Raw genomic sequence first — 57,671 nt, 5'->3', positions numbered from 1 at the left:
GGATCACGCAGTGTCCACTCCGGCGCGCCCGGCCAGTCCGCCGGCAACCGCCGCGGTTGTCCGTCGACCGGATCCAGCTCGAGATCGCCGAGACTGGAAACGACGCTGCCCCCCCTGGCCTTGACCAGGGCTTCGCGCCGGCTCCACAGGTTCAGAAAGCACTCGGAACGCGCCGGCTCGGCAAGCGCGGCCACGGTCCGCGCTTCGGCCGGAGAAAGAAAGCGCTGCGCCAGCGCCGCGGCGCGGGGCAATTCGCGCCGGCGTTCGATATCCACCCCGACCGCCGAATGCCTCGCCACAGCAACAACCAGCCAGTCACCCGAATGTGACAGGTTGAAGCGCAATCCGCCGGCCGCCAGCGCCGGGATCAATTCCGGCTTCCCGGTCGGGCCACGGTCAAAACGAACCGCCTTGCCCGGGCAATCCAGGTAGCTGCCCAGCAGCAGGCGCAGCAAAAAGCGCTGGCGAAACTTCAAGATCTGCTGCTGCTCGCGCTGCCCCGGAGAGCCCGGCTTCCCGGCAAGCGGGAACGCCGCCAGATCGCTGACCCATAAATCCACAAGACCGGGCTCCGGCAGCGGGCGGCGTTGCAAAGGCAGCTGCACTGTGATCATTTCCGTCACGATGCGTCAAACCGGGAAGTTCCGGCCACGCCGAACCCGCCGGCCGCACGCGCTCGCGGCAGATCGTCCGGTCCAACCCCACCCAGCGCCAGCACCGGCAGCGGTGAGTCGGCGCACAGCCGTTCGAAACCGCTCCAGTCCAGCTGCGGCCCCGAGGACCGGCCCGGACCGATTGATGCGACTGGAGAAAGCGTGACCAGGTCCAGGCCCAGGCGACCGGCGAGCCGAAGGTCTTCGGCGGTCTGGCAGGACGCCGTAACGATCCGATCGGCAGGCAGGGGACGAGCACGACAGGCCCGCAGGCGCTCGAGACTCAAATGCACACCGTCGGCACCGACGGCTTCGGCCAGCGTGGGCTCGGCGTTGAGCATCCAGCGTGCACGGTAACGGCGCGCCAGCGCGCCGCAGCACAGGGCAAGCGGCCGCAACTCCGACGCGGTTAATGAATTCGCGCGCAGCTGGACCCAGCCATAACCGGCCTGAAGACGTGACTCCCAGTCGCTCAGGAAGGATTCGGTATCGGCGAAGGCAGCCGGGTCGGGGCTGATCGCGTAGCGGGGATCGAGCGCCAGCGCCTTGAGCATGGGCCGGTCGGCGGCCGGCATGGGCAAAGTCCCGGCCTGTTCCAGACTGACCCAGGCCAGGGCCTGACCTTCAAGCCCCGTCGGCACGCCCTCCCAGGCGCCGACCTCGCGCAGCAAGAGCCGTATGCAGCGATCCTCGTAGTGGTGGGTCAAAGACAGCAGAGGCCGGGACCGAGTTATCCCGATGCCCAATTCCTCGGCCAGTTCCCGGACCAGGCCTTCGGCGGGAGACTCGTCCGGCTCCAGCTTGCCGCCGGGAAATTCCCAGCGCCCGGCCAGGTGTTTTCCGGCGGGGCGCTGCGCCAGCAATAAGCGGCCCTGCCCATCGCGCAGGACAGCCGCGACTACCGCAACGCTCTTCACGCCACGGGGCTGATCAGTTGGTTCAGGTCAGCCTGCCGTGGCACTGCTTGTATTTCTTGCCCGACCCGCAAGGGCAGGGCTCGTTGCGCCCGACCTTGCGGCCCTCTCTGACGAAAGGTTCCGGTGCGGCCTGGCCGGAGGCGCCTTCTGCTGGCTGACCGGCCGTTGCCGACTGGGCCTGGGCATGCTGAAACTGCATCGGCGCTTCCCGGCGGCGTTGCTGGTCGACAGCATCGACGTCTTCCTCGGAGCGGATACGGACCCGCGCCAGGGCCTTCATCACTTCGTATTTCATGGTCTCGAGCATGTTGGTAAACATCTCGAAACCCTCGCGCTTGTATTCCTGCTGCGGCTTTTTCTGGGCGAAAGACCGCAGGTTGATGCCGCGGCGCAGGTAATCCATGCTGGCCAGGTGTTCTTTCCACTGCTGATCGAGGATGCTCAACATCAGCGCCTTCTCGAACTGGCGCATGACCTCCGAACCGGTCATCTCCTCCTTGGCACGGAAATGGTTGTTGACGGTCTCCATGATGCGCTCGCGCAGACCGGCCTCGTCAAGGTCGGAATCCGCCTCCAGCCACTCCCGGATCGGCACATCAATGCCGAATTCACCTTCAAGGGCTTTCTCCAGCCCCTCCGGGTCCCACATCTCGTCGATCGACTCCGGCGGAATGTAGCGGCTGATGAGGGCATCGAAAGTCTCTTCCCGGATGGAGTCGATCAGATCCTTGATGTCGTCGGCTTCCATCAGCTCATTGCGCTGGGTATAGATGACCCGGCGCTGATCGTTGGCGACATCGTCGAAATCCAGCAGATGCTTGCGCAGATCGAAGTTGTGGGCTTCGACCTTGCGCTGGGCGTTCTCGATCGCCTTGGTCACCCAGGGATGCTCGATGGCCTCGCCGTCCTCCAGCCCCAGTTTCTGCATCATGCCGCCGAGCCGGTCAGAGGCGAAGATGCGCATCAGGCTGTCGTCCAAAGACAGATAGAAGCGGCTGGAGCCGGGATCGCCCTGGCGACCGGAGCGGCCGCGCAGCTGGTTGTCGATGCGGCGCGATTCATGGCGTTCGGTGCCGATGATATGAAGCCCGCCGGCAGCAAGGACTTCATCGTGGCGCTTCTGCCATTCGGCCTTGAGCGCTTCGCGTTTCTCGGCCGGAACCTGCTCGCCGTGCTCGGCCAGTTCGGACTCGAAGTTGCCGCCGAGTACGATATCGGTGCCGCGACCGGCCATGTTGGTGGCAATGGTCACCGCGCCGGGGCGGCCCGCCTGGGCGACGATGGTCGCCTCGCGCTCGTGCTGTTTGGCGTTGAGCACTTCGTGCGCAACATTTTCTTTCTTGAGCTTTTTCGACAGCAGCTCGGAAGTCTCGATCGAGGTCGTCCCGACCAGTACCGGCTGCTTGCGTTCCACGCAGTCACGAATATCGTCAACGATGGCCTCGAACTTCTGGTTCTGATCCAGAAACACCAGATCCGCCCGATCCTCGCGGATCATCGGCTGATGCGTCGGGATCACAACCACCTCGAGTCCGTAAATCGTCTGAAACTCGTAGGCTTCGGTGTCGGCCGTACCGGTCATGCCGGACAGCTTGTCGTAAAGGCGGAAGTAGTTCTGGAAGGTGATTGAGGCCAGGGTCTGGTTTTCGCGCTGGATGGGGACGCCTTCCTTGGCCTCTACGGCCTGGTGCAGGCCCTCCGACCAGCGACGTCCGGCCAGGGTGCGGCCGGTGAATTCATCGACAATGACGACGTCGCCGTCGCGGACGATGTAGTCGACATCTTTCTGGAACAGGTGATGCGCGCGGAGCGCGGCATTGAGCGTATGCATCAGGCTCAGATTATTGGCGTTGTAGAGGCTCTCGCCGCTCTCGAGCAGACCGGCTTCGCTCATCAGCCGCTCGACCTTGGCCATGCCCTCTTCGGTCAGGTAAACCTGCTTGGCCTTTTCATCGACGCTGAAATCGCCCGGACCATCTTCTTCTTCCTGGCGGTCCAGGTAGGGCACGATACGATTGATCTTGACGTAGAGTTCCGGTCCGTCGTCGGCCGGGCCGGAAATGATCAGGGGCGTGCGCGCCTCGTCGATCAGGATGGAGTCAACCTCGTCGACAATGGCAAAGGCCTGCCCTCGCTGGACTTTCTGCTCCAGCGAAAAGGCCATGTTGTCGCGCAGGTAGTCGAAACCGAGCTCGTTGTTCGTGCCGTAGGTGACATCGGCGGCATACGCCTGGCGCTTTTCGGTCGGCGCCATTCCCGGCACCGACACGCCCACCGTCAGGCCAAGCGCGTCGTAAATCGGCTTCATCCAGGCCGCGTCCCGGCGAGCGAGGTAATCGTTGACCGTGACCACGTGCACGCCGCGATCGGCAATGGCGTTGAGATAGACCGCCAGCGTGGACATGAGCGTCTTGCCCTCGCCGGTCTTCATTTCGGCGATCTTGCCCTGGTGCAAGACGATACCGCCAATCAGCTGTACGTCGAAGTGACGCAGTCCCATGGTGCGGACCGACGCCTCGCGCACCGCGGCAAAAGCATCCGGCAGGAGGTCATCGAGCGACTCTCCCTCGGCGTGGCGGCGACGCAGCGTTGCCGTTGTCGCCTTCAGGTCTTCGTCGGAAAGGGCCTGAAAGCTCGATTCCAGGGCGTTGACGGCCTCGACCGATTTCTGCATCTGTTTGATCAGCCGATCGTTTCGGCTGCCGACGATTTTGGTGATCAGGGATCTGAACATGAAAAGTCCGATAGTCTGTGCACGACAGGTTGAATAGACACTTGGGGGCGCCGGCCGGCACGCGCAAGATAGCCGCTCATTCTAGCGCGGCAGACCGCTAAACTGTACCCGGTCAGGCTTTGGCCGCGAAGAGCCTATCAGAATGAAGCAAGGTGCTGAAAAGCTGCCAATCGACATCGTCGCCGGCTCGAACCCGCTGCAGCGCCTGGTTCGGGCCCAGCGCGTCTTCGAGGCCCTGGACGCCAAGATTCAGCCGGCGCTGTCGCAGGCGGTGCGCGGCCGCATTCGCGTGGCCTGCGTGGACGGAGAGACCCTGGTGCTGGCCGCGGACTCGCCGGTCTGGGCCAGTCGCGCGCGGCTGGAGGCCGACCACGCGCTGGAGATCGCCCGCACCGTCTGGCCGGAAGCGCTGACCAAGGTTCGGGTCATCGTCGCCACGGGTTCGGGCTAGTGGTTCGGAGTTCGGACTTAGTGGCCTACAGGCCGTCCGCTAGACGGCCTGCGCCGGCTGCACATAGGAAATCGGGGCGGTCGCGGCATCGCCGAAACTGACCTCTTCCCAGGCTTCGGCGTCGGCCAACAGGGTTCTCAGCAGCTGGTTGTTGAGCGCGTGACCCGACTTGTAGCCGGTGAATTTTCCGATCGCGTTGCGGCCAAGCAGGTACAGATCGCCGATGGCGTCCAGGATCTTGTGCTTGACAAACTCATCTTCGTAACGAAGCCCGTTGGGATTGAGCACGCGGAAATCGTCGAGCACCACGGCGTTGTCCATGCTGCCGCCCAGAGCGAGGTTGCGCTGGCGCAGGAACTCGATATCGCGCATGAATCCGAAGGTCCGCGCGCGCGCGATTTCCTTGAGATAGGACGTGGTCGAAAAATCAAGGTCCGCCCGGCACGAACCGCGGCGGATGGCCGGGTGATCGAAATCGATGGTGAAATCAACCTGGAAGCCCTCGTGCGGCTCAAAGCGGACCCACTTGTCGCCATCCCGCACCTCAACCGGTTTGAGCACGCGGATGAAGCGCTTGGCCGCGGCCTGTTCGGCGATGCCCGCCGACTGGACCAGGAACGCGAACGGCCCGGAACTGCCATCCATGATCGGCACTTCCGAGGCGCTCAGGTCGACATAGATATTGTCGATCCCGAGACCCGCCAGCGCCGACATCAGGTGTTCGATCGTGGCGACCCGAACCCCGTTTGCCACCAGCGTGGTCGATAGCGAGGTATCGCCGACCTCGTGGGGATCGGCCGGAATCTCGGCCACCGGATCCAGATCCACCCGCCGGAACACGATGCCCGTATCGGCCGGCGCCGGGCGCAGGGTCATGAGGACTTTCTCACCGGTGTGCAGACCAACGCCAGTGGCCCGGATCACATTTTTAAGAGTGCGTTGATTAACCAAGGAATATCCCGTCTGGCTGACGACTAGATGTCTCTAACCGGCCAATGGTAGCACAGCGGTGCGTCGCAAAAAAGTCATAATTCATCACATCTGCAACACCTGTTGCTATTCCGCAACATCCGTTGTCGCTTTGGTGTCATATCACTGCCCCGGAAAACAGCGGTGGCCACGGGACGACCACCGCCAAAGAGCGAGCGGCACACCGTCGATCAATCGGCCTGATTGCGCAAAAAAGCCGGAATATCAAGGTAATCGAGTTCCTTTTGTTCACCGAACAAGCGACGGTTTTCCGGACCGTCACTGCTGTCGGGGCCCGTCCGCACCGGACGCTGGTCTTCCTCTTCGCGGTCCTGGAAGACCGGCTGATTGTCGGTCCCTGTCCGGACCACCCGAACCGGTCTTTCCTGGACCCGTGGCCGAACCTCACCCAGGCCGGTAGCGACCACGGTCACCCGGATCTCGTCGCCCATGTCGGGGTCGATCACGGTGCCGATGACCACGGTGGCGTCTTCGCTGGCCAGGTCGGCAATGGTCGTGCCCACTTCTTCGAATTCCTTCATGGTCAGGGTCATGCCGGCAGTGACGTTGACCAGGATGCCGCAGGCACCGTTAAGGTTGACGTCTTCAAGCAGCGGCGAGCCAATCGCCGCCTGGGCCGCCATCAGCGCCCGGTCTTCACCCGAGGCGCTGCCGGCCCCCATCATGGCCATGCCCATCTCGCTCATGACCGTGCGCACGTCGGCAAAATCGACGTTGATCAGCCCAGGACGGGTAATCAGTTCAGCGATGCCCTGGACGGCGCCGGAGAGCACCTGATTGGCAGCCTTGAAGGCATTGAGCAGCGACACTTCGTCACCGAGCACGCTCAGCAGCTTGGCGTTGGGGATGGTGATCAGCGAATCGACGTGATGGCCAAGCTCGTCGATACCCTGCTGGGCAATCGCCATGCGGCGCTGGCCCTCGAACGGAAACGGCTTGGTCACCACGGCCACGGTCAGAATGCCCATTTCCTTGGCGGTCTGGGCAATCACCGGTGCCGCCCCCGTGCCGGTACCCCCGCCCATGCCGGCGGTGATGAAGACCATATCGCAGCCCGACAGCATTTCGCTGATGCGGTCGCGATCCTCCAGCGCGGCCTGGCGGCCGACCTCCGGATTGGCCCCGGCGCCCAGACCCTTGGTGACGCTGGATCCGATCTGCAGGCTCGCCTTGCCGGCGAAATTGCGCAGCGCCTGAGAGTCGGTGTTCACGCAGATAAACTCCACGCCTTCGATATCGGCATCGACCATCTGGTTGACGGCATTGCCGCCGCCGCCGCCTATTCCGACCACCTTGATGGTGGCTCCCGGGTTGTAGTTCTCGATCAGTTCAAAAGGCATTTCGTGCACTCCTCGCTCAGTCATTCAACAATCAACGGATATTCGGAAAAGGCCCGCTCAAGAGCGGCCGGTGGTTCGCACCTCTTGCCGGGTGCTTTGCACCACCGGCCCAGGGCTTGACCGCAGGAACATCTTTCTTTCATCTAGAACTCTCCCTGGAACCAGCTCTTGATCCGGCTCCAGATTCCTTCGCGTCCGCGGCTGATCAGGCTGCTGCGGCCGCCTTCCATGCGGCTGCCGTAGAGCAGCAGCCCCACACCGGTGGCGTGGATTTCGTTGTTGACCACGTCGGACAATCCGACCACGCCGTGTGGACTGCCCAGGCGAACCGGCATATGCAAAATTTCTTCGGCCAGTTCAACCACGCCTTCCATTTTCGACCCGCCACCGGTCAGGACCAGTCCGGCCGGGATCATGGACTCGAATCCCGACTGGCGCAGGTGCTTGTGGACGTGGTTGAACAGCTCGCGGTAGCGCGCCTCGACGACCTGGGCCAGGGTCTGACGCTCCAGGCGCCGTGGCGGGCGATCGCCGACACTCGGAACCTGGATGGTCTCGTCGCTGCCGGCCATCTGCTCCAGGGCGCAGGCGTACTTGATCTTGATTTCCTCGGCATGCACGGTCGGCGTGCGCAACGCCACCGCAATGTCATTGGTGACCAGGTCGCCGGCGATCGGAATGCACAAGGTGTGGCGGATGGCGCCCTCGGTGAATACCGCGACATCCGTCGTGCCAGCGCCGATGTCGACCAGGGCGATTCCCAGATCCTTTTCGTCTCCGCTCAACACAGCGTAGCTGGAAGCCAGCTGCTGAAGAATCAGATCATCGACCTGCAGTCCGCAGCGGGCCACGCACTTGGTCACGTTCTGCACGGCGCTGACCGCCGCAGTTACCAGGTGAACGCGCGCTTCCAGACGCACGCCGGACATGCCGACCGGCTGTCGGATTCCATCGGTGGAATCGATGACGTATTCCTGCGGCAACACATGAACGATGCGCTGATCGGCCGGAACCGCCACGGCCCGCGCGGATTCGAGCACCCGCTCCAGGTCACCGTCAGTGACTTCCTTGTCGCGGATCGCCACCGCGCCGTGCGAGTTCAGCGATCGAACGTGCGAACCGGCAATGCCGGCGAAAACGGAATGAATCTCGCAGTCGGCCATCAGTTCGGCTTCTTCGACTGCGCGCTGGATGGACTGCTCGGTGGACTCGATGTCGACCACCACCCCGCGCTTGAGTCCACGCGAAGGATGAGAACCCAGACCGATGACCTCGACCTGCCCGTCGGGCTGCACCTCGCCGACGATGGCCACGATCTTGCTGGTGCCAATGTCCAGACCGACCACCAGAGATTTTTCCGACCGCTTAGCCACGTTGTGCAACCTCCGGTCCGGCTTCGTCGGCCCAGCGCACCGACAGCCCGTTGGTGTAACGCAAATCCACCCGCGCAATCGGTCGACCCCGAGCGCGCAGTTCGTCGTGGACGAGAACGTAGCGCTCCAGGCGTTCATGGACACTCTCGCGACCCAGCGCCAGGATTTGCCCGCTGTCGAGACGAACCGTCCAGGCGCCCCGTTCGTCCAGTCTCACATGATTGATGTCCTGGCCCACGGCCGCCAGACGTCGCCGCATCAGGCGCCAGTTTTCCAGCACCTCCTCGCGCCGCGCTTCCGGACCTTCAAGCGACGCCATTCCCTGCATGCTGCTGCTGCCGCTGACTTCGAACACCTTGCCCTGATCACTGAGCAGTCGATCTTCGTTCCAGCGCGCCACGGGGCGATGCTCAACAACGCGGATATGCAGGGCGTCGGGCCAGTGTCGACCCACCGTTGCGGCGGCCACCCACGGCAGCGCTTCGACCGCGCCGCGGACGGCATCGAGATCGGTGGCAAAGAATCCCGTCGAGGCCGGACCCACCGCCGCCGAGCGGATCTGGCCGGCGCTGGTGCGGTGTAGTTCACCCTCCACATCGAGCCAGCGCACCGGCCAGCGCTCGGCGCCGATCAGCCCGGCGCGTAGCCAAAGACCGGCCACCAGCACGATGCCCACGACCACCAGACCCGCCAGTAAGGGTGTCTTGTTCAATCGATTCGGCAACGGTTGAGAATCCGCCATACCAGCTCCTCGAATTCGATGCCGGCCGCCCGGGCGGCCATAGGCATCAGTGATTTTTCGGTCATTCCGGGCGTCGTGTTGACCTCCAGCAGCCACGGCTGCTCTGCTTCGTCCAGCATGAAATCAACCCGACCCCAACCGGCCGCGCCGACCACCTCAAAAGCTTCTCGACAGATCCGGGCCAGCCGCGTCTCCAGCGCCTCCGGCAAACCACACGGACAAACGTACTCGGTGTCCCCGGACTCGTACTTGGCCTCGTAGTCGTAGAACTCACGTCCCGTCCTGAGCTCGATCAACGGCAGGACATGGCCGTCGAGAACCGCAGCGGTGAATTCCCGGCCTTCGATCAACTGCTCAACGAGCACGCTGGCGTCGTGCGCCAGCGAACGCTCAATCGCCGGCGCCAGCTGCTCGGGCTCATTGACCCGGCTCATGCCGATGCTGGAGCCCTCGCGCGCAGGCTTGACGAACAGCGGCAGATTCAGCGCACCAAGCACGGCATCAACCTGGTCGGTTGACGTTGCCAGGCGCCAGCCGGGCGTGGGCAGATCACAGGCCTGCCAGACCCGCTTGGTTTGTACCTTGTCCATGGTCAGCGCCGATCCCAGGACCCCTGAACCGGTCACGGGCACACCGTACAGGCGCAGCGCACCCTGCAGCGCGCCGTCTTCGCCACCGCGACCGTGCAGCAGGTTGAACACGCGATCGAAATGGCCGGCCGCGACTTGTTCGAGCAAGCGCCTCGGCCCGTCGACCACGCTGAACTGCACGCCCAGGGCCTCCAGCCCCCGGGCCACGGCCTGTCCGCCGCGCAGCGAGATCTCGCGCTCGGCGCTGTCGCCGCCGACCACCAGCGCTACGTGGCCCAGGCGCTGTGCCTCCTGGCGGGTCATGCGCTCTCTCCCGGCGCCATTGCGCGAAGGGTAGCGCCGAGGCGACCGACGTCGCCGGCACCCATCACCAGCAACAGATCCTGATCGCGCAGGCGCTGTTCCAGCAGGGCTGGCACTTCGTCGATCCCGCCGAGGCGATGAACGGTGAGTTCGCTGCGCTGACCAATCGCGCGCGCCAGGGCATCGGAATCAATTCCCGCAATCGGCGACTCTCCGGCCGGGTAGATATCGGCCAGGACCAGTTCATCGACCAGCCCGAGCACGCGTGCAAAAGCGTCGAACTGATCGCGGGTACGGGTAAAGCGATGCGGCTGGAAAACCAGCACCAGGCGTCGTTGCGGCCAGCCTGCGCGCGCGGCCTGGAGCACCGCGTCCAGTTCGGTGGGGTGGTGACCGTAGTCCTCGAAAGCAAGAACCCGGCGATCGCCGAAATCCAGTTCACCCAGTTCGGCGAAGCGCCGACCGATGCCGCCGAACGCGGCCAGCCCGGCCGTGATGGCGTCCGTACCCAGCCCCAGTTCCCAGGCCACCGCCGCCGCACCCAGGGCGTTTTGGACGTTGTGTCGGCCAGGCTGTGTCAGCGTCACCGGGACCCCGGCCTCCAGGTCCGGCAACCACAGCAGAAAGCGCATGCTGCGACCGTCCTGGGTCAGATCGGAGGCACGCACGTCGGCCGCCTCATCAAAGCCGTAGGTCACGACGTTGCGTCCAACCTCGGGCACCAACTGGGCGACGTGGGGGTCATCAATGCACAACACGGCCACCCCGAAAAAAGGCAGGTGGTGGAGAAATTCCAGAAATGCCTGCTGCAGCCGATCGAAGCTTCCCTGGTAGGCGTCAAGGTGGTCGCGGTCGATGTTGGTCACCACCGAGATCACCGGCTGCAGCTGCAGGAACGACGCGTCGCTCTCGTCGGCCTCGGCGACCAGATACCGGCCCTCGCCGAGCCGGGCATGTGAACCGAAGGCATTGACCAGCCCACCAATGATGAAGGTCGGATCCAGACCACCGTGGGCGAGAATGCCGGCCAGAAGCGAGGTCGTCGTGGTCTTGCCGTGGGTCCCGGCCACGGCGATGCCCTGGCGAAAGCGCATCAGTTCCGCCAGCATTTCCGCCCGCGCCACGACCGGAATCCGCCGGGTCCGGGCCGCCAAGAGTTCCTCGTTGTCGTCGGCCACCGCACCGGAAACGACCAGCACGTCGGCCTCACCAAGATGGCTCGCCCGATGACCCGAATGCACGACCACACCCAGCCGACGCAGGCGCTGCACGGTTTCCGACTCGGCCAGATCCGAGCCGCTGACGGCAAAACCCAGGTTGACCAGGACCTCGGCGATACCGCTCATGCCGGCACCCCCGATCCCGACCAGGTGAATCTGGCGGACCCGGTGCATCAGGCTCGGTGCCGGGCGCTGCTTGCGGTTCACTCCATCACCTCCAGGCAGCCCTCGGCAACCAAGGAAGCGGCATCGGCACAGGCCAGGGAACGGGCACGCTCGGCCATGGCCAGCAGCGAGGACCGGTCGGCTTCGGAAAGATATGTCGCCACACGCTCCGGGGTGAGTTCACGCTCGGGCTCCAGCCAGGCCGCGCCGGCGTCGCTGAGATAACGGGCGTTTGCCGTTTGGTGATCATCCACGGCATGGGGATACGGCACCAGCAGGCTGGCGACACCCGCCGCGGCCAGCTCGGCCACCGTCAGGGCGCCCGCGCGGCAGATCGCCAGGTCGGCGTCAGCCCAGGCGCTCGCCATGTCGTCGACGAATTCGACGATCCCGGCTTCAACACCGTTTTGAGCGTATTCCTGCCGCGTCGCTTCCAGCTGGCGTCCGGCCTGGTGCAGGACACGCGGATGCTGCTCGGCCGGCAACAGCGCCAGCGCCCGGGGAACGATCCTGCCCAGCGCGGCCGAACCCTGGCTTCCGCCAACAACCAGCAGCCGCAGCGCGCCACGGCGATCGCGGGCGCGCTCTGCCGGCGCCGGCAGAGCAAGAATGTCGGCGCGCACCGGGTTGCCGCTGTGAATGGCGGACCGGAATCCGTTCGGGAAACCGGTGAACACTCGGCTGGCCAGCGGCCGCAACAGGCGGTTGGTAAGTCCCGGCAGCGCATTCTGCTCGTGGATGACCAGCGGAATCCCCATCATTCGCGCCATCACGCCCCCCGGTCCGGCGACGTAGCCGCCCATGCTGAGCACGCAGCCCGGACGCTGGCGACGAAAGATTCGGCGGGCCTGCAGCATGGCTCGAACCACGCGCAGCGGCGCCAGCAGCCAGCCCATCGGACCGCGACCGCGCAGGCCTGCAATACGGATCCGGTCCAGCTCGAGACCAGCCGCGGGTACCAGTCGGTTTTCAAGGCCCGCCGGCGTGCCCAGCCAGCGTACCTCCGCGCCGCGTTCGCGCAGGGTCCGGGCCACGGCCAATCCCGGGAAAATATGTCCCCCGGTGCCAGCAGCCATGATCGTGACCGAGCGATCGCTCATACCGCCCACTGCTCCCGCCGGCGCGGCCGGCTCAGCGTCTCGCGCTGCAACTCCCACTGCACCCGGATGACCAGGCCGATGCCCAGGATGGTCATGATCAGGCTAGAGCCTCCGGCCGAAATCAGCGGCAGTGTCAGTCCTTTGGTGGGCAACAGACCCAGATTGACCCCGATACTGACCAGGGCCTGGATGCCGATCCACAGCCCCACGCCCCAGCACAAAAAGGCCTGGAAAGGCCGATCCATGGCCTGCGCCCTCAAGCCCACCTGCAGAATACGGCCAACCAGCAGACCGAACAGGACCAGGACCAGGGCGATCCCGAGCAATCCGAACTCCTCGGCGAGCACCGCGAAAATGAAATCGGTATGCGCCTCGGGCAGGTAGTACAGTTTCTGAACGCTGGAGCCCAGACCAACACCGGTGATCTGGCCACGGCCGACCGCGATCAGCGCCTGGGTGAGCTGAAAGCCGGCGTTGAAAGGATCAGCCCAGGGATCGACAAACGTCATCACCCGCTGCAGGCGATAAGGCTCCAGTGCGGCCACCGTAATCAGCGGCAGGCTGGTCAGACCGAGCACGAACAGATGTCGCCAGGCCGCGCCGGCCAGCCACACCATGCCGCCGACAATGGCCACGATCACGACCGCCGAGCCCATATCGGGCTGCTTGAGCAGAATCACGCCGAGCAGGCCGGCCGCCAGCAGCGGTTTGAGCGTGTCGCCGAAGCCACGCCGATCGAGCTCGGGCCGACGCGCCAGATACAGCGCAATGAACACGATGATCAACAGCTTGGCGGCCTCGACCACCTGGAAGCGCGCTACGCCCAGGTTGATCCAGCGGGTCGAGCCATTGACTTCATGGCCCAGCCCCGGAATGAACGGCAGCAACAAGACAGCGATCGCCGCGACCAGACCGAACGGTGCCAACCTCTCGATCTGGCGTGTTCCGACCACGCGCAGGCCGATGGTCAGCCCCACGCCAAGGAGGACATAGATCAAGTGCCGGATGACGAAATGCCAGACCGTTACCGAATAGCTTTCGGCGATCGCGATCGATGTCGAGGCCACCATGACCACGCCAATGGCCAACAGGCTGCTGGCAGTGATCAGCAGCACCGGATCCAGGCCCGCCCTGCGGGGCGCGTCTTTCCAGCGATGGGCCTGTCGTCTTGTGCTCATCGTCGCCTCACCGGATTTTCAGCGTGGCCAGGCTGGCAAGGACCAGCATCACGGCAATGATCCAGAAGCGCACGATCACCTTCGGCTCGGGCCAGCCCTTGAGCTCGAAGTGATGGTGAATCGGCGCCATGCGAAAAATGCGCTTGCCCGTGAGCTTGAACGAGGCCACCTGGAGGATCACCGACAGGGTCTCGATGACGAAAATCCCGGCCATCACGACAAACACGATTTCCTGGCGCACAGCCACCGCCACCAGCCCCAGGGCGGCGCCCACAGCCAGCGCGCCAATATCGCCCATGAACACCGAGGCCGGATAGGTGTTGAACCACAAAAAGCCCAGCCCGGCGCCGGCCAGCGCGGCGCAGAAGATCGCCAGCTCGCCGACCCCGGGGACGTACGCGATCTGCAAATAATCGGCAAATACCGTGTTGCCGGTGGCATAGGCAAAGATGCCCAGACCCGTGGCCACGAACACCGCCGGCATGATCGCCAGCCCGTCCAGCCCGTCGGTCAGGTTGACCGCGTTGGACGAGCCGACGATGACGAAATAGGTCAGGACGATGAAGCCCAGGCCCAGCGGAATGGCCACGTCCTTGAAAAACGGCACGAACAGCTGGGTGTTGGCGGCCACGTCAGCGCTTGCATAGAGGAACACCCCGACGCCTAGCGCGGCCAGCGACTGGAGCAGGTATTTCCAGCGCGCCGGCAGGCCGGCGCTGTCTTTGAGCTTGAGCTTGCGATAGTCGTCGACAAATCCGATCAGGCCGAAAGCGACGGTCACAAACAGCACGGTCCAGACGTAGCGGTTGCCCATGTCGGACCACAGCAGCGTGCTGACGACGATGGCAATCAGAATCATCGCCCCACCCATGGTCGGCGTTCCGGCCTTGAGCTGATGGGTGTCGGGCCCGAGGTCGCGGATCGGCTGACCATACTGGCGCTCGATCATGTGGCGGATGAAAAACGGGCCGATGGCCAGAGAAACCGCCATCGCGGTCAGGGCGGCCATGATGGTGCGGAAGGTGATGAAACCGAACAGCGCGACATCCAGCAACAGGACCTGCTCAAACAGCCAGACCAGCATCAGTTCGCCCCCTTCAACAGGCCGGTGACGACCTGCTCCATGGCCATGGAGCGCGAGCCCTTGACCAGGCAGTTGACGCCGGCGTGGAGATCGCCGCGCAGCGCCTCCAGCAAGGCCCGGTGGGAGTCAAAATGCATCCCGCCGTCGCCGAAGACCTCACAGCTGCTGCGGCTGACGGGCCCCAGACAGAACAGCCGGCGCACCCCCAGATCGGCGGCGGCCTGGCCCATCTCGGCGTGCAGTTTGTCGGTGTCGGGACCCAGCTCCGCCATGTCACCCAGCACCAGCCAGCGCTCGCCGCCGAGTTCTTCCAGTACCTGCAGCCCGGCGTACAGCGAAGCCGGGTTGGCGTTGTAGGTGTCGTCGACCAGCGTCCAGCCGTCGGGATGGTGGCGCACCTGCAGGCGACCGGGCAACCCGGTCATCTGTTCCAGCGCGCTAATGGCGGCATCGGTGTTGACGTCCAGAGCACGGCTCACGGCAACTGCAGCCAGCGCATTGAGCAGGTTGTGCCGACCCGGCAGGGCCGGCCGGAACATCACCTCGCCGTCGGCGAGCAGAATCCGCAGGCGGCCCTGATCGGGAATACCGCGCACGTCCGCCTCGGCATTGATGCCAAAGCTGATGGTGCGCCGGGGCGCAGCCAGCTCGCGCCAGAAGTCGGCAAAACGGTCGTCGGCGTTGATCACGGCAACGCCGTCGTCCGGCAGCGCAGTCAACAGTTCGCCGGTGGTCCGCGCCACGCCTTCCAGGCTGCCCATGGTCTCCAGATGCGCCGGGCCGGCGTTGGTGATCACGCCGACCGCCGGTCGGGCCATTTCGGCAAGGTAGCGAATGTCCCCGGGCCGGGCCTCACCCATCTCCACCACCGCGTAACGATGTGCTTCAGACAGCGCGGCCAGGGTCAGCGGTACCCCGATTTCGTTGTTGTAGTTGCCCTGCGTCGCCGCCGTGGGGCCGGCCACCGGCAGCACCGCGGCGGTCATTTCCTTGACCGTGGTCTTGCCGTTGCTACCGGTGATGCCGACCAGCTGAAGCGGCAGCCGGGCCCGCCAGGCTGCGGCAATCTGCCCCATGGCCAGCAGCGGATCGGCCACCTGCACCTGGGAAACATCATCACCGAGCGATCGCGCGCCCAGGACGGCCGCAGCGCCCTGTTCGATCGCCTTGCGGGCGAAATCGTGGCCGTCGCGGCGCTCGCCCGGCAGGGCTACGAACAGATCCCCGGGACGAACGTGGCGACTGTCGTGGGTCATGCCACCGATCTCGACCTCCGGTCCGATCATCCGACCGCCGGTGCACTCGGCGATTTCGCTCAGTAGCATCCGCATCAGGCCACCTCCTCCAGCGCCTCGCGAACAACCGTCGCGTCGGAGTGAGCGTGCGCCTGATCCCCGATCCACTGCACCGTCTCGTGCCCCTTGCCGGCGATCAGCACCAAGTCACCCGGCTCGCACTCGGCCAGTGCAATGCGAATGGCATCGACCCGGTTCCGCAATACCCGGCTGCGCTCGGGGTGACGCATGCCGGCCTGGATCTCACGGATGATCGCGGTGCCGTTCTCGCTGCGCGGATTGTCGTCGGTCAGGATGACGCGGTCGGCCAGGGATTCGGCCACCCGGCCCATCATCGGGCGCTTGGCCCGGTCGCGCTCGCCGCCGCAGCCGAACACGCACCAGATTCGATCAGCGCCGAGCTCGCGCAGGCTGGTCAGCGCCTGTTCCAGCGCGTCCGGCGTATGCGCGTAATCGATGATCGCGCGCCGGCCGTTGCCGTCCGCCACCACCTGCATCCGGCCCGGCACGGGTGCCAGCGCGGCGACGCGGGCCTGGATTTCGGCCAGCTTCAGACCGCGTGCGTAAAGCTCCAGGGCCACGATGGCGATGTTGTGAAGGTTGATCCGCCCGATCAGGGGGCTGCGCAGGATCACATCCGCGCCCGGCAGGCGGGCCTGCACCTCCAGGCCCGCCAGGTCCAGCCGCAGCGGCCGTAGCCGAGCGGCCGAGGGCCGGTTTGTCAGCGAATAGCCAAGCACCCCCTCCCGATCGCCAAGGCGGTCGGCCAGCTGGCGACCGTGCGGGTCGTCCAGATTGATGATCTGTCGATTGCTGGGATAATCACTGAACAGCCGCGCCTTGGCCTCGAAATACGCTTCGAGATCGGCGTGGTAATCAAGATGATCGTGCCCGAGGCCGGTAAAGACCACGCAGGAAAACGCCAGTCCGGCCAGGCGATCCTGGGCCAGCGCGTGCGAAGACGCCTCCAGGACTACTCGTTTGTGGCCTTCGGCCCGAAGCGCTGCAAGCGCCCGGTACACGCTGAGCAGATCGGGCGTGGTGTGGGTGCCCGGTCGCTCGGCGCCGGGCCGCCCCAGCCCCAGGGTGCCGAGCATCGCCGCATCCAGGGCCTGGGCCAGCAGCCAGGCCACCGACGTCTTGCCGTTGGTACCGGTCACGGCCACCAGGTCCATGTCGCCAGGCGAACCAAAAAAGCGCCGGGCCAAAAGCGGAAGACGGTCGGCCAGCCCAGGCACTTCGACCGCCGGCACCGGACAGTGCGGCAGTTCCCGTTGACCGTCATGCAGGACGCCGACGACCCCGGCGGCAAGAGCCTGATCGAGATACTCCAGGCCGTGACCGTGTTCACCGGCAAGGGCAACAAACACGCTGCCCGGCCCGCAATGGCGCGAATCCAGGCACAGATCATCCAGCAAGACCTGATCAGACGGTCGGGCCACGCCGTCGAGCAATTCGGTCCACTGCATGGTTAGGCCGCTTGCGCTCATGTCTCGTCTCCGGCAGCGGCAAGCAGGCCCGTCAAATCATCCGGGGGCACGCTGAACAAACGCAGCGCAGCAGCCATGACCTGGCCGAAAATCGGTGCCGCTACCTGGCCGCCGTAATAGCGATCGCTAGCCGGATCGTTGATGACGACTACCGCTGCCAGCCGGGGCCGGGATACGGGCGCGAAGCCTGCAAAGCTGGCGACGTAACGCGATTCATAACCAGCCGTGCCGACCATGCGAGTCGTCCCGGTCTTGCCCGCGACCCGATAGCCGGGCACGCGGGCCAGACCGCCGGTGCCCTCGGGTCCGGTGGCCGCTTCGAGCATGTCCTGCAGATCCCGGGCCAGGGCCGGATCCATGACCGACTGCACGGGATTATCGGCGCCAGCGATGAAACTTGGCTGGTGCAGCCGCCCTTCATCGGCGATAGCTGCCATGGCCCGAACCAGCTGCAGCGGTGTCACCGAAAGACCGTAGCCGTAGGCCAGCGTTGCCTGCTCCAGCTTGCGCCAGCGCTCGTAGTCGCGCAGAACACCCGCCGATTCACCGGGAAAACCGGTCCCCGTCACGGCCCCGAACCCCAGGCGCGAATACAGGCCCCACAGGTGACGGGCGTCCATCGACAGCACCAGCTGGACAACCCCGACATTGGAGGATTTCACCAGCAGTCCCTCCACCGTGGTCTCGCCGAAGTCGCGCACATCGCGAATCGTATGACCCGAAACTCGCAGGGTGCCCGGCGAGGTATCGACCGGCATGTCCGGCGAGGCCAGCCCGGCCTCCATCGCCGCGGCCACGGCAAACGGCTTGATCACCGAACCCGGCTCGAGCACATCGGTCATGGCACGGTTACGAATGCCCTCCCCCACCGCCCGAACCGAGGTATTGGGGTTGTAGGAAGGAAAATTGACCATGGCGAGGATCTCGCCGTTGGTCACATCCAGCACAACGACCGATCCGGAGCGTGCACCCACCTCGGCGATGCCCTGCTTGAGCTGGCGGAAAGCCAGATACTGCAGGCGCCGGTCAATGGTCAGCTGCAGATCGCGGCCGGGACGAGCGTCGCGAATGAGCTCTACATCCTGTACCACCCGACCGAGACGATCCTTGATCACCCGCTTCGCGCCAGGCTCACCCTGCAGCCAGGAGTCATAGGCCAGCTCAAGACCTTCCTGACCGGAATCATCGATGTTGGTAAAACCCAATACCTGAGAAGTCACCTCGGCGGCCGGATAGAAGCGCCGGTACTCGCTTTGCAGGAAAACACCCGGGATGGCCAGTTCAGCGACCTGCTCGGCCAGGTCCGGATGAACCCGGCGCCGCAGCCAGACAAACTCGCGCGTGGCGCGCTGGGTCAGGCGCCGCTCCAGCTCATCGGCGGGGGTATCCAGCAGCTGGGCGAGCTCCGCCAGTCGATCGGACGCCTGCAGCAACTCGCCCGGATGCGCCCAGACCGAGGCCACCGGCGTGGACACCGCCAGCGGCTCGCCGTTGCGGTCCAGAATGCTGCCGCGAACGGTCGGAATTTCAACCTGGCGCAGGAAGCGCGCCTCGCCCTGGCTTTGCAAGAACTCCGTGTCGGTGACCTGCAGATTGACCGCGCGGGCGACCAGCACGCCGGCGGCGAGCAGCATGACCGCCGCGGTCAGCCAGACCCTGAACACCGAAACGTTGCGAGGGCGCTTGTCGCTCATTGCGTCTCCACCAGGACTCCCGTCCGCTCGGGCAAGGTCATGCCCAGCTGGTCGCGGGCTTCGCGCTCCACCCGACCGGCCTCGGCCAACCAGGCCTGCTCAAGCTGCAGCCGGCTCCATTCCACTCGCGCCTGGTCACGCTCGGCCCCGGCCTCCTGCAGGGCGGCGAAAAGCTGGCGGGACTCGTGCCGCAGGGCAACCACGCCAATCGCCGAGGCCAGCAGCAGGCCGAGAACCAGGAAGAACGCCAGCCAGCGAATCATGCCGCCACCTCGGGGAGCTTCTCGGCCACGCGCATGCGCGCGCTGCGCGCCCTGGGATTTTGCGCGCATTCCTGCTCGTCTGGCCGCACCAGCTTGCCAACCAGGCGCAGGCGCGGATGAAAAGACGGCGCCACGGGATGGCGACGCGAGGCCGCCGGCGGCCGCGACAGCCGCGTCCAGGCCTGCTTGACCCGCCGATCCTCGAGCGAATGGAAGCTGATGACCACGAACCGGCCGCCGGGCGCCAGCACCTCCACGCCCTGCTCCAGCAGGCGCTCCAGCGAGCCCAGCTCGTCGTTGACGTGGATACGGATGGCCTGGAAGGTGCGGGTGGCAGGATGCACCTTATCGGCCGAACGACCGGCGGCCGACGCCACAACCGCTGCCAGGCGGGCGGTGCCGGTGATCGCCTGTTGCGCTTGTTCCCTCACGATGGTCCTTGCAATCCTGCGCGCATGGCGCTCTTCGCCGTAATCGCGGATCACCCGCGTCAGTTCGTTCTCATCGACCCGTCCCAGCCAGTCCGAGGCCGGTTCGCCGCTGGAAGGATCCATCCGCATGTCCAGCGGTCCGTCTTCGCGGAAACTGAAACCGCGTTCGGGCTGATCGAGCTGCGGCGACGAGACGCCAAGATCGACCAGCAACCCGTCAACCAGTCCGGTCAACGCCTCGTCCCGGACCAACTCGGCCAGATCGGCGAAACTGCCGTGCCAGACCGTCACCCTGGCGTCGCCGTCAAACCGGCGCCTGGCGTGCTCGACAGCGGCCGGATCCCGATCCATCACAAGCAACCGACCTTTCGATCCCAGCTGCTCGAGGATCGCCGCGCTGTGGCCGCCACGGCCGTAGGTTGCGTCCACCACCGTTGCGCCCGGCGTCAGATTCAACGCATCAAGCGCCGGCTGCAGCAGCACCGGCACATGTTGTTGCACTGCACCCATGCCGGCTACAGAACCAGCTGGGCCATTTCGGGCGATGCCTGCTCCTGCATTTCGCGCTCTTCCTCGATCCGTCGCTGGTTGAGCACGTTCTCGTTCCAGACTTCGAAGCGTTGACCCATACCCATCATCACGACCCGCTTTTCCAGGCCAGCAACCTGGCGGAGGGTCTGCGGCAGCAGCAGGCGACCGTTGCCGTCGGGCTCGCTCTGGGTCGCAGATCCGACCAGGCGGCGCTGCAGGCTGCGATGACTGGGGTTGAAGGTCGACAGACCCATGACCTGCTCACGCACCCGCTCCCACTCCGGCTCGGGGTACAACCACAGACAACCGGCATCGAACGCCGAATAGGTCAGCACCAGCCGATTGGCGCAGACCGACCCCAGATCGTCGCGATACCGGGTGGGTATCGCCATGCGACCCTTTGCGTCCAGATTGATGGCGGTCTCTCCGAAAAACACCGGCGATGCTGCTCCTGGGGCGTTAAACCACTAATTCCCACAAATTACCACTGATCGCCACGATAGTCGCGAAGGCGCAAGGTGTCAAGAGGAACGGACGGGCACGACGGCCTGCCGGGGCAGCGGGACGGGCGGGTTCCGCGTTCGGGGATGGGGGTTGGAGTTTGGGGTTCCGGAAGCCGGTCAGCGGTTACCGGAACCCGTTTCTCGGCTAGCTGACGATCCGGTAGCAGGGCTCGTAGCTCGCCCCGCCGGGCAGCTTCATCCGGTTTTGGGCGACGAAGCGGCGCAACAGCTGATCGAGGGCGTCCATGATGTCGGACTCACCGCGGATCTCGAACGGGCCGCGTTCGCGTATCGCACGCACACCGTTGGGCTTGACGTTGCCGGCGACAATGCCTGAAAACACCCGGCGCAGGTTGGCGGCCAGGTGATGGCTTGGCAGGTCGCGCGAGATTTCAAGCGCGGCCATGGCCTCGTGGGTGGCCTCGAAGGGCTGCTGAAACTCCGGCTGAATCTCCAGCAGCCAGTTGAAATAGAAGGCATCGTTGGCCTCGACCCGCCAGTCGCGGACCTGGTCGATGCCCGCGCTCATTGAGCGCGCCACGGCGGCCGGATCGTTGACGATGATCTCGTACTGCGACTGGGCTGGCTCACCCAGAGTAAGTCCGATGAAACGATCGATGTCCTCGAAATACTCCCGGGCCGATGCCGGGCCGCTGAAGATCAGGGGAAACGGCGCGTCCCGATTGGCGGGATTGAGCAGTACCCCAAGAATGAACAGGATTTCTTCGGCCGTCCCTACCCCGCCCGGGAACACCACGATGCCGTGACCCAGGCGCACGAAAGCCTCCAGGCGCTTTTCGATGTCCGGCAGGATCACCAGTTCGTTGACGATGGGATTGGGGGACTCGGCCGCGATGATACCCGGCTCGGTCACCCCCACGTAGTGACCGGGAATGGTGCGCTGCTTGGCGTGGCCGATGGTCGCGCCCTTCATCGGGCCCTTCATCGCTCCGGGACCGCAGCCGGTGCAGATATCGCGCCCGCGCAGGCCGAGCTGGTAGCCGACCCGCTTGGTGTAGTCGTATTCCTCGAGGTTGATCGAGTGCCCGCCCCAGCAAACCACCAGGTTGGGCTCGCGCCGGGCGTCCATCAGCTGGGCGTTGCGCAGGATCTCGAAGACCGTATTGGTGATGCCTTCGGGCTCGTTGAGATCGAAATACGGATTGGGGCCGATCTCGGTGTGGAAGTAAACGATGTCGCGCACCACCGCCGAGAGCAGCTCGCGAATGCCGCGGATCATCTTGCCGTCGACAAAGGCATGGCCGGGCGCGTTGTGCAGGTCGATGCGCATGCCGCGGTTGACCTGGTGGACCTCGATTCGGAAGTCCTCGAACGCGGCGAGCATGGACTCGGCGTCATCGCCCTGCTCGCCGGAATTGAGCACCGCCAGGGCGCAGCGGCGCAGCACCTCGCCGACCTGCTGAGAGGCATCGGACAGGCGCGCAACCTCCTCGCGCGAGAGCATGGTCAGCTTGCCGGAGGGGTAGACCTGGGTCGAAACCCGCGGTGCGTTTTTCAGATTGCCGGTATTGGTGTAGTCATCCATGGCCAGATTATCCTTGAATAAAAAGCAAACGGCCAGCGCGAGACTGGCCGTTTGCGTTCAAGCTGCCGGGCCGGATCGGCCCGACAGTGACTCGATCGATCAGAAATCGTAGCGCAAAGTCAGACGAATTTCATAAACCGAGTTCGGACCGCTGGTGAAGTTCGTGTCCTGGCCACGGAAGGAATTGTAACGATACACGCAGGCGCTCTCGCTGGTGCAGGTAGTGCGCGGGGCATCACCGGTCAGCGCCGTGGCGCCATCGACACCGTTTTCAGCAACATCTGCCGCCGAAACCAGATCGGCCTCGACGATGGCGGCCTGACCAAATCTCGGGCCATTGTAGAACTTGCCCCAGTCGGAATCCAGCAGGTTCAGGAAGTTCTCGATGTCGAGAATCAGGCTGAAACGATTGTCCTTGGCCCAGCGGTCCAGGCCTGGAATTCCCGGCAGTTCCTGCTGAAAACGAAGATCCCAGATATTGTTCCACTTGTCGGCAGTCTCGGAGTACGGATCATGTATTCCACCAGTGGCGATACCTTCTTCATCGACAAACTGGAAGAAACCACTCTGGTCGAAGCCGGAACCGTAGACCACCAGCGGATCACCCGCAGGATTCGGGATATAGAGGGGATTGTTGTTGAACGGACCTTCACCCAGGCCGGCACGGCCGAACAGGCTGTTGTTACTATCAATATTGTAAGACGTACTCCAGACATCGCCGCTGGTGATCTGGCCGAAGGCATCGACCCGGGTCAGCAGGTCACCGAAGAAGCGACGTTCATACCCTAAGCTGATGCGGAAGGAATGATCGACCTGGTAAACCGATGTGCGCGGCGAGGGGTTGTTGCGGTCGGCGTCGAAAACACCGCGCCAGCTCGAAATACCGCGCGAAGAGCCACCTTCGCTGGCGAAATCCACATTCTGGTGGGCATAGGCGATGTTGGCGTCGAACCCGTTATCAAACACCTTGCCCAGCGCCAAAGTAAAGACATGGCTGCTGCCGGAACCGGCGTTGCCGAGCTCGGTCAAGTTGGCAATCCCGAGGTCCTCCAGATCCGCGTAGATAGGCCGACCGTCGGGGGCCACGCCGGTGGGCAGCGCTTCCGGCAGATCGGTCTGGGCGAGGTTACGCCACAGGAACGCCTTGTTGGTGCGGGTATACAGGTACTGGGCGGTGAAGCGGTAGTTTTCACCCATGGCACCCAGATCAAACGCACGCTCGTAGCGCAGCGAGGCCTTCCAGTCCGAGGGAATGCGGAAGCCGTCGGCAATGTAATCGATCGGCACACCAGCACCGCCGGACGCGACCGCATCCAGCGCTTCCTGAGGAATCGTGTTGATATCCACATTGGTCGGGTTCTCCACCCGCGCGAAGTTGGTCGGCACCTGGAACGCATTGGAGATCCAGACCTGCGGGCTGCCGCCGGCGAACAGGCCGACGCCACCACTGATGGTGGTGCGGTCAAATCCAGTGTAGAGGAAGCCCAGACGCGGCATGAACAGGTCACGCCCATCGAGATTGTTGTCGGTGCGCACGCCGTAGGTATCGAAGATCTCCTGGCTGAAGACCGGCTTGTCGCTCTGGCTGAACCGCTCGTAGCGAACACCCAGGCTCAGCTGCAGGTCCGGGCTGACCGACCACTCGTCGCCGACGAAAAAGGCCCACTTGTCATAGCCCCATTCGGCCGCCGCATCGTTTGCGTCGTTGGTGGTGGCGTTGTTGTAGTCCACCCGGCTCGGCGACCGATTGATAATCTGATCGACATCATCGAAAACGAAGTTGCCGTTGGAACTCTGAACAAACAGGTTGAACAGGTTGAACTGCTCGTAATCGGCACCGAAGGTGATGACGTGGTCGCCAACAGCATAGTCAGCCGATGCAAAAAACTGCAGACGGTCATCGTTATAGGCATTGGCGTGACGGAAACGATCACAGCCTGCAATGATTCTTTCCCGCTGGGTAAGCAGGCCATCCAGAGGTGTACCGGATACGTCGCTGGGGTCAAGCTCGAACTGGAATTGTCCGCCGCCGCCGGCGCGACAGTTCTGACCGCGCTCGAATTCCTTGTAGTTCATGCGAACGGTGGTCGAAAGGTTCGGCGACCAGTCGGAGAACAGCTGAACGGTATAGGCCGTCAGGTCGACCGGAATGTCGTACCAGGCCGATTCGAATTCATCCCCACCGACGCTGGTACCGGTTTCTTCAGTGCTCTGGTAGGTGAACGAGGCACGGTGGGCATCGCTGATGTTCCAATCGAACTTGGCCAGCATGCGCTCGGAGGTCTCCGGAATGCTGCCGGTGCGTCCAGGCACCAGCGGATCGAATCCGTAGGTATTCTCAATGAGACTGCCGAGCGCTTCATAAAAGCCGGGTTGGCGGCCATCTTGCGCGTCGAAATTGGTGAAGTCATATGGCGACGCCGAATCGTACTCGTCATAAGACAGGAAGAAAAACAGGCGATCTTCCAAAATCGGGCCGCTAACGGTGAAACCGTATTCCTTTTCGTCGACCTCACCGGGATCGAACGTGCGATCGCCGTACTTGTCCCCGATCATCGAATCGTCTTTGTAGGCGTAGTAGGCGTTGCCCTGGAATTCGTTGCTGCCGGAGCGGGTGACGATGTTGACCAGGCCGCCGGTGAAGCCGGTCGAGGTGACCGAGTACTCGGACGCGACCAGCGAAACCGACTCTACGGCATCCAGGTTGATCGGCGAACGCTCGGTAGCGTAGGTGTTGGAGCCCAGGCCGAAGTCGTCTTGCTGCAAGGCGCCGTCAATCGAAAGGCCGTTGAAGCGCGGGTTGACGCCGGCGACCGACAGGTTGCCCACGCCGCTGGACTGGGCCAGGGGATCACGCAGCAGCGTGTTGATGACGTCGCGGTCGGTTCCGGGCTGGTTGCGAATGTCCTGGGCGTTGAAGACCGAGCCGACGCCGCTGTTGAGTTCGGCGGCTTCCATGAAGCGGGTTCCCATCACCGTGATGCGATCGGAAACCTCGCCGGTGCGGTCGATGGCTACGCGAATCGGATCCTGCGAACCCGGATCCAGGAACACGTCTTCAACGACGGTGGGCTCGAAGCCCTCGCGCGTAACGGTCAGCTGATAGGGGCCACCCACGCGCAGACCGCTCTGGAAGAACTGGCCCGTACTCGAGGCGGTTGCCTGAGCGACGGTGCCTGAGGGCACGTGCAGGATCTGGACCGTGGCCTCGGCGACGGGCGAGCCGTCCGAGGTCACCACCTGCCCCCTGAGGTTGGATGAGGTGAGCTGCGCCATTGCCTGTCCGGCAAGCAGCAGGGCGATGACCAGGATCATCGCGGTACTTCGCACTTTGAACATTTTTCGCTCCAGCCTTGTGGATCAAATGAAGGACGTCCCGCACGCGCGGGGCTGCCGGAGCCGCGATCGGCCACCGACAGCGGACATATTATCCGCCATTTATTACAGAAAATTAACCCCGCAGGAAGAAATTGCGAACTTTTCTGAAATCCCGCCAAATCGCTTGCCCACGAGACCGAGCAGGGCTACAATACTCGGCTTCGTCGGGGTGTAGCTCAGCCTGGTAGAGCACTGTCTTCGGGAGGCAGGGGCCGGAGGTTCAAATCCTCTCACCCCGACCAGGTTTCAAAGCCAAAAAGCCAGCCAATCGGTTGGCTTTTTTCAAAATCAGCAACTTACCGCCGCTACCCTCTCCAACCATACCCCAAGACGCAGCGTCTGGTTTGTTGTTTTGGTGCAACAGGGTGGGTCTGTGCCCACCCTAGTGCGCATCCTGACGGCACATGGGGCATGCCCGCAGCCAAGGCCGCTGGGTGTTTCAATGCCAATCAGAGGGACGACACTTCGATTCAGTTGTCTGCCGGTAGCTTGATCTTAATCGGCGCGGGAAGCGGATTTGGCGTTCTCGGCTTCAATGACCCGCAGCATCTCTCGCTCAACATGCACAGGAAACGGCACGTCAGTATCGGGGTTGCTCTCGTAATACTGTTCACGGGAAAACGGGATGACCGCAGAGGCCTCCGCGCCATCCATTTCCGCTGCGGTCTCATCGCGAGCTTTATCGTCTTGACCGACTGGAAGAGTGAAGGTGACTGAAGCCATACTCGAGCCTTCCAGCCCTTGAGCCGCCGTTACTTGCTCCACGAGTTCCGAAATGGAGAGATCTCCGCTGTAGCTTTTTGGCATTGCAGCCATCATCTCCAGAATCTCGTCAGGCCATTCCTCGACCGGTAAAGGCGCAGTCAGGGCGCTGATCCGATCCTGGGAAACGGGGGTCAATTTCAGACGGAAGTCCTGGCCTCCAGATTCCGAGCCGGATATCTCAATATGCGCCGAAGCTTCCTTACCCATCAGCATGCTGGGTGTGCGCTTGAGCAGGCCATCCTGCCAAACTTCGGCTTGAACAAAAAACTGCTCTTCGCTGTGGTGACCGATGGTCACCTCGGCCCGCCAGCCCGGCTCTTCCTCATCGTAACTGATCGTCAGCGTCTCCCGCGCCATCAGGATAGGGTCAGCGCCACGGTGAATGACTTGCGCCTTCTCGCCCGTCAGCGACAACCTCCCGCCGCCTGTCTGGCCGCCGACAGTCACTTCAACGTCGAAAGCGAAGAACTCTGAACTCTCCTCGCCAGAAGCCACGTCCAGGGCGCCTTCCGTGGCTGGTGTGGCCGCCCAGGCCGCGGCCGCAAGACCTGCGCCCATCACCAGGGCTGCCAGTGCGCCCACTCTGCGGCGATACGGCGTGAAGTGCTTCATGGTCGATATCTGCATGATTCTCTCCTTCAGTGGGTGCGGACCAAAGGCCAGCGCCGGGTAACTCTGATCGTTCTGCTCAAGGGCGAGCAAGGCAGCGGCGTAGCTGCGATGCGACCGCCGTCGAGACTCGAGTACCCGGGCATCGCAGGCCAGTTCTTGATCGCGTCGGAAACGATTCGCCGCCAGGTGGATCAACGGGTTGAACCAGAACAGACAGCGAAGAGCCGCAGACACGAGGTTCCAGGCCGGGTCGCCGCGCCGCAGGTGGGCATACTCGTGGGCCAGCATGAGGCGGCGCTGACGGGTGTCAAAGCGATCAGCGAAGTCCGGCGGCACGATGACTTTGGGTGAGATCGCCCCAAGCACCAGGGGACCGATATCCCTTCTTTCGCTCACCCACAGGCATCCTCCGCCAGCACTCAGACGACCAAGGCCGCTGCGGAATCTTCGCTGGCGGATCGCCAGCAGGCCGAGCATCGCCATCGCGCCCACGACCCAGCAGAGAAGGACGAATTCAGCAAGAAATGGCAAGACACCGGCAGAATCGGGGGGAGCGAGTGTTGCGGGCTCCTGAACCGGCAACCAGCCGTCGAACGGTATCGTGATGGCCAGGGTTTCCGAGTCTTCCACCATCCGATCAGGCGCAAGCGCAACCAATGCAGCCAGAGGCACGATAAGCCAGACCAAAATCGCTGCACGGACCCCGAACAGCCTTGTCCAGGCACCTCGCAGCAGCAAGACAGCAATAACCGCCGCAGTAGTCAGCAGCGTGGCTTCCAGCAGCAGCGCCAGCAGATCAACGGCCATCGTCCAGCCGCTCGATCAGAGCCCGCAGTTCAGCCAAGTCGCTGTCAGACAGCCGACCATGGCTGGAGAAATGGGACACCAGGGGTGCCAGTCGACCGTCGAATAGCCGGTCGACCAGATCGGTGCTCTCGTCCAGCAACCAGTCCTCCCGGACCAGCTTTGGTGTGTAGACATAGCGCCGCCCGTCGGCACGAACGGCCAGCGCGCCCTTGTTCTTGAGCCGGTTGAGCAGGGTCTTGACCGTCGCCTCGGTCCAGTCGTTGGCTTCGGCGAGCGCGTCAACAACCTCCGAGGCCGTCGCCGACCCGCAATCCCAGAGATATCGCATCACCCGGCTTTCGGCTTCGGAAATTCGGATCGACTTCATTATGGTTGATTACAGATGTAATTTAATTTGAGTTTACAGGCGTAATCTGAAAAAGTAAACACTCTGAAGTTGGCCGCGCTGGGGGACCGCTCATGGTCATACGCATGGCTTGCCGTGCAGCTTGGGATGAGCCCTTCCCAGTTGCATGCTGCCGTGAAGCGAGCGCTGGCAGCACAGTTAGCCATTCGCCAGGAAGATACCGTGGTGCCGCAGGTCCGAAATCTAGAAGAATTCCTGACCCACGGCTTGAACTATGTATTCGTCCCTGAGCGAGGCGAGCTGACTCGCGGAATGCCGACCGCGCACGCCGCTCTTCCACTGGCACAGCATTTCGCGTCTACGTCAGAACCTCCGCCCGTCTGGCCCGACCCTGAAGGCCAGGCTCGCGGAATGGCATTTGCACTGCTCTATAAGCTGGCACGGGGAGCCGCTCGGAAAGATCCGCGGCTCTACGAGCTCCTGGTTCTGGTGGATGCGATCCGCGGGGGACGCGCGCGCGAACACCAACTCGCCATTCGTGAGTTGAAGAAGCGGCTGGTCATCGATCACGACGATTCCAAACCTCATCTGATACGATGGCCAGGTGGGTCGCCGGGTCCTGAACGACCGCAGGGCTCGTTGCTGAGTGCTTTGAGTTGGACCGGCCAATTGGCCGGATTTCAAGTGCTAGCGAAAACGCTGGTCCGCGGTACCGCCTTAATTCGCTCACCCAACGGCTTCATGGTCGATCACATTTCGGCTATCTCCGACTCGAATCGAGCCCCGTTTGGCAAGCATCGGGATAAACCACATCGGCCACCCCGACCACGTGTCGAGATAAATTGCTTCTGTCGACATAATTGATTGGCATGTCGATCGCGTCGCCACTGTGCTGCGACCGGCGGAAACTGTGCGGATTACTTGCGGATAAACGTGCATAAGCTGGCGAGTCGACAAAGATGTTAGTAACTTGGCCTTGCCGCCTCATCGAGCATCATCTCCTGACCTTGCCGATCCTCTACTTGAGCCGAAATATCTTGGAGCGTAAAGAAGACTACGACCGCCTGCTTTTGTAGGCGACGGGAGATGGCAGCTGGGAAGCCTGTATTCTTTGCATGCTCGAGGGGGTCGAGCAGGCCTCGCGCTGGACCTGCGAGAAGATTGCGGCCATTCGGGAGCTGCAAGATCCCAGCCTGCGCTGGCTGCATTACAACCTCTGGGTATCTGGATGAAAGTTGTACCACGCAAACCAGAATAGCCGGATGGCCGTTTGCTCTTGGCCGGATGCCGAGCTTGCGGTCACGGTACCGTCCGGCAGACGGCGGACCAACCAGTCCTCGTCACCCGTTGTGAAACGAACTTCGGCGACCTCCTCAAGGGTGGCTTCCTCAAGGGCAAGGCTGACGCCATCCAGTTCGAGCCCGAAGACGACCGTCTTGGGATGAATGCTGAAGTCGCGGCGCGATGCAGGAAACATCAAACGCTCCGACTCCGCGTAGCCCGAGTAGGCCTGCCGGCCAAAGTAGTCGCGTCGAAAGCCGGTTTCCGGTGAAAGCACCAGCGTCTCGGGATGAGACGTCCGCCAGGTTTTCCAGTCGGTCATCGTTGACGGAACCAGCCTGAGCGTTCGACCCAATTGGTCTCCCACGATGGCTTCGCCGGTGATCTGTTGCCAGAGTGATTCGGTCTTGCGGTCGTACATCACAAGATCGGAGTTATGCAGCAGACCCGAGACGCCAAACTCCACCATTTCGCCTTCCACGCTCGGTTCGAAGACCAGACCCGAACCGCACAACGGGCACCAGGTCACGATCACCGCCTCCCCGCCGATAGTGTCGTTGACGATCTCATGGTGATCGAGAATCCGAATCGGGAAGGCGCGCTGCTCCCCATCGACATCAAGCCCGAGAATCAGGTCATCGTCTGCCAGGAAGTCCGCCCGTTCGGCCGTCACGTAGCGCGGCTGATCGATGGAAGGAATGCAGTCCTTTCTTGGGCAGCCCTGATAAATCTCGGTCAGGTCGACACGAGCCGGTGTCTGCGGTCCATAGCCGAAAGTCTCGACCAGAATTTCTGTATCGAACGGATTGCGCGGCCGATCGCTTTGTGCACAGGCCGAAACCGCCATGCCGCCAGCCGCCAGCCAAACTAGTCCTAGTCGGAAAATCATGAATCGTCCTTAGTTGCGGTTGACCCCATCGTGGTTGGGCAATGTGTTGAGCACTGGTCCGGTCGACTGCCTCGAACCTCGACCAACGGAGATCCGCATGCTGCTCTGCGCAAACCGGAATCAACTCGCCAACGCCATCGTTCTCGCAAGCTTGCTGTTGCTGCTCAACGGCAAGGCGCTGGGCGAGCCAGAAAACCTCATGGAAGAGACCTGGAATTCAGGCTGGTCCTTTCACCTGGACAACGATTTTCTCGCCTTGTTGAACGAGGATCAGCAGTACACCGGCGGTGCCTCGGTCGAGTTGAGCGGACGCCGAGCCCGTGAATGGGATTTTTCCGCCGATCCGCTACTGGCCTGGATCGACCGTCTGACCGGAATGGAGAGACGCATGGCTTCAGGAGACGACGACATGCGCCACAGCATGATCCTGGGACTGGCCGCCTTTACACCCGAAGACATCGAGAGCCCTCAGCCGATTCTTGACGACCACCCCTACGGCAGTCTGGTTCTATTCGGGAATACGCGCCAATCCGTTGACCCATCACGCAACGTTGCCTACCGGTCCAGCCTGGTGCTGGGTCTGCTGGGGACCAATCTTGCAGAATCCCTGCAGGACTTCTTTCACGATCTGGTCGATACGCAAAAAGCCCAGGGTTGGGATAACCAGATTTCCGACGGCGGCGAGCTGACAGGGCGCTACGAAGTCAGCCGTCATCAGTTGATCCAGTCGACCCCGTTGTCCGAAAATCGCCGCCTGGAAAGTCGCTGGAAGATCAATGCATCGGCCGGCTACGTTACCCAGGTGGGGGTCGGCGCCACGGCGCGGTGGGGTAAGTTCGACGAGCAATGGTTCAGGTTCGATCCGGCACCCGGCGAATACGTCGCCTACGGCGCACCAGCGACGAAGCCCCAATCTCCCTCAGCGAACCGGGAATGGTTCTTCTGGACGAGTTTGGAAGCCAGCCTGCGCCTCTACAATGCGCTGCTGCAGGGCCAGTTCCGCGACAGCGCGGTGACCTTCTCGCGCGGCGAACTCCGTGAACTGATCACCGAAGCCAGCGTCGGGGTGACCGCCGAATTGTTCTCGACCGGACTGCGCGGGGAGTTCAGCATCAGCTATCGCACCAGCGAGATCAAGGAATCACTGGCCGATGACGCGCTGTGGGGGCAAATTTCACTGACCCGTAGTTTCTGAGCCGTACCACCTCCGAATGGATCGCCACGCTCGCCCCAAGGCTGCATACCCATCCCGAAATCTCCCATGGGACAGGATGCCGATGAGGCGATGACCGTTACCACCTTGAGTGATATGCAGCTCCTCGTTGATGAAAGCGACCCGTGTGATGCAAGCTCGTAACGGACCGACCGGTCTGCTCCAGCATGTGCAGAATGACCTTTTATCTAGGCGCACCGATCTGCCTGGCCGATCTGGTCACGCGCCCCGAAAACTCCCTGATCCACCAAAGCGTGAAAGCCAAAGAGCGCCTGGAACCGCTCAACGGCGACGGCTTTGGCGTTGCCTGGTATGTCAAAGGACTCTCGCAGGCGGCGCGCTTTCGTTCGCTGACGCCGGCCTGGAGTAATGCCAACCTCGATGAGCTGGCAAGAGTGACCCAAAGCCATTGCCTTCTGGCTCATGTGCGCGCCGCCACCGACGGAACATTCGACGTCGCCGAGGCCAACTGCCACCCATTCCGCAAAGGCCGGTACGCATTCATGCATAACGGCCACATCGAGCAATTTCCCAAGCTGCGGCGAGCGCTGATGGCGCGCCTGAGTCACCCCGCTTTCAACAGCATTCGGGGCAACACCGACAGCGAGCACCTGTTTGCCCTCGTCTCGGACTTTCTACCTCCCGAAGCCAGTGGTCACGTCGATGATCTCATCCGCGCTCTGCGACTCGGGATTGCGACGCTGCATGAACTCATCGATCAGCATGCCCCCAACGCCCGCGTCTTTTTGAACGTGATCCTGACCGATGGGCATTGTGCAGCGGTTTGCCGCTACAGCTCCGACCCCACCCGTATCGACAGCCTTTACATCAATCGAGGCGAGCGCTATGGCTGCCACGAACAGCGTTGCTGGATGGATAGTGGCGAAAATGACGCGGTCAAGGCGGTACTGGTCAGCTCGGAGCCACTCAATTCCGGTCCAAATTGGCAACCGGTGCCACCCAATCACTTGCTGGGCATCGATTCAGACCTGCGCGTTTGCAGCCAGATCATCGAGCAGCCCCGGATCGACCGACCTGCAGACTCGGTTGAGGGCAATGAGCCATGAAAAACGCAGCGCAATCCGTCCAGGTATCGACCGAGAAGCATCGGCCACGGGTCGTCATTCTGGGTGCCGGATTCGCCGGCCTGACCGTAGCCATGCGTCTGGCGTGTCAGCCGGTTGAGATCGTGATCATCGACCGGCACAACTATCACCTGTTCCAACCGCTGCTGTACCAGGTGGCCACCGCAGCGTTGTCACCCGCCGATATCGCTGCCCCAATCCGGGGCATTCTGGGGCATTTCGACAATATCCAAGTGCTTCTCGATACGGTCACCAATATCGATCGTGATCGATGCCAGATCCAGACCTTGAGCGACCGCCGGATCGATTATGACTACCTTGTAATCGCAACCGGCGCCACCCACAATTACTTCGGCCGGGACGAGTGGCACGAACTGGCCCCGGGCCTGAAGCGCATCGAGGATGCCACCGAGCTGCGGCGGCGCATTCTGCTGGCCTTTGAGCGGGCCGAAATAGAGGAGAACCCGGCACGACGCCAGGCGCTGATGACCTTCGTCATCGTTGGCGGTGGTCCGACCGGCGTCGAAATGGCTGGCGCCATGGCGGAGCTGACCCGATTCACCCTGGCGCGCAACTTCCGCAGGATCCAGCCGGAGAACGCGCGCATTATCCTGGCCGATGCCAACGAGCGACTGCTGCGGCCATTTCCGGAGGCGCTTTCGGAAAAAGCGCGTCGTTCGCTGGAGCGGATGGGGGTGGAGATGAAGCTCGGCACGCGTGTGGACCACCTCGACCGGCACGGCGTGCGCATGGAACAGGACAAGATCGCCACCGAAACGGTGATTTGGAGCGCCGGCGTCAAGGCCTCGCCCGCCGCCGACTGGCTCGGCGTGGACAGCAACGCCGCTGGGCAAGTGGCGGTGGAAGCCGATCTGCAGCTACCCGGAGACGACCGGATCTACCTGGTCGGGGACGTCTGCCAGCACATCAACCCGGACCAGCAGCCTACGCCAGGACTGGCCCCAGCGGCCAAGCAGCAAGGCAAGCACGTGGCCCGCGATCTGATCGCACGCATTCGGGGCCGACGACGTCCCGGCGCTTTCGTCTACAAAGGTCGAGGACAGCTGGCCACCATCGGCCGGCACTCGGCGATCTGCAATTTCGGTCAGGTCCGGGTTACCGGCTATGCTGGCTGGTGGCTCTGGGGTGCCGCTCATATCTATTTCCTGATCGGTTTTCGCAATCGTGTAGTGGTTGCTGCCAACTGGTTCTGGTCGTATCTGACCTTCGGCCGCGGCATCCGGTTGATCACGGGGGATGTTGCCGTGAAACCCGACGCATCAAGCGCCGGGAACCCGGGTAGAAGTACGCTGGATCAAAGCAGGTAAGAATCATCTGACCCTGAGCGGGGCGGGTTTTTCAAGAGAATGTTTCCAGAAAGCCTTTCAGCACTTCACCGGTCTGACGTACGGAACCCCAGAATCCCGAACGCCAATGGAGCAAGCCATGACAGCCGAATACAAAATCACTCAAACCGCACCGACGCTCGAAAATGCCGGCAGCGACGCCCGCCCGCTTTTCGAATCGGCGCTATCGGCACTGGGCTTCGTACCCGAGATGTACCGTCACATGGCGAAAGCGCCGGGGCTGCTGAGCACCTACATGCATGGCTATGACCAGTTCCGAGCCCATTCCGGCATGGAACCGGCCGAGCAGGAAGTGATTTTGCTGACCATCAGCCGGGAAAACGGCTGCGTCTACTGCATGGCTGCGCACAGCATGCTGGCTGACAAGGTCTCGAATGTGCCCGAGGAAGCTCTCAAGGCCTTGCGGGAAGGCAACGAGATACCCGACGAGCGCCTGGCCGCACTGAGCCGCTTTACCCGAGCCATGTTCCAGACCCGCGGCACACCCGGCCGGAGCGAGGTTCAGGCCTTTCTTGATTGCGGTTTTACCGAAAGCCACATCATGCAGATCATTCTCGCCCTGGCCGTCAAGACCTTGAGCAACTACTCCAACCATCTCAATCAGCCCGACCTCGACGAGGCATTTGCCCGGTACCGCTGGGATACCTGACGTTATCCTTTTTCTGTCGGCCATAGCCGCGCGGGCCGCCTGTCCGGTGGTAAGGTCTCGAGAACTGCCGTCTCCGGCACGTCGCGGCAGGTCTTTGGGGAAAACACACCCGTTGGGCTGGTAAGCGATTCGGGCAAACGCCGGTCAAAGGAAATCAAGATCCATGAACGAGCCGAACGCCAATGACTGAAATCGCTCAAGCCACCAGACCGCCTGCCGCCAACGTCGAGTCAGTCGAGCAGTTCGTGGGCATGATTTCCGAAGCGACGGCACCGCTGACCGGCGGTGATTATTTCCGCACCTTGGTCGCTCGCCTGGCCCGCTCGCTGGGCGTCGAGGCCGCGCTGGTCACCGAATGCCTGGACTACCCGGAAAACCATGTCCGAACCCTCGCGCTCTGGCACGGGTCGGATTTTTCCGAAAACATCACCTTCGACCTCGTGGGTACGCCCTGCCAGGACGTGATCCACGGCGGCGAATTCTGCTTTTACCCGGAGGGCATGGGCCGGCATTTTCCAGAGTGGGCCAGCGAGGAGGGCGGCATCGAGAGCTTCATCGGCATCCCGGTTTTTGCGCCCTCCGACGGGCGCACCGTCGGCCACATCGCCGTCTATGACCAGCGCCGCATGGACAGCGATCGTATCGTCGAGTCCATGTTCCGCATCATTGCCGCCCGGGTCGGGGCCGAAATCGAGCGCATGCAGGCCGAAAAGGCCCTGCGCGACAGCGAAGCTCGGGCCCGGCAACACCTGAGTCAGCTGGCCCATGTCTCCCGGCTGGGGGCACTGGGCGAGATGGCCTCGGCCCTGGCGCACGAGATCAACCAGCCGCTGACTACGCTGACGACCTACGGCCAGACCTGCCTGCACCTGCTCGACCGGCCCGACCCGGATCTCGGCGAGCTGCGGACCGCGCTTGAGAAATCGCTGGAAGGCGCCACTCGTGCCAAGGAAGTGGTCAAAAGGCTGCGCGCTTACGTCAGCCGCGGCGATATCAAGACCCGCCTGATCCCGATCCAGCGTTTGCTTGATGACTGTCTGGTGCTGCTCCAGACGGAAACCCGCCATCACCAGGTTGAACTGGTGCTGGACCTTCAAGAGGATCTGCCCCCGATCCGGGTCGATACCGTGTTGATCCAGCAGGTGCTGCTCAACCTGGTCCGCAACGGGGTCGATGCCATCAACCACAGCGAGGGTTCCCAGCGTCGGATCGACCTGTCGGTCTGCGCCGATGCCGATGGCCGGGTGGTCTTCGAAATCGGCGACAGCGGCACGGGCATTGCCGAGGAGGTTCTGCCGCGCCTGTTTGAACCGTTCTCCAGCAGCCGCCAGGACGGTCTCGGCATTGGCCTGTCGCTGTGCCGATCGATTCTCGAGGCGCACGGCGGGCAACTCTGGCTCGCCGACACTTCGGCCAGCGGTACCCGCTTTCGCTTCAGCGTCGCGGCCGATGGCGCGCATTCTGCGCAGGACTCAGGCCGGGAGGAGATCCGGGATACGGCGGTCGGCTGACAGCCGGTTTTTCAGGTGCTGGCGTGCCCGATGCACCCGGGTCATGGCGGCGCTGCGACTGATCCCCAACCGCTCGGTGATCTCGGCAATCGAGCAGCCCAGGTAGGCCTGCAGGCGCAGCGGTTCAGCGTACTTTTTCGGCAACTGATCCACCTCGACCCGAATCTGGCTGTGCAGGATGCGCGTTTCGGCGTCAACCTGGTCGCTGTCGGTCACCTGCTGGTCCTCGATATCGACCAGGTCGAAACGCTTGCGCTCGAAGCGGCGCGCGTTCTCGCGTCGGAGCGTGGTCAACAGCCAGGGCTTGACCGCACCGGCATCGCGCAGCTGATCAATGCTGCGCCAGGCCCGGATCATCGTCTCCTGGACCAGATCCTGGGCGACCTCGCGGTCACCGGTCAGCCAGCAGCCGAAACGAAACAGGTCGTCGGCATGAGATTCCACCAAGTCTTCGAAACGGGCGGTGTGATGGTTTGCGGGCATGTCTGCTCTCCTGTCGATGGTTGAAGTTGAGCGACAGTATTCCGCCCGGCAGGCGCTGAGACCATACGGACTTCTACGGGTCCGTAGAAATACCTAATCCACCAGGTCGCGCAGAAACTCGAGCAGCTTTGACTCGTCGGACAGGTCTCCGTAGAGCACCCGCATTTCTCCAGCCTCGTCCATGCGCAACAGTGCGGGCGTGGCAAACACGGAGTAGGTGACCGTTTTCTCCGGTCGGTCAATCAGGTCGATTTCCATCGCCTTGACCGAATCGAGACCGAGCGACTTCAGCGCGGCAGCCAGATTCTTGCGGGCCCGCCGGGAGCGCGGCGCACTGCCCGTAACAAACAGCATCAGCGTGGGGACCGCAGACTCATTGGGGGTGGCATTGGCGTTCACGTGTCGTCTCCTCCGTCCTTGGTGCTGCGAGCGGGGTCTCGCTGCGCTTTCATCCGATCGGTGTAGTTCCGGTTCATGCGATCGGCTTCTTCGAAGCCTTGTTCTTCAAGCTCAAGCTCGGTCGACAGTCTCTCTGCCTCGCTTCGGGCCTGCTGGAGGCGGCGCTTCAGGTCCTCGCGGTGCTGCGCGCGTTTCAATTCGCGACGACGAGCGGCGGCTTTCTCTTCGCTTTCTTTTTGCAGCCGGGCGGTCCCCATCAGCACTTCGGTGCCGTATTCGTAGACGTCGGCCAAGGTAATGCCCTCTTCGGACAGGATCAGTTCACGCTGCTGGTTCGAGTGGGCTGATCCGCGTGATTTCACGATCGACAGAGAGCGGTTTCGCTCGCCGGCGCGGACGTTGTAGTCCAGCACGATCCAGGTATCGGCAACGGTCGAGACATGGACCGCCGTGGCCTCGCCTTCGGGATCGCCTTCGCCCGACAGCGAGGTGAGTACCGTCGTGATGCCGCGGCTGCGGGCAAAGCCCAGGATGCGCTCGGTGGCGGTGCGCGGTCCCTCGCTGCCGGCGGCCTTGAGCAACGCCGAGATCGGGTCGATAACCAGACAGTGCGGATTGAATTCCTCGATCAGGCGCCGCAGCATCAGTACGTGTTCGCTGATCAGAGCCGACCAGGCCGACAGCGCGCAAAAGCGAATGCGCCCGGCATCGATGTGCGGCTGCAGATCGAGCCCCACCGAGGCCAGGTTACGGACGTAGGGCGCCTGCATTTCGTCAAAGCTGACGTAGAGCGTGCGCTCGTGGCGCCGGGCCGCGGCTTCGGCAAAGCCGGCGGCCAGCGTACTCTTGGCGGTGCCGGGCCGGCCGGAGATCAGGGTGCTGGAACCCCGGTAGGGCCCGCCACCGAGCAGCTGGTCCAGACGCTCGATACCGGTGCTGATACGTTCGGTGCTCGCGCTGGCCGAATCACTGTCCGGGATCGCCTGATAAGGCAGCTGGATACCGTCATCGTTTATGATCACTGGCACCTGATCAGGATTATGGCTGGAGCCGCGGTACTTGGCGATGCGGATGTAGCGATGCAGGCGGCGCTCGATCATGGTTGCGGTCAGCACCAGGGTGGTCGGCAGCATGAACTCGACCCCCTCCAGATAGCGGGGTGCCGCACGATCACCTTCGACCTTGCCGCTGAGCAGCAGCGTCCAGCCGTGCCGCTCGCAGTGCTCGTTGACCTGTCGGATCTGGTCGACGGCGAGCAGAGGATCTGGCTGGTGCTTGAGTAACTGGTCAATCCCGTCAATGACGATCCAGGGGTGCGCCAGACCCTCCGCCGGCGCTCCGATCGCCGCGAGCAAGCCATCGATATCAAACGCGCCCGAGCTCTCCGCGCCGATCGGGAGGCGGGCATCGATCACAGTCCAGCCCTCCGACTGGTTCAGGTTTTCTCCCCAACAAAACGAATCAGCATTGCGGCGAACCTGAGCAGGCGACTCCTCGAACGTCACAAAAACGCCGCCATCGCCCTCGGCGACGGCGTGCGCCAGAACCTGTAGCGCCAGCACCGTCTTGCCCGCGCCCGGCTGACCGACGATCAGGGTCGCCTGCCCGTACGGCAGGCCGCCATGGGTCAAGCGGTCCAGCCCGGGAATGCCGGTCGGCCGTTTTTCCAGCTGCCAGTGGGAATCATTCATTGCCGATCATCCTTTGGATCTCAAAACACATCAAGTAGAGCTATCGTGCGCAATCAGCGGCAGGCGACTGCGTTTATCAAGCAGCCAGCGAAAGTCTTCGGCCTCCAGGGGTACGCTGTAATAGAAGCCTTGGCCGATTCGCACGCCCATCGCCAGCAAGGCCGCGGTGATTTCCGGCGACTCGATGCCCTCGGCGACGACTTCGGCCCCCAGGGCACCGGCAACGTCGATCACGGTGCGCACGATATTGCGGCTGTAGTCATCGTCGAGCAGATGGCTGACGAAGGCCCGATCGATCTTGATCTCGTCGAAGGGATAGCGCTGCAGGTACAACAGCGAGGAATACCCGGTGCCGAAATCGTCCAGCGAAAGCTTAACGCCAAGCGCGTGCAGCTCGCGGAGCTGGGTCAGCAGGTCATCCGAATGGCGTTCGAACACGCTCTCGGTGATTTCCAGCGACAGCGCCGAGGGCGCGACATCACAATCGGCCAGGGCCGCGCGAACCTTGGCCGGAAAATCCCCCAGCGCGAACTGCACCAGCGACACGTTTACCGACACGCGCACGATATCCAGGCCGGCGCGGCGCCAGTCGCGCAGCTGCCGGCAGGCATCGCGCAGCGCCCAGTCACCGATCGGACCGATCAGCTGGCTCTGCTCGGCGATGGGGATAAACAGCCCGGGCGGCTGCAGGCCGCGCTCTGGATGGTGCCAGCGGATCAGCGCCTCGGCCGAAATCAGGCTGCCGTCGGCAAGGTTCACCTTGGGCTGAAAATGAAGCTCGAATTCCTCGGCCTCGATGGCGTGGCGCAGCTCACCGGTCAGCCGGATTCTCTGGCTGGTCTTGGCGTCCAGCTCCGGCGTATACCTGACCCACTGCAGCGGAGCACCGACCTCCGCACGGTGTTCAAACAGCGCCAGCTCAGCCTCACGGATCAGACTCTCCGGGCTGCGCCTGTGCTGTCCAAAAACCGTAAACCCAATCCAAAGGTCGATCTCGACGTCGAGCTCAGCCAGCTTGAGCGGCCGCTCTACAACGCGCCCCAGATCGTTCAGCGCATCCTCGATCGTTGACCCCGGGTTGGGAACCAGCAAAACGACAAATTCGTCTCCGCCGGCGCGCGCCGCAAGGCCGCGATCACCGCAGCGGGCCTGAAGCCGACGGCCCAGTTCGATCAAGAGCAGGTCACCGGTTTCATAGCCGTAGACATCGTTGATATCGCGCTGGCTGGCCACATCGATCATGGCGATGATGCCCTCCGCCGGCCATTCCGATGCATCAAGCACCGACTGCAATCGCCGCACGAAACCGTTGCGCGAGAGCAGACCGGTCAGCGGGTCCTCGAAAGCGAGTTTTTCCAACTGCTGCTCGGCGAGATTGCGTTCAGTCACATCCACGTGCATGGCAACCACACCGCCCGGCACCGAACGATCAGCCACCAGCCGATTGAACATCACCCGAAACCAGCGTTGCTCATCCGGCGCATGACAGGGATATTCCAGCGCGAAGCTGTCGCGATCTCCAGCCAGCACCGCGCGCAGTCCGTCGGCAACGGCGCCGGCTTCTTCGGCGCACTCGCCCGTCGCTTGCTCGCACAGGCGGACGTAATTGGTATTGAGGCCAAAGTCAGCGCCCTCGAAGTCGTTCTGTTCGCCAAAATGCCGCCACTGTTCGTTGACGTCGATCACGTTGCCGGCGTTGTCGAGCAGGGCAATATGGGCCGGCAGGGAGTTGATCAGCGCCTGGCGGGTGTTGAGGGCCGCGTCGAGGGCATCGCGGGAGTCGCGCAGCGCCGCCTCCTTGCCCTGAAGCGCCTTCAACAAGCGATGTGTCTCGGTCATGTCGCGGAAAAACACGGCCAGCCCTTCTTCCCATGGATAGGCGCGGACTTCAAGCCATTTATCCAGCGGTTCAAAAAATGCGTCCACGGCCCTGAAGCTGCGCTCGGTCATTGCTTTTCGCAGGACCGCCTCGAGCTCACCGCCCAGTTCGGGAAACTGCTGCCACAGCGAAGCGCCGACCAGCTCATCGACCGACCGACCGATCATCCCGGCCGCCGCTGCATTGACGTAGGTATAGCGCCATTGCTCGTCAAAGGCGACGAAGCCGTCGGTCATCGCCTCGAACATGGCGCTCAATCGATCGTCCAGGCGCTGGCGTTCGACCTCCAGCGCCTTGCGCTCGGAGATGTCCTGAAAAGCGCCCTGAACGCGAACAATCCTGCCGTGTTCATCGCGCACGGCTTCGGCAACGGTTCGTACCCAGCGCCGTTGCCCGTCGCTGTCAATGATCTGAAGTTCCTCGTCGTAGGGCTCGCCGCGTTCGGCACAGGCGCTGAACAGCTTGCTGATCCGATCACGGTACTCCGGCGCATAGAACCCAATCCCCTCTTCCACCGTCGGTGAATATCCGGCCGGCATGCGGTGAATCGCGGCCGTCATATCGGACCAGCGAATCCGATTCTTGTCCAGATCCACCGACCATCCGCCAAAGCGAGATACACGAGCGGCCATATCCAGCAGCTGGCCGCGGCGAATGAGTTCGGCTTCGGCGGCGCGCAGGTCGGTGACGTCGGTGAGCATAAAGCCGACCTGGCGGCGCGACTCACCCGGCACATCGATCGGATAGTAGCGAACCAGAACCTGGCGCGGCCCCAAGGCCGGATGTTGGCGTTCAATCTCCACGCGTTGCACCTGGTTTGCGAAGCAGCGATCCAGGTACGGCTTGACCTCGGCCTCGAAATGCTCAGCGCCGAGGATTTCGGCCGCCGCACGGCCTTCGACCTGTTCGGGAGACAGACCGAACCAGTCGGCATACGCCTGGTTGACCCACAGGAACCGATAGCGATCGTCGACGGTCCCGCATAGATCCTGACTCCCCTCGATCAAATACTGGAACTGCCGAACCCGCAACTCTTGACGCCGGCGGCTGGTGACGTCCTGCAACGTCCCTGTCGAGCGCACGGTCTTCCCGTCCGACTCCGTTAGCGTATAGGCGCAGGCGTGTACCCACCGCACCTCGCCATCGGGGCGCACGATCCGGTACTCCGCATCGAACTCACCGCCTCTGGCCAGCCATTGTGCCCGTTTCTGTTGCAGCCACTCGCGGTCATCGGCATGAACCAGCTCAAGGAAATCCTCGATCGAACCGCCAAAGGCCTCGGGCTCGATACCGAAGATTTCGAATGCCTGTTCGCTCCAGTCCAGACGATTGCGCTCAAAGTCGAACTCCCAGCTGCCGATATTGCCAACCCGCTGGGCCCGCAGCAGCTGATCGCGGGTAGCGCGCAATTCCGAAAGCGCGCTCTCGAGATGGCGCTGCCGTTGGTCGACGGCACGGTCGGCAGCCTGGCGCTCGTCCAGTAGCGTGTTCAAGGTGTGCGCAACCCGGGCCAGCTCATCGTCGCCGGAGAAGGAGACGCGGGCTTCGACATGACCGGCGCGGATCTGCTCCAGCGTTTTCCCCAGTGAGCGCGCCGGCAGCGATATACGGCGGTGGATCACGGCAAACGCCACGATGCACAGCGTGCCGAACAATAGCGCCGAGCCGGCCAGCAGCGCGCCGACCCAGGTGGTCTCGCGCGCAATCGCCTGCTGACGCCTGCTCAGGGCATCATCCAGCGCCGTGTCCAGTGCGGTCCCCTGGTCAGCCACCCGCTGCATGATCCTGCGGCTGCGCTCGGGCAAGGCCAGCGGCTCGATATCCCGTTCCTGCGCCAAGAGCTCGCTGCCCGGCAGGCCCAGCGCCGCGCCCACCGACTCGAGCATGCTTTCAACATGCTCCGCGGCCTCGCGCGCGCCGGCGTGGTGTTCGCCGAGCTGTTCGAGTTGCTCCTGCAGCGCCTCCGCCTCCGCCAGATAGACGTTCCAGCGGTCAGAATCGGCACCAAGCACCAGCAGCCTGTCGCTGGCTGCCGAGAAGTCGTCGCTGCGCTTGTTCAAAACCAGCAGCTCGCCGACCGCGGCCTGGTTCTCGAACATCTGCTGGGCACTGTTCACGGTCAGCCCGAGCAGGACAACAAGGCCGGCCAGACACGCCGCGATACTGAACAACGAAAGCCGGTAAAGGTTCACGATGGAAGATCCCGGCCCACGCGACCATCGCTCCGGGTTCGGTCCTTAGCCTGTTTTCGCTGGGGCATGAACTCAGTGTACACGCGCGATGGACCGAATTCCGCGGGCAGCCGTGTCGGCGTCGGTATCGGCAAGAACGCTGCCGACAACCCCCTGTCTTCGGCCCCGGCTACCAGCCAGCGTCGGACCAAAAGCGCGGCGGACGGCGCTCGACCACCTCAAGAACCTGCCGATCGACCAGCCGGCGACCGCTGCGATCCCAGCTCTCGACCGTCAGCGCATGCATCCCCACCGGCAGGCTTGCCGGCAGCCGCACCCTCCACAAGTGAACGTTGCGGTCGCCCAGCGATCGGCCCTGGGGACGCGGCACGCCCTGATTGCGGCGACCCTTGAAGCTCTCGTAGCCCTGGGTTCCGGGGTCGCCGGAACGGCTGACGATGGCCCGGCGGGCGTCGCTGGCCTGGCGCCGAACCGAAAAGGGATCGGCATACAGGGCACCGGTCAGGGGCGCCTCGCCCTGCCCGGCCTGGGTGCGCTCCAGCTCGAACCACTCGCCCTCGCCCAGGCGGGCTCGCACGCGCGTGGATCGACTGCCGAGCCAGACGTTGGCGGTCAGGTACACCCCTTCGGCCAGGTCGTCGAGGGTGACCATGAACTCGTCGGGTAAGTCGTGGACCGACACGGGCGGCACCGGGTCGCGCTCTTCTTCCGGCTGTTCCATCCACGCATTCAGGGTTTCGTGCCAGTCCCGAAACGCCGGCGTGTTCAGCGAGACCCACTGCCCGCGGCGCGGGTCCATGCGCGCTCCGCGGTAGCGCTCACGGTAGTCGGCGCCGTCAAAGTCGAGCATGACCAAGCCCTTGGGCCCGCCCATGCGCTGCAGCGCCATGGGAATGCCGTCGATGTCGAAATTGCCCTGCCACCAGGCGCCCGAGGCGGCGCCGGCGACGATGTGGCGAAACGGCAGCGGGCCGACGCCGACGTTTTCCTGCCAGCCGGCGTACCACTCGCCGGGCTCGAGGTTTTCCAGGGTGTGCGTGTGCCCGGCCAGCGACAGCGCCGGACGTCCCTCGAGCAGGGCGTGGATCTCGGCGCTGTTGTCGGTCTGGTGGACGGGTCGGTCGGCGTCGCTGAACGACACCAGCGGCACGTGATGGAGCAGCACGATCAGGCGATCCTGCGGGATATGGTCGAGCAGGTTGGCCAGCCACTGCATCTGGGTTTCCGGGACGCGCCCGTTGTAGCGCGGCCGATCGCCGAGGCAGAACTCGCGGCCCGGGCGCGCGGCATCGCTTTCTCCGCACGGATAGACGACGTTGTTGAGCACCACAAAAGTGGCCTGGCCGATCTCGAAAGCGTAGTAGGTGGGCTTGACCATCCGGCGCCAGGAGTCACCCGAGTGGGCCGGATCGGTGGCGTCGAAATCCAGATCGTGGTTGCCGAACACCAGCCACTGCGGCACCCCGACCGTGGCCCCTGCAGCCAGCAGCCGGTCAAGCAGATCCAGGTCATCGCCGACCACGTCGCCGACATAGATCATGCAGTCGCCCGCCTCCAGGCCCTCGTCGAGCAGGTCGCTGACGATGCTGGAGCGGAAAAAACCCACCTCCTGGTTGGAGTAAGTCTGGCTGTCGCCGATCACCGCACAGCGGAAGGTCTCGCCCGCCGGTGCCGGCTGCAGGGCAAAATCGACAGTCTCCGGCAGCGGGCCGGGATCGGGCAGGCCACCAAAGCGCAGCGCCTCCGGGGTACCCCCGGCCTTGTAGCTGAAGGCAAACTGCGGGATCTGGCGCTCATCGACCGGCACCCGCCAACCCGAGGGCTGGACCACGCTGAGGTCCATATCCTCGCGCGCCGGCAGCACCCAGGCGCCGTCGGCCGTGGTTTCGACCAGCTCAAGGCCGTTGGAGACCAGCACCCCGGCCACCCCCGGCTCACCGGGCTGGCGCAGGCCGTCGCCATTGAGGTCATGAAAGACGTGGCCCGACACGGTATCGCCGGCCTGGGCCGTCGCCAGCAGCATAAAAAAGCCAAGGCCGGGCAGGGTCTTGAGAAGTCGGCTGTGCATGTTCGAAACTCCACTGTGATGTCGGGTCGGCCAGATCTTGGCGGCCGCTTGTTGCAAGGGCATGAAAACCGAAGGTCTAGGGCTGGCCTGCCGTTCAACCGCTGCCCAGCAGCAGCTCAAGCTCTTCAGGCCCCAGGTCCATGGCGCCGCCGTCGCCGAGCAGGCCGTCGATCAGCTCGCGCTTGCTGGCCTGCAGTCGCTGCACGCGTTCTTCAATCGTACCTTCGGTCAGGAGCCGATAAACGAAGACTTTACGGTCCTGACCGATGCGGTGGGCGCGGTCGGTGGCCTGGTCCTCCACGGCCGGGTTCCACCACGGATCGTAGTGGATGACGGTATCGGCGGCGGTCAGGTTCAGCCCCACGCCACCGGCGCGCAGGCTGATCAGAAACACCGGCGCGTCGCCGCGCTGGAAGGCCTCGATCACTTTCTGCCGGTCGCGCGTGCGGCCGGTCAGCTTGACAAAGCCAATGCCGCGCCGGACCAGCTCCTGTTCGATCAGCTCGAGCATGCGGACAAACTGCGAAAACAGCAGAATGCGTCGGCCCTCGATCACCATTTCCGGCAGCAGATCCATCAGCAGCTCCAGCTTGGCCGATTCCGGCGCGCTGGCCCGGCCCGACCGGTCGGTGGTCGAATCGAGCAGGCGCGGGTCGCAGCAGGCCTGGCGCAGCCGCAGCAGCGCGTCGAGAATCACCATCCGCCCGCGCTCGACGCCCTGGGCCTGCAGGGCGGAGCGCACGCGCTCACGCATCTCCTCGCGCAGCGACTGATACAGGCGGTACTGGCTGCCGGTCAGCGGGACGCTGCGCACGATCTCGGTCTTGGCCGGCAGCTCCGGCGCCACCTCGGCCTTGGTTCGGCGCAGGAAAAACGGCCGCACCCGGCGCGCCAGCATAGCGCGGCGCTCCGAGCTGCCGAATTGCTCGATGGGCTGGCGGAACTGGGCCCGGAACGCGCGCTCGGCCCCGAGCAAGCCGGGCATCAGGAAGTCGAACTGGCTCCACAATTCGCCCAGATGGTTTTCCATCGGCGTACCGGTCAGGCACAGACGATGGCGGGTCTGCAGGCGCCGGACGGCGCGCGCGGCGCGCGTGCGCGGGTTCTTGACCGCCTGGGCCTCGTCCAGGATCACCAGGTGCCAGCGCTCTTGCTCGAGCCAGTCGATGTCGCGCGCCAGCAGCGGGTAGGTGGTCAGCACCAGGTCGCTGTCGGCGATCCACTGAAAATCGCCCCGGCGACGCGGCCCGTGCAGCAGCAGCACCTTGAGTTCCGGCGCAAAGCGATGCGCCTCGGCGCGCCAGTTGAACATCAGGCTGGTCGGCGCCACCACCAGCGCCGGGCGATCCAGCCGACCGGCGTTCTTCTCGGTCAACACGTGGGCCAGGGTCTGGACCGTCTTGCCCAGGCCCATGTCGTCGGCCAGGATGCCGCCAAAGCCGGCCTCGCGCAAAAACTGCAGCCAGCCCAGCCCCTGGCGCTGATAGTCGCGCAGCACGGCCTGCAAACCGGGCGGCTCGCGCAGCGGCTCGACCAGGCTGGGCTGGTCCAGGCGATGGGCCACTTCGGCCAGTTCGGGGTCACCGCTCAGCGCCCACAGCGGCGCAAGACGGGCCAGGTCGGCCAGGCGCCCGCGCCGGACCCGCATCGGCCCGGGGCCGAGCCGGAACTGCGGATCGCTGAGCTCCACCAGCGCCTCCAGCACCACCTTCAGACGCGGCCGGTCCACCGCCACCAGGCGACGATCATCCACGGCCACCACAATCTCGGCGCCGGACTCAGGACTATCGAGCACCGACTGCACCAGCATGGGGGTGGCCTGCTGGGCCCAGTCCGTGATCCCGGCCAGCACGCTGTGGCGCTGCTGGTCGGTCTGAATGTCCAGATCCAGCACGATCCCCTCACCCACCGCGTTGCTCAGGCGGCAGGTCCAGGCCCGGGCAAACAAAAGCTCGCCGACCAGGTCGGCGTCGCGCCGGATCCGCCAGCCCTCGGCTTCCAGCGCGGCCAGGCCGCGCTGGGCGCCCGCCCAGGCTTCGGTCAGCCGCTCGCGCTCGGCCGGCACCAGCAAACCGCCGTCGCCTGGCGGATAATCCAGCCCGGCCAGCGTGGCCAGCACCACCAGGCCCAGCGCCTCCAGACGCGCCAGGCAGGCTTCTTCGAAGGCATGCTCGCGCGCGACGCTGAGCACGCGCTGCGGTTGGTGCTCATCATCGGTCGGCTGCAGGCGGCTGCTGCCCTCGGCGTCCCAGGCCAGCCGCAGATCGCCGTAGCGAAACCCAAGGCACACCGACGGCAGCCGCAGAAACCGCCCGCTGCTGCCCACCTCGACGTTGCGCAAGCGAATATCGACCTGCGGTCTGCGCCGCACGAGGGTTTCGACTTCAACGAGCTGGGGCTCCGGAAGCCCGCTTTTGCCGGACCGAATCCGCTCCCGCACCCGGGCGACCTGGTCGGCGCCGACCCGGCCGTAGCCGAGCAACTCGGTCACCAGGTCATCGGACCCGTTTGCAGCCCGGACCGGCCGGCAGACCCCGCTGAGTGGATCGATCACCCAGGGCGGCAACAGCGGCAGGTGAACCCACTTGGTCTGGCCTGCCGCAGCCGACAAATCAAAGCGCAGCGCCTGCGAACCGTCTGGCAGGAGCTGCCAGAACAGATCCGCCGTCAGCGCTTCGGCGGCGCGCAGCGCGGCACCTTCGGCATCTTCCCAGCGTCCGCGCCCGGTCGCCAGTACCTTGACGAACAGAGCCTGGGCAGAAGGCGGCAGCGGGTACCAGGTCAGCCCCGGGAGCAGCTCGCAGCGCTCGGCCAGCTCGTGCAGGATGTCGAAGTCGGCTTCGGTCAGGTACGGCGGTCGGGTTTCCTGATCGATCAGGCTCAGCGCCAGCGGCGCAACATCGCCGATCACCCCGGCCAGCGGCGCGCGCACCGGGCTCACGCTGAGCTGACCGTCAGCGGACAGGTGCAGCAGATACAAGACCTTGTGGCTGGGGCGCCCTCGCCGCGCGCTCGTGCGCTTCCTCAACGCACGCGCATCGCGGGGGACCGGGTCATCTGGCGCAAGGCGAATTCATCTACCGGCTAGAGGCAACCCGTTATTTTAATGCGCCTGGTGGCCCGGACACAGGTAAAGGCGCCGTCCGGCGACCACGATCTTCGCCACTGCCCGGTCGCACTCAAAGCAGCTTTGTCCAGCACGGCCGAAAACAAAGTGGCGATAATCCCGGCGGCGCCAGCCGGCCTTGCGCAGCGCCGCCACCCGCGCCGCATCGTTGGTGATCCCGCCGGTCTCGACCGACCGCCACATCAGATCGCTAACGGCTGTGGCGAGGGCGCGCCGCTGATCGCCGCCCAGGTCGACCGGACGGGTGTCAGGGTGCAGGCGAGCCAGGTACAGGATTTCGGAGCGCAGGTAGTTGCCGACGCCGGCCAGAAAGGACTGGTCGAGCAGCAGATGGCCCAGCCGCCGCCGGGCAAAGCGCGGTTGCGCGATCCACTCTTCGATGGCCGCGGGGTCGGCGCTAGTCGAGAGCACATCGAGCCCGGCGCGGCGCAGAAACGGATGGTCTGCCAGCCGGCCCGGCTCGATCAGATCGATCTGGGAGGCGCTGTAGAGCAGCGCCGAGCGCTGCAGGGTGCTCAGCGCCAGGCGCAGCTGCCGGCGCGTATCCGGGCGGCGATCGGGGGCTGAAAACATCCAGCGCCCGTAGAGCTGGTTGTGGGTATAGATCGTATGGCCCTGCTCGAACTCGATCAGCAGCGCCTTGCCCTGGGTGCGAACCCGGCAGACGCGCTGACCGGCCAGCTCGGCGGCCCGGGCCTGCAGATGAGGGTAGGCAAACCAGACCTCGGTCAAGGGCGCCGCGGCCACCGTTTCGGCCACTTTCTGCGCCATCCGGTACATCTCCGGCCCCTCAGGCATCCAGGGTCAGTCCCGGGTCACGCCCAGCGCCGCCCAGGCCAGCAGCAGCCAGCCGAACATCAGGGTCACACCACCCAGCGGCGTGACGTAGGTCAACTCGTCGATACCCGTCAGCGCCGCGGCATAAATACTGAAGCTGAAAAGCACGGTGCCGGCCACCAGGAACCCGGCCGCCAGATTGAGACGCCGAGCCGGCCGCGCACCGGCGGCCAGGCCCAGACCCAGCGCGGTCACGACCACCGCGCCGACCTGGTGATAGCGCACGGCGGTCATGACCCAGCGCCAGACCTCGTCGTCCACGCGCTGCTGGATGAGATGCTCGGCCGAGGCGCCGATGATGACCGAAAGCAGCCCCAGCAGTGCACCGAGAAGAAGAACAGGATTCATGGCAGGCGTCCCAATGCAAAGTCAGCGCCGAGTATGGCCCGAGCGCAATCAGCAAAACGCCAAAGCCGGGCGCGGCTACCAGCCGCGCGTACCGGGCCCGCCCTTGAACGGCCCCTTCACCCAGGAGGTAATCCAGCCGCCGTAGAAATCACCTTCCTGCGGCCGGATGCGCTCGCCGGCCACGTAACAGGCCTCCACGCGCCCGGCGTAGAACGACACGCGAGCGCTGAGGCGGGCATCGGTCGGATCGGGATAGGCCCAGCAGACGTCGTGAATCAGCTGATCACCGATGCGCAGATGCCAGTAGCGCGCCTGCCCTTTCCATTCGCAGAATGTCCGGGTCTGGCTCGGCTCCAGGTAGCGGAAGTCAACGTCGGCTTCAGGGAAATAGAAGCACGGCGGATGCGAAGTCTCCAGAACCCTCACGCCCGCGGTCGTCTCGGCCAGCACGTGGCCGGCGTGTTCCACTTTCAGGGGCCAGTCGATCGACTCGATGGCCGGCGGGCGCGGGTAATCCCAGACCGATTCCTGCTCGGGCAATAGCTTCATGAGGGCTGCGAATTCGCTGTTGGACGGCCAGGGACCATGCCCCGTCGAGCGTCAAAATCAAGCGAAACCGCAGACCCGCGCCAAAATTGATCTGGATCAAGATTGACAATGATTCGCATTTGCTACATTATGGTCACCATGTACGTATGCATCTGCAATCGACTCAAGGAAGACACCATCCGCTCTTTGGCCCAGGAGGGGCTGGGTTTCAATGAAATCCAGGCCTTGACGGGTTGCTCGAGCGTATGCGGAAGCTGCCGGGAATTTGCCGAGGAAGTCATTCTCTCGGTGCACGCAAGACCGCAACAGGCCTCGTCCCTGCAGGTTCTTGCCGGCAACGCCCTCTAGGCGTTCCGCGGTCTCCGCCTTCGACCACCTTCGCTGCACGGCGCTGCGGTATCATGACGGTTGGTTGTGATCCAACCCGCACCCGTTACATTTCTTTGAAGGAATAAAGATGAAAGGCGATCCAAAAATTATCGAACTGCTGAACCAGGCACTCAAGGGCGAACTGACCGCCATCAACCAGTATTTTCTCCACTCGCGCATGTTCGAGGACTGGGGCCTGGAGCGTCTGGCCAAAAAGGAATACCAGGAATCCATCGAGGAAATGCAGCACGCCGATGAAATCATCAAGCGCATTCTCTTCCTCGAAGGCCTGCCCAATCTACAGGATCTGGGTCGACTGAAAATCGGCGAAACCCCGCGCGAGGCCATGGAATGCGATCTGGCGCTGGAGCACGAAGCCATTCCGATGTACCGCGATGCCGTCGAATACGCGGAGAAATCCCGCGACTACGGCAGCCGGGACCTGTTCCAGAAGATTCTCGAGGACGAAGAAGGCCACGTCGATTACCTCGAGACCCAGCTTGCGCTGATGGATCGCCTTGGCGAGCAGAACTACCTTCAGTCGCAGATGTCGCCGGCTGACGCTGACGAGTAATAATCGACTTCGAGCACCTTGCCCGGGTTCATCAAGCCCAGCGGATCAAGCGCCCGCTTGATCCGCTGCATCGCAAAAAGCGCCGCTGGATCGGCGCTTTTTGCCATCCAGCCCTTGCGCAGCAAGCCGATGCCGTGCTCGGCGGCGATCGAACCGCCCACCGCCAGCACGCTGGAAAACACCAGCTCGTTGATCTCCTCCTCGCGCGCCCGGAACGCTTCGGCTGCCATCTCGCGAGGCTGGGTGAGATTGAAGTGCAGGTTGCCGTCGCCGAAATGACCGAACACGCAGGGGCGAATGCCCGGCACTCGGTCGCGTAGCCGCGCCAGCGTCTGATCGATGAAGCCGGGAATTGCCGCGATCGGCACCGAGATGTCGTGCTTTAGGCTGACCCCGCCGGCTTTTTGCGCATCCGAGATGCTTTCTCGGATCTGCCAGAAGGCATCGGCCTGCGCCTGGCTTTGGGCGACGACGACATCGGTGACGTTTTCGGCCGCACATTCGGCCTCCAGGCATTCGAGCACGGCCTCGCCCAACCACTGGCCGGCCGCAGCGCAATCGCAGTCGAGCAGCACGTGCCAAGGTGCTTGCGGGTCGACCGGGCAGCGCGCGCCGGGCCGATGCGCCAGCGCGAACTCGATCGCCAGGGCCGGCATGACCTCGAAGGCAGTGATGGTTTCTCCCACGGCCTGGCGCACCCGGCGCAGTACTGCCAGGGCTGAAGCCGGCGACGGAACGGCCAGCCAGGCGACTTCGCGCTGGCGCGGCAGCGGCTTGAGCGCCAGGGATGCGGCAGTGATGATGCCCAGCGTGCCTTCCGAGCCGACCAGCAGCTGGGCCAGATCGTAGCCGGCGTTGTCCTTGCGCAGCGGCGACAGCCCGCGCCAGATCGATCCATCGGCCAGCACCGCTTCCAGCCCGAGCACCATGTGCCGGGCGTTGCCGAAGCGGATGGTTTCGTTGCCGCCGGCGTTGGTCGCCAACACACCGCCGATGGTGGCGCTGTCGCCGGAGGCCAGCGCCAGCGGCAAGCGCCAGCCCTGCGCGGCAGCCACCCGGGTCGTCGCGCCCAGCGTGCAGCCGGCCTCGACCGTCAGGCAGGCCGAGTCGGAATCAAGCTTGCGCACCGCGCGCAGGCGCTCCAGGCTGATCAACAGCTCGCGCCGCTCGCCGCAGGCCACGGCCCCACCGACCAGCCCGGTATTACCGCCTTGGGGCACCATGGCCACGCCATGACGAAGGCAACACTCCACCAGCGCAGAGAGCATGGCGACGTCCGCCGGCCGGGCCACGGCCAGCGCCCGGGACTCGTAGCGGCCGCGCCACTCGCGCTCGTAGCGGGTCAGGTCCTGGCCCGGCAACAGCAGGCCGGGCGCATCGAGCACGCCGGCAAGATCGGCGAGAAAGTCCCTGGTCATGCCACCGGCCCAGTTCGAGTTAAGCGACTGCGGCGGCAAAAGCCTTGCGGGTCAGGTTGACCGGGTCGGACTCGGTCACCAGCACGTTGTCCTCGATGCGGATGCCGCCGAAGCTGCGCAACTGCTCCACCGCCGTCCAGTCAATCCGGCCTGAGAACTCGCTGGCCCGCAGCCGCTCCAGCAGCATCGGGATGAAGTACAAGCCCGGCTCCACGGTCACCACGTTGCCGGCGACCAGTTCCCGCGTCAGCCGAAGATGGGGATCCGACGCCGGCGGCGCCAGCGCCTGACCGTCGGCGTCGACCAGACCGTTGACGTCGTGCACCTGCACGCCCAGAAAATGTCCGAGTCCGTGCGGGAAGAAATAGCGGCTGATCCCGGCCTCCACGATCTCATCGGCCGGCAGATCGACGATCCCGGCGTGGTGGAGGATGTGGGCGATGCCATGATGCGCCTGGCGATGCAGGTCAACAAAAGAGACCCGCGGACACATCGCGCGGCACAGCCGCTGCTGGAGGGCGTCCATCTCGCTGATCAGGGCCGCAAAAGGTCCGCTGTCGGCATGGCTGGTCCAGGTCCGGGTGATATCGCTGCCGTAGCCGCAGTGGCTGGCGCCGGCGTCAATCAGAAAACTGCGCGCAGACGCCGGCCTTTCCGGACAGCGGTGCTGATAGTGGAGCACGGCAGCGTGCTCGTTGAGCGCGACAATGCTCGAATACGGCAGCTGATCCTGGTCCTGACCAGCAGCGGCCAGATAGGCCAGGTGGATCTCCAGTTCGCTGCTCCCGGCCCGATACGCATCGGCCGCGGTCCGGTGCGCGCTGGCGGCGACGTCGTTGGCGCGATGCAGGCATTCGCGTTCCCAGGCGGTCTTGACCGTCCGATCTTCGGCCAGCCAGTGCAGCAGATCGGGCGGGTTGAGCGCAACTTCCTCGCCCAGCGGTCCCAAATCCGCCGGATCACCGATCGCGGCCAGCGCGCGCCGGTTGCGGAAACGCGACGCCCACGCCGCGGCATCAGTGACGGCACGTATTTCAAAAGAATCCGCCCACCAGGGTTCCGGGTCGGAGGGTGCCATGTGCCAGAAATCCTCCGGCTGGCAGTACCAGAGACGGGGCCGCTCGCCGACCCGGAACTCCAGCAGGCAGTCAGCGGCCAGCGGCAGCGGCACCATGGCCACAAACGGCGCGTGGGCGCGAAACGGCGGATGCTGGTCGTCGAACAAGCGCGCGCGCGGGCGGCCGGAGTGGATCAGCAGGGCGTCGTAGCCGAGCCGGGCCAGCGCCTGATCGACCACGTCGCGACGATGCTCGAGGTGGCGGGCGTAGAGCAGTTCCTGGGTCAGGTTCATGGGCGGCCTTGGGAAATTGGGTAAACTGGCAAGCTGTCTTCGCCCCGAATTGTAGCGCGCACGCAAGCGCACCGACGCCATGAGCCTAGAGATCTACAACACCCTGACCCGGCGCAAGCAAGCCTTCGTGCCGCAGGATCCCGAACGGGTAACGATGTACGCCTGCGGCCCGACGGTCTACAACTATGCCCACATCGGCAACGCGCGCCCGGCGGTGATCTTCGACCTGCTTTACCGCGTCCTCCGTCGCAATTTTCCCTCCGTGGTCTACGCCCGCAACATCACCGACGTCGACGACAAGATCAATCAGACCGCAACCAGCGAGGGCGTGCCGATCAGCGTCATCTCGCGGCGCTATGCCGACGCCTACCACGCCGACATGGCCAAACTGGGGGTAGAACAGCCGACCATCGAGCCGCGCGCGACCGACCATATCGCCGAAATCATCGCCATGATCGAGCGCCTGATCAAGCAGGGAAACGCCTATGTCGCCGAAGCGCATGTCCTGTTCGACGTGGGCACTTTCCCCGACTATGGTCAGCTTTCGCGCCGCGATCGACGCGAGATGATCGCCGGATCACGGGTCGAGGTTGCGCCCTACAAGCGCAACCCCGGTGATTTCGTGCTGTGGAAACCATCGACCCAGGACCAGCCCGGCTGGGACAGCCCCTGGGGGCGCGGCCGCCCCGGCTGGCATATCGAGTGCTCGGCCATGTCGGCGGCTCATCTCGGCGAGGTGATCGATATTCATGCCGGCGGCCAGGATCTGGTCTTTCCGCACCACGAAAACGAGATCGCCCAGAGTCGCTGCGCGCACGGCACGGAAGTCTTTGCCCGCTACTGGATGCACAACGGCTTCGTGACTGTCGACAAGCGCAAGATGTCGAAGTCACTGGGTAATACCCTGGTGGTGCATGAACTGCTCAAGCAGTGGCCCGGAGAGGTGATGCGATATGTCCTGCTGTCGGCCCATTACCGACAGCCGCTGGACTGGTCGGACAAGGCGCTGGAGCAGGCCCAGGCCACGCTCGATCGCCTCTATGGTCTGCTGCAAGACCACGACGATGGCCGCGCCGCCGAGCCGGATGCGGCGGTCGTCGCTGCGCTGGAAGACGATCTCAACACGCCCACCGCTCTGGCCGCCCTCAACCAGGTCGCGCGCCGGGTCGGATCGGACGACGGCACCGCCGCAGCCTGCCTGCGCACCAGCGGCGCCGTGCTCGGACTGCTTCAGCAATCACCCGAAGAATGGTCCGAGCGCCGCAGCGCACAAGTCGACATCGAGCCCGATGAGATTGAAGAGTTGATCGAACAACGCAACGCCGCGCGACAGCAGCGCGACTTTGCCGCCGCCGACCGCATACGCGATGATCTCGCCAGGCAAGGTATCGTGTTGAAAGATGGCCCAAACGGAACGACCTGGGAGACCGCCAACCGATGAGTACAGCGACCGCGCAACAGGCCCAGCAGGAAATCATCGAGGAGTTCGGTTTTTTCGAAGACTGGATGGAGCGTTATCAGTACCTGATCGACCTGGGCAAGAAACTGCCGCCCGTGCCGCCCGAACAGCGAACCGACGACCGGCTGCTCGCCGGCTGCCAGTCCAACGTCTGGTTCATTCCCGAGGGTGACGCCCAGCGCCTGGAGTTCCGCGCCTGCTCCGATGCGGCCATTGTTTCGGGGCTGATCGCGCTGCTTCTGCGCGTGTATTCAGGGCGCAGCGCCGAGGAAATCCTGGCCACTGAGCCCGAGTTCATCGAAGCGATCGGCTTGAGCGAACATCTTTCGGCCACCCGCGCCAACGGGCTGGCCGCCATGCTTCAGGCCGTGCGCAACACGGCCGCCTCGGCCCGATCCTGAAGCGCCCATGAAAAAAGCCGGCGCGAGGGCCGGCTTTTTTCACAGGTTTATCTGCAAGCGATCAGTCGTCGCTGCGCTCCAGCACCACCAGCTCAACCCGACGGTTTTGCTGTCGGTTCTCGGTGGAAGTGTTTGGCACCTTCGGCCGGTCTTCACCGTATCCGCTTATGACCAGACGGTCCGGATCCACGTCGCCTTCGTCGACCAGATAATCCCGAACCGCGCTCGCTCGGCGCTCGGACAGGCCCTGGTTATAGGCTTCAGGCCCCAGGTCGCAGGTGTGCCCGGCCACTTCGATCCGCACCAGTTCCTCGTGCAGATTGAGCAGGGCGGCGGCTTCGTTCAGTTCCGCAACCGCTTCGGACCGCAGCTCGGCCGAATCCAGCTCGAAGGTCACCATGGCATCGAACTCGAAGATCACCTCCGGCTCCGGTTCCGGCTCGGGAGCAGGCGCTGGGGGCGGCGGAGGCGGCGCCGGCTCGGAGCGCGGTGCCGGTGGCGGGGGCAGTTCACCCAGGCGAACGGTGAGCGCAACCGTCCCGAGGATATCTATGAAACCACGCGAGCGGTTGAAGGTGTCGCGGTCGTTGTCGTAGCGACCCTCCAGCTCGGCGCGCAGCGACAAACGATCGTTCAGCCGATGAGCCAGCCCGGCACCGAGCGAGCCGTAAATGTCGCGACCGTCGTCGAAGTAGCTGGCGTGTTCCTGGATCCCGCCCGCGATCAGCAGGTACGGCCGGGTCGCAGCGTCGCCGACATCAAGGTGGTAGCGACCGACCACCCCGTAGGAGTTGAGGCGGATTGTCTCGCTGTCGCCGGGCGTCTGCTCGTCGAACTCGGTCTTGTAGCGATCCAGTCGCAGGTCGACGCTGAACTGCGGCGTCACGAAACGCCCGAAACTCAGGCCGTAATAAGGACCATCATCGCCCAGCCGGTCGTCGTGTGGCCGGGCAAAGCCGACGGCCGGTGAAATATACCAGCGATCGTCGAAGTCGGTTTCGGCCACGGCCGCCTGACTCATCATCGCGACGGCGCCAACGGCCATCGTCAGCATGCTCATCTTCATTTCACTTCCCTCTTCCATTGAGATATCACGTCCGGATGAGCGCTTGCCGACCTGGCCGACCCATGCTTTCACCGGAACCTGAAATTTTAGTTCCGCTCACGAGTGGACATTATTAACGATTGCAAAGTTCCAGACACCTTCCGCTGGGGCAGCTGAGTCAGCGGCTGTCACGCATCTGCTTTTGCTTGAGCTCCCAGCGCTCCTGCGCATCCAGGCAGAGCGTAGCGATCGGCCGTGCTTCCAGGCGCGCCAGACCGATCTCCTCGCCGGTCTCCTCGCAGTACCCGTAAGAGCCGTCTTCGACCCGACCCAGCGCCTGGTCGATCTTTCCCAGCAGCTTGCGATAGCGGTCGCGGGTGCGCAACTCGAGGCTGTTTTCCGTCTCCCGGCTGGCCCGTTCGGCCTCATCCCCGACGTCGCGGACTTCTCCGCGCAGATTGTTGATGGTCTCCTGAGATTCCTCGATCAGTTCGCTTCGCCATTTCAGCAGCATCTGACGAAAGTATTCCAGGTGTTCCGGGGACATATACTCCTCATCCTCGGACGGCTTGTACCCCTTGGGCAGTTTTACACTGTTATTGGACATGGAGATCAGTTTGCCTCGCGCCTGTTGAAACAGCAAACCTGCAATTATATAGGTTAAACACCGAGACGACACAACCCGTATGCAACGCTTTCTGCTGGCCCTGATTCGCGCCTACCGCTATGTCCTTTCACCCTGGATTGGCGGACAGTGCCGTTTCACACCCACCTGCTCAGTGTACGCTCGGCAGGCCATCGAGCTGTACGGCGCGGGCCGCGGCAGCTGGCTGGCGTTCAAACGCATTCTGCGCTGCCACCCGCTATGCGCCGGAGGCCACGATCCGGTGCCCGGCACCGACCCCGAGCCCGACCATCCTGCCGGTACCGACGAGACAGGCAACCCGTCCTCGCGTTCGTAAACTCGGGGATAAGCTCACCCTCA

General features: G+C 63.9%; 49 protein-coding genes and 1 tRNA gene (2 of these 50 cut by a window edge). 13 read left to right on the top strand and 37 right to left on the bottom strand.

The genetic code is table 11. The annotated features are described in order from the left end of the window. The 3 genes in view from G3I74_RS13180 to secA are tightly spaced (at most 22 nt apart) and all read right to left on the bottom strand, a layout consistent with a single transcriptional unit that may run on beyond the window. A protein-coding gene (locus G3I74_RS13180; protein WP_203594741.1) for a 4'-phosphopantetheinyl transferase family protein crosses the window boundary here: on the bottom strand, positions 1-614 show its 5' portion. 91 nt of this gene lie to the left of the window's left edge; only the first 614 of its 705 coding nucleotides appear in the window; its start codon is at positions 612-614; its stop codon lies off the left edge, out of view. Between the two features lie 5 nt (positions 615-619). Continuing rightward, on the bottom strand, positions 620-1,570 hold the full coding sequence (locus tag G3I74_RS13175) for a Nudix family hydrolase (RefSeq protein WP_164212061.1): 951 nt from the start codon (positions 1,568-1,570) through the stop codon (positions 620-622). A 22-nt stretch (positions 1,571-1,592) separates the two neighbouring features. After that, positions 1,593-4,304, bottom strand: coding sequence for a preprotein translocase subunit SecA (gene secA / locus G3I74_RS13170; protein WP_164212060.1), 2,712 nt, complete (start codon positions 4,302-4,304; stop codon positions 1,593-1,595). A gap of 142 nt (positions 4,305-4,446) precedes the next feature. On the opposite strand from secA, the gene G3I74_RS13165 reads away from it, so the two are divergent. Then, on the top strand, positions 4,447-4,755 hold the full coding sequence (locus tag G3I74_RS13165) for a DciA family protein (RefSeq protein ID WP_164212059.1): 309 nt from the start codon (positions 4,447-4,449) through the stop codon (positions 4,753-4,755). A gap of 39 nt (positions 4,756-4,794) precedes the next feature. On the opposite strand, the gene lpxC is transcribed toward G3I74_RS13165, so the two are convergent. The 17 genes from lpxC to G3I74_RS13080 form a co-directional block, all read right to left on the bottom strand. Next, entirely contained in the window at positions 4,795-5,706 is a 912-nt protein-coding gene (lpxC, locus tag G3I74_RS13160; protein WP_164212058.1) for a UDP-3-O-acyl-N-acetylglucosamine deacetylase, read from the bottom strand. A 209-nt stretch (positions 5,707-5,915) separates the two neighbouring features. After that, positions 5,916-7,085, bottom strand: coding sequence for a cell division protein FtsZ (gene ftsZ / locus G3I74_RS13155; RefSeq protein WP_164212057.1), 1,170 nt, complete (start codon positions 7,083-7,085; stop codon positions 5,916-5,918). A gap of 143 nt (positions 7,086-7,228) precedes the next feature. Then, positions 7,229-8,458 carry a cell division protein FtsA gene (gene ftsA, locus G3I74_RS13150; protein WP_164212056.1) on the bottom strand — a complete coding sequence of 410 codons (1,230 nt, stop codon included), beginning with the start codon at positions 8,456-8,458 and terminating at the stop codon, positions 7,229-7,231. After that, positions 8,451-9,170: a cell division protein FtsQ/DivIB gene (locus G3I74_RS13145; protein ID WP_164212055.1), complete on the bottom strand. Its 720-nt coding sequence runs from the start codon at positions 9,168-9,170 to the stop codon at positions 8,451-8,453. Before G3I74_RS13145 ends, ftsA begins: the two co-directional genes overlap by 8 nt. Further along, on the bottom strand, positions 9,167-10,093 hold the full coding sequence (locus G3I74_RS13140) for a D-alanine--D-alanine ligase (RefSeq protein WP_164212054.1): 927 nt from the start codon (positions 10,091-10,093) through the stop codon (positions 9,167-9,169). Before G3I74_RS13140 ends, G3I74_RS13145 begins: the two co-directional genes overlap by 4 nt. Further along, the gene (gene murC / locus G3I74_RS13135) at positions 10,090-11,487 is read right to left on the bottom strand and encodes a UDP-N-acetylmuramate--L-alanine ligase (RefSeq protein ID WP_164212157.1); all 1,398 of its coding nucleotides are present in this window, start codon (positions 11,485-11,487) and stop codon (positions 10,090-10,092) included. Before murC ends, G3I74_RS13140 begins: the two co-directional genes overlap by 4 nt. Positions 11,488-11,516: 29 nt before the next feature. Then, complete coding sequence (gene murG / locus G3I74_RS13130; protein WP_164212053.1) at positions 11,517-12,578, bottom strand: undecaprenyldiphospho-muramoylpentapeptide beta-N-acetylglucosaminyltransferase; 1,062 nt, start codon at positions 12,576-12,578, stop codon at positions 11,517-11,519. Beyond that, a complete protein-coding gene (gene ftsW, locus G3I74_RS13125) occupies positions 12,575-13,756 on the bottom strand; it encodes a putative lipid II flippase FtsW (RefSeq protein WP_164212052.1) in 1,182 nt (393 codons plus the stop codon). The genes murG and ftsW overlap by 4 nt, the downstream gene beginning before the upstream one ends. A 7-nt stretch (positions 13,757-13,763) precedes the next feature. Then, complete coding sequence (mraY, locus tag G3I74_RS13120; protein ID WP_164212051.1) at positions 13,764-14,840, bottom strand: phospho-N-acetylmuramoyl-pentapeptide-transferase; 1,077 nt, start codon at positions 14,838-14,840, stop codon at positions 13,764-13,766. Further along, positions 14,840-16,171 carry a UDP-N-acetylmuramoyl-tripeptide--D-alanyl-D-alanine ligase gene (locus G3I74_RS13115; RefSeq protein WP_239056900.1) on the bottom strand — a complete coding sequence of 444 codons (1,332 nt, stop codon included), beginning with the start codon at positions 16,169-16,171 and terminating at the stop codon, positions 14,840-14,842. The genes mraY and G3I74_RS13115 overlap by 1 nt, the downstream gene beginning before the upstream one ends. Beyond that, positions 16,171-17,625, bottom strand: coding sequence for a UDP-N-acetylmuramoyl-L-alanyl-D-glutamate--2,6-diaminopimelate ligase (locus G3I74_RS13110; protein WP_164212050.1), 1,455 nt, complete (start codon positions 17,623-17,625; stop codon positions 16,171-16,173). Before G3I74_RS13110 ends, G3I74_RS13115 begins: the two co-directional genes overlap by 1 nt. Continuing rightward, positions 17,622-19,319 (bottom strand): peptidoglycan D,D-transpeptidase FtsI family protein, encoded by a 1,698-nt coding sequence (locus G3I74_RS13105; RefSeq protein ID WP_164212049.1) that lies wholly within the window; start codon positions 19,317-19,319, stop codon positions 17,622-17,624. Before G3I74_RS13105 ends, G3I74_RS13110 begins: the two co-directional genes overlap by 4 nt. Further along, positions 19,316-19,582, bottom strand: coding sequence for a cell division protein FtsL (gene ftsL, locus G3I74_RS13100; protein ID WP_164212048.1), 267 nt, complete (start codon positions 19,580-19,582; stop codon positions 19,316-19,318). Before ftsL ends, G3I74_RS13105 begins: the two co-directional genes overlap by 4 nt. Further along, positions 19,579-20,523 (bottom strand): 16S rRNA (cytosine(1402)-N(4))-methyltransferase RsmH, encoded by a 945-nt coding sequence (gene rsmH, locus G3I74_RS13095; RefSeq protein WP_164212047.1) that lies wholly within the window; start codon positions 20,521-20,523, stop codon positions 19,579-19,581. Before rsmH ends, ftsL begins: the two co-directional genes overlap by 4 nt. Positions 20,524-20,528: 5 nt before the next feature. After that, positions 20,529-20,981, bottom strand: coding sequence for a division/cell wall cluster transcriptional repressor MraZ (mraZ, locus tag G3I74_RS13090; protein ID WP_164212046.1), 453 nt, complete (start codon positions 20,979-20,981; stop codon positions 20,529-20,531). A 211-nt stretch (positions 20,982-21,192) separates the two neighbouring features. Then, the gene (gene ppnN, locus G3I74_RS13085; protein ID WP_164212045.1) at positions 21,193-22,593 is read right to left on the bottom strand and encodes a nucleotide 5'-monophosphate nucleosidase PpnN; all 1,401 of its coding nucleotides are present in this window, start codon (positions 22,591-22,593) and stop codon (positions 21,193-21,195) included. A 99-nt stretch (positions 22,594-22,692) separates the two neighbouring features. Then, positions 22,693-25,932, bottom strand: a complete 3,240-nt coding sequence (locus tag G3I74_RS13080; RefSeq protein WP_164212044.1) for a TonB-dependent receptor — start codon at positions 25,930-25,932, stop codon at positions 22,693-22,695. Positions 25,933-26,136: 204 nt separating this feature from the next. On the opposite strand from G3I74_RS13080, the gene G3I74_RS13075 reads away from it, so the two are divergent. Continuing rightward, positions 26,137-26,213: transfer RNA gene (locus G3I74_RS13075), tRNA-Pro, on the top strand. Positions 26,214-26,466: 253 nt separating this feature from the next. On the opposite strand, the gene G3I74_RS13070 is transcribed toward G3I74_RS13075, so the two are convergent. Together G3I74_RS13070 and G3I74_RS13065 are read right to left on the bottom strand one after the other, a co-directional pair. Beyond that, the gene (locus tag G3I74_RS13070; RefSeq protein WP_164212043.1) at positions 26,467-28,155 is read right to left on the bottom strand and encodes a M56 family metallopeptidase; all 1,689 of its coding nucleotides are present in this window, start codon (positions 28,153-28,155) and stop codon (positions 26,467-26,469) included. Further along, positions 28,145-28,522 carry a BlaI/MecI/CopY family transcriptional regulator gene (locus G3I74_RS13065; RefSeq protein WP_203594740.1) on the bottom strand — a complete coding sequence of 126 codons (378 nt, stop codon included), beginning with the start codon at positions 28,520-28,522 and terminating at the stop codon, positions 28,145-28,147. The genes G3I74_RS13070 and G3I74_RS13065 overlap by 11 nt, the downstream gene beginning before the upstream one ends. Before the next feature lie 153 nt (positions 28,523-28,675). Here G3I74_RS13065 and G3I74_RS15750 point away from each other — a divergent pair, with 153 nt between their 5' ends. After that, positions 28,676-29,365 (top strand): hypothetical protein, encoded by a 690-nt coding sequence (locus G3I74_RS15750; protein ID WP_203594739.1) that lies wholly within the window; start codon positions 28,676-28,678, stop codon positions 29,363-29,365. A 343-nt stretch (positions 29,366-29,708) separates the two neighbouring features. On the opposite strand, the gene G3I74_RS13055 is transcribed toward G3I74_RS15750, so the two are convergent. Further along, complete coding sequence (locus G3I74_RS13055) at positions 29,709-30,671, bottom strand: DUF3179 domain-containing protein (RefSeq protein WP_164212042.1); 963 nt, start codon at positions 30,669-30,671, stop codon at positions 29,709-29,711. Between the two features lie 97 nt (positions 30,672-30,768). Between G3I74_RS13055 and G3I74_RS13050 the strand changes: the two genes are divergently transcribed. From G3I74_RS13050 to G3I74_RS13030, 5 genes are all read left to right on the top strand, one after another. Continuing rightward, the gene (locus G3I74_RS13050; protein ID WP_164212041.1) at positions 30,769-31,866 is read left to right on the top strand and encodes a lipid A deacylase LpxR family protein; all 1,098 of its coding nucleotides are present in this window, start codon (positions 30,769-30,771) and stop codon (positions 31,864-31,866) included. A 194-nt stretch (positions 31,867-32,060) separates the two neighbouring features. Then, a complete protein-coding gene (locus G3I74_RS13045) occupies positions 32,061-32,951 on the top strand; it encodes a class II glutamine amidotransferase (protein ID WP_164212040.1) in 891 nt (296 codons plus the stop codon). Next, a complete protein-coding gene (locus G3I74_RS13040; protein WP_164212039.1) occupies positions 32,948-34,297 on the top strand; it encodes an NAD(P)/FAD-dependent oxidoreductase in 1,350 nt (449 codons plus the stop codon). Before G3I74_RS13045 ends, G3I74_RS13040 begins: the two co-directional genes overlap by 4 nt. A 118-nt stretch (positions 34,298-34,415) precedes the next feature. After that, on the top strand, positions 34,416-34,985 hold the full coding sequence (locus G3I74_RS13035; RefSeq protein ID WP_164212038.1) for a carboxymuconolactone decarboxylase family protein: 570 nt from the start codon (positions 34,416-34,418) through the stop codon (positions 34,983-34,985). Positions 34,986-35,167: 182 nt separating this feature from the next. Next, entirely contained in the window at positions 35,168-36,496 is a 1,329-nt protein-coding gene (locus G3I74_RS13030; protein ID WP_164212037.1) for an ATP-binding protein, read from the top strand. On the opposite strand, the gene G3I74_RS13025 is transcribed toward G3I74_RS13030, so the two are convergent. The 9 genes from G3I74_RS13025 to G3I74_RS12985 form a co-directional block, all read right to left on the bottom strand. After that, the gene (locus G3I74_RS13025; protein WP_164212036.1) at positions 36,458-36,979 is read right to left on the bottom strand and encodes a sigma-70 family RNA polymerase sigma factor; all 522 of its coding nucleotides are present in this window, start codon (positions 36,977-36,979) and stop codon (positions 36,458-36,460) included. The two genes, G3I74_RS13030 and G3I74_RS13025, sit on opposite strands and share 39 nt — an antisense overlap. A 93-nt stretch (positions 36,980-37,072) precedes the next feature. Then, positions 37,073-37,378, bottom strand: a complete 306-nt coding sequence (locus G3I74_RS13020; RefSeq protein ID WP_338063110.1) for a circadian clock KaiB family protein — start codon at positions 37,376-37,378, stop codon at positions 37,073-37,075. After that, entirely contained in the window at positions 37,375-39,069 is a 1,695-nt protein-coding gene (locus tag G3I74_RS13015) for a DUF7125 family protein (protein ID WP_164212035.1), read from the bottom strand. The genes G3I74_RS13020 and G3I74_RS13015 overlap by 4 nt, the downstream gene beginning before the upstream one ends. Before the next feature lie 30 nt (positions 39,070-39,099). Then, positions 39,100-43,140: an EAL domain-containing protein gene (locus G3I74_RS13010; RefSeq protein WP_164212034.1), complete on the bottom strand. Its 4,041-nt coding sequence runs from the start codon at positions 43,138-43,140 to the stop codon at positions 39,100-39,102. 169 nt (positions 43,141-43,309) lie between these two features. Next, on the bottom strand, positions 43,310-45,208 hold the full coding sequence (locus G3I74_RS13005) for a calcineurin-like phosphoesterase C-terminal domain-containing protein (protein ID WP_164212033.1): 1,899 nt from the start codon (positions 45,206-45,208) through the stop codon (positions 43,310-43,312). 94 nt (positions 45,209-45,302) lie between these two features. Next, positions 45,303-48,188 carry a DEAD/DEAH box helicase gene (locus G3I74_RS15745; protein WP_203594738.1) on the bottom strand — a complete coding sequence of 962 codons (2,886 nt, stop codon included), beginning with the start codon at positions 48,186-48,188 and terminating at the stop codon, positions 45,303-45,305. Between the two features lie 123 nt (positions 48,189-48,311). Continuing rightward, entirely contained in the window at positions 48,312-49,133 is an 822-nt protein-coding gene (gene nei / locus G3I74_RS12995) for an endonuclease VIII (RefSeq protein ID WP_164212032.1), read from the bottom strand. A 6-nt stretch (positions 49,134-49,139) separates the two neighbouring features. Beyond that, a complete protein-coding gene (locus G3I74_RS12990; RefSeq protein WP_164212031.1) occupies positions 49,140-49,520 on the bottom strand; it encodes a DUF423 domain-containing protein in 381 nt (126 codons plus the stop codon). Positions 49,521-49,595: 75 nt separating this feature from the next. After that, on the bottom strand, positions 49,596-50,069 hold the full coding sequence (locus G3I74_RS12985) for a DUF427 domain-containing protein (RefSeq protein ID WP_164212030.1): 474 nt from the start codon (positions 50,067-50,069) through the stop codon (positions 49,596-49,598). A 108-nt stretch (positions 50,070-50,177) separates the two neighbouring features. On the opposite strand from G3I74_RS12985, the gene G3I74_RS12980 reads away from it, so the two are divergent. Continuing rightward, positions 50,178-50,417 carry a (2Fe-2S)-binding protein gene (locus G3I74_RS12980; protein ID WP_164212029.1) on the top strand — a complete coding sequence of 80 codons (240 nt, stop codon included), beginning with the start codon at positions 50,178-50,180 and terminating at the stop codon, positions 50,415-50,417. 109 nt (positions 50,418-50,526) lie between these two features. Continuing rightward, positions 50,527-51,012 (top strand): bacterioferritin, encoded by a 486-nt coding sequence (gene bfr, locus G3I74_RS12975; RefSeq protein ID WP_164212028.1) that lies wholly within the window; start codon positions 50,527-50,529, stop codon positions 51,010-51,012. Here bfr and G3I74_RS12970 read toward each other — a convergent pair. Together G3I74_RS12970 and pepQ are read right to left on the bottom strand one after the other, a co-directional pair. Next, complete coding sequence (locus G3I74_RS12970; RefSeq protein ID WP_164212027.1) at positions 50,976-52,430, bottom strand: FAD-binding oxidoreductase; 1,455 nt, start codon at positions 52,428-52,430, stop codon at positions 50,976-50,978. The two genes, bfr and G3I74_RS12970, sit on opposite strands and share 37 nt — an antisense overlap. 19 nt (positions 52,431-52,449) lie before the next feature. Next, positions 52,450-53,781 (bottom strand): Xaa-Pro dipeptidase, encoded by a 1,332-nt coding sequence (gene pepQ / locus G3I74_RS12965; protein ID WP_164212026.1) that lies wholly within the window; start codon positions 53,779-53,781, stop codon positions 52,450-52,452. Positions 53,782-53,860: 79 nt separating this feature from the next. Here pepQ and cysS point away from each other — a divergent pair, with 79 nt between their 5' ends. Then, positions 53,861-55,222, top strand: coding sequence for a cysteine--tRNA ligase (cysS, locus tag G3I74_RS12960; RefSeq protein ID WP_164212025.1), 1,362 nt, complete (start codon positions 53,861-53,863; stop codon positions 55,220-55,222). Next, positions 55,219-55,641, top strand: coding sequence for a SufE family protein (locus G3I74_RS12955; RefSeq protein ID WP_164212024.1), 423 nt, complete (start codon positions 55,219-55,221; stop codon positions 55,639-55,641). Before cysS ends, G3I74_RS12955 begins: the two co-directional genes overlap by 4 nt. A gap of 61 nt (positions 55,642-55,702) precedes the next feature. Here G3I74_RS12955 and G3I74_RS12950 read toward each other — a convergent pair whose 3' ends face one another. Continuing rightward, the gene (locus G3I74_RS12950) at positions 55,703-56,701 is read right to left on the bottom strand and encodes an OmpA family protein (protein WP_164212023.1); all 999 of its coding nucleotides are present in this window, start codon (positions 56,699-56,701) and stop codon (positions 55,703-55,705) included. 163 nt (positions 56,702-56,864) lie between these two features. Then, positions 56,865-57,293, bottom strand: coding sequence for an RNA polymerase-binding protein DksA (gene dksA, locus G3I74_RS12945; protein ID WP_164212022.1), 429 nt, complete (start codon positions 57,291-57,293; stop codon positions 56,865-56,867). Positions 57,294-57,372: 79 nt separating this feature from the next. Here dksA and yidD point away from each other — a divergent pair, with 79 nt between their 5' ends. Then, positions 57,373-57,648: a membrane protein insertion efficiency factor YidD gene (gene yidD, locus G3I74_RS12940; protein WP_164212021.1), complete on the top strand. Its 276-nt coding sequence runs from the start codon at positions 57,373-57,375 to the stop codon at positions 57,646-57,648. Positions 57,649-57,668: 20 nt separating this feature from the next. Here the strand turns inward: yidD and G3I74_RS12935 are convergent, their stop codons facing one another. Beyond that, positions 57,669-57,671 carry the end of an EamA family transporter gene (locus G3I74_RS12935; RefSeq protein ID WP_203594737.1) on the bottom strand. The gene runs 873 nt beyond the window's last position, so only the last 3 of its 876 coding nucleotides appear in the window; its start codon lies off the right edge, out of view; it ends in the stop codon at positions 57,669-57,671.

The organism is Wenzhouxiangella limi, assembly GCF_010499265.1.
GTDB classification, from domain to species: domain Bacteria; phylum Pseudomonadota; class Gammaproteobacteria; order Xanthomonadales; family Wenzhouxiangellaceae; genus Wenzhouxiangella; species Wenzhouxiangella limi.
The sequence above is the reverse complement of the archived record's forward strand: the minus strand, read 5'-3'. Positions and strand labels throughout refer to the sequence as shown.

Excerpts from the sequence above, each read along its gene's own strand:
- G3I74_RS13110 (WP_164212050.1), bottom strand. The coding sequence starts at position 17,625 with ATGAGCGCAAGCGGCCTAACCATGCAGTGGACCGAATTGCTCGACGGC.
- cysS (WP_164212025.1), top strand. The coding sequence starts at position 53,861 with ATGAGCCTAGAGATCTACAACACCCTGACCCGGCGCAAGCAAGCCTTC.
- G3I74_RS13070 (WP_164212043.1), bottom strand. The coding sequence starts at position 28,155 with ATGGCCGTTGATCTGCTGGCGCTGCTGCTGGAAGCCACGCTGCTGACT.
- G3I74_RS13165 (WP_164212059.1), top strand. The coding sequence starts at position 4,447 with ATGAAGCAAGGTGCTGAAAAGCTGCCAATCGACATCGTCGCCGGCTCG.
- G3I74_RS13115 (WP_239056900.1), bottom strand. The coding sequence starts at position 16,171 with ATGCGGATGCTACTGAGCGAAATCGCCGAGTGCACCGGCGGTCGGATG.
- rsmH (WP_164212047.1), bottom strand. The coding sequence starts at position 20,523 with ATGGGTGCAGTGCAACAACATGTGCCGGTGCTGCTGCAGCCGGCGCTT.
- secA (WP_164212060.1), bottom strand. The coding sequence starts at position 4,304 with ATGTTCAGATCCCTGATCACCAAAATCGTCGGCAGCCGAAACGATCGG.
- ftsL (WP_164212048.1), bottom strand. The coding sequence starts at position 19,582 with ATGATTCGCTGGCTGGCGTTCTTCCTGGTTCTCGGCCTGCTGCTGGCC.
- ftsZ (WP_164212057.1), bottom strand. The coding sequence starts at position 7,085 with ATGCCTTTTGAACTGATCGAGAACTACAACCCGGGAGCCACCATCAAG.
- G3I74_RS12955 (WP_164212024.1), top strand. The coding sequence starts at position 55,219 with ATGAGTACAGCGACCGCGCAACAGGCCCAGCAGGAAATCATCGAGGAG.
- ftsW (WP_164212052.1), bottom strand. The coding sequence starts at position 13,756 with ATGAGCACAAGACGACAGGCCCATCGCTGGAAAGACGCGCCCCGCAGG.
- G3I74_RS13065 (WP_203594740.1), bottom strand. The coding sequence starts at position 28,522 with ATGAAGTCGATCCGAATTTCCGAAGCCGAAAGCCGGGTGATGCGATAT.
- G3I74_RS13140 (WP_164212054.1), bottom strand. The coding sequence starts at position 10,093 with ATGACCCGCCAGGAGGCACAGCGCCTGGGCCACGTAGCGCTGGTGGTC.
- G3I74_RS13045 (WP_164212040.1), top strand. The coding sequence starts at position 32,061 with ATGACCTTTTATCTAGGCGCACCGATCTGCCTGGCCGATCTGGTCACG.
- pepQ (WP_164212026.1), bottom strand. The coding sequence starts at position 53,781 with ATGAACCTGACCCAGGAACTGCTCTACGCCCGCCACCTCGAGCATCGT.
- G3I74_RS13105 (WP_164212049.1), bottom strand. The coding sequence starts at position 19,319 with ATGAGCGACAAGCGCCCTCGCAACGTTTCGGTGTTCAGGGTCTGGCTG.
- G3I74_RS12990 (WP_164212031.1), bottom strand. The coding sequence starts at position 49,520 with ATGAATCCTGTTCTTCTTCTCGGTGCACTGCTGGGGCTGCTTTCGGTC.
- murC (WP_164212157.1), bottom strand. The coding sequence starts at position 11,487 with ATGCACCGGGTCCGCCAGATTCACCTGGTCGGGATCGGGGGTGCCGGC.
- mraY (WP_164212051.1), bottom strand. The coding sequence starts at position 14,840 with ATGCTGGTCTGGCTGTTTGAGCAGGTCCTGTTGCTGGATGTCGCGCTG.
- G3I74_RS13015 (WP_164212035.1), bottom strand. The coding sequence starts at position 39,069 with ATGAATGATTCCCACTGGCAGCTGGAAAAACGGCCGACCGGCATTCCC.
- G3I74_RS12970 (WP_164212027.1), bottom strand. The coding sequence starts at position 52,430 with ATGACCAGGGACTTTCTCGCCGATCTTGCCGGCGTGCTCGATGCGCCC.
- G3I74_RS13025 (WP_164212036.1), bottom strand. The coding sequence starts at position 36,979 with ATGCCCGCAAACCATCACACCGCCCGTTTCGAAGACTTGGTGGAATCT.
- yidD (WP_164212021.1), top strand. The coding sequence starts at position 57,373 with ATGCAACGCTTTCTGCTGGCCCTGATTCGCGCCTACCGCTATGTCCTT.
- nei (WP_164212032.1), bottom strand. The coding sequence starts at position 49,133 with ATGCCTGAGGGGCCGGAGATGTACCGGATGGCGCAGAAAGTGGCCGAA.
- G3I74_RS12950 (WP_164212023.1), bottom strand. The coding sequence starts at position 56,701 with ATGAGCATGCTGACGATGGCCGTTGGCGCCGTCGCGATGATGAGTCAG.
- murG (WP_164212053.1), bottom strand. The coding sequence starts at position 12,578 with ATGAGCGATCGCTCGGTCACGATCATGGCTGCTGGCACCGGGGGACAT.
- G3I74_RS13030 (WP_164212037.1), top strand. The coding sequence starts at position 35,168 with ATGACTGAAATCGCTCAAGCCACCAGACCGCCTGCCGCCAACGTCGAG.
- G3I74_RS13080 (WP_164212044.1), bottom strand. The coding sequence starts at position 25,932 with ATGTTCAAAGTGCGAAGTACCGCGATGATCCTGGTCATCGCCCTGCTG.
- dksA (WP_164212022.1), bottom strand. The coding sequence starts at position 57,293 with ATGTCCAATAACAGTGTAAAACTGCCCAAGGGGTACAAGCCGTCCGAG.
- G3I74_RS13035 (WP_164212038.1), top strand. The coding sequence starts at position 34,416 with ATGACAGCCGAATACAAAATCACTCAAACCGCACCGACGCTCGAAAAT.
- G3I74_RS12980 (WP_164212029.1), top strand. The coding sequence starts at position 50,178 with ATGATTCGCATTTGCTACATTATGGTCACCATGTACGTATGCATCTGC.
- G3I74_RS13055 (WP_164212042.1), bottom strand. The coding sequence starts at position 30,671 with ATGATTTTCCGACTAGGACTAGTTTGGCTGGCGGCTGGCGGCATGGCG.
- G3I74_RS13040 (WP_164212039.1), top strand. The coding sequence starts at position 32,948 with ATGAAAAACGCAGCGCAATCCGTCCAGGTATCGACCGAGAAGCATCGG.
- ppnN (WP_164212045.1), bottom strand. The coding sequence starts at position 22,593 with ATGGATGACTACACCAATACCGGCAATCTGAAAAACGCACCGCGGGTT.
- G3I74_RS12985 (WP_164212030.1), bottom strand. The coding sequence starts at position 50,069 with ATGAAGCTATTGCCCGAGCAGGAATCGGTCTGGGATTACCCGCGCCCG.
- G3I74_RS13050 (WP_164212041.1), top strand. The coding sequence starts at position 30,769 with ATGCTGCTCTGCGCAAACCGGAATCAACTCGCCAACGCCATCGTTCTC.
- bfr (WP_164212028.1), top strand. The coding sequence starts at position 50,527 with ATGAAAGGCGATCCAAAAATTATCGAACTGCTGAACCAGGCACTCAAG.
- G3I74_RS13005 (WP_164212033.1), bottom strand. The coding sequence starts at position 45,208 with ATGCACAGCCGACTTCTCAAGACCCTGCCCGGCCTTGGCTTTTTTATG.